General features: G+C 71.5%; 49 protein-coding genes, 2 tRNA genes and 1 rRNA gene. 34 read left to right on the top strand and 18 right to left on the bottom strand.

Going from position 1 to position 56340, the window contains the following annotated elements; genetic code table 11:
* Window positions 1-126 precede the first annotated feature (126 nt).
* Genes CJ226_RS12495 through CJ226_RS12485 form a run of 3 tightly spaced genes read left to right on the top strand, consistent with a single transcriptional unit; the run spans window position 127 to window position 3544 of the window.
* A complete protein-coding gene (locus CJ226_RS12495) occupies window positions 127-1272 on the top strand; it encodes an ROK family protein (RefSeq protein WP_102209365.1) in 1146 nt (381 codons plus the stop codon).
* 23 nt (window positions 1273-1295) lie between these two features.
* Window positions 1296-2222, top strand: coding sequence for a polysaccharide deacetylase family protein (locus tag CJ226_RS12490; protein WP_102209364.1), 927 nt, complete (start codon window positions 1296-1298; stop codon window positions 2220-2222).
* Window positions 2219-3544 carry an MFS transporter gene (locus CJ226_RS12485; RefSeq protein ID WP_102209363.1) on the top strand — a complete coding sequence of 442 codons (1326 nt, stop codon included), beginning with the start codon at window positions 2219-2221 and terminating at the stop codon, window positions 3542-3544. The genes CJ226_RS12490 and CJ226_RS12485 overlap by 4 nt, the downstream gene beginning before the upstream one ends.
* Before the next feature lie 2 nt (window positions 3545-3546).
* Here CJ226_RS12485 and galE read toward each other — a convergent pair whose 3' ends face one another.
* From galE to galT, 3 genes are read right to left on the bottom strand one after another with little or no spacing between them, the layout of a single operon-like run.
* Complete coding sequence (gene galE, locus CJ226_RS12480; protein ID WP_102209362.1) at window positions 3547-4524, bottom strand: UDP-glucose 4-epimerase GalE; 978 nt, start codon at window positions 4522-4524, stop codon at window positions 3547-3549.
* Between the two features lie 46 nt (window positions 4525-4570).
* The gene (gene galK, locus CJ226_RS12475; protein ID WP_102209361.1) at window positions 4571-5755 is read right to left on the bottom strand and encodes a galactokinase; all 1185 of its coding nucleotides are present in this window, start codon (window positions 5753-5755) and stop codon (window positions 4571-4573) included.
* The gene (gene galT, locus CJ226_RS12470) at window positions 5752-6939 is read right to left on the bottom strand and encodes a galactose-1-phosphate uridylyltransferase (protein ID WP_257996649.1); all 1188 of its coding nucleotides are present in this window, start codon (window positions 6937-6939) and stop codon (window positions 5752-5754) included. The genes galK and galT overlap by 4 nt, the downstream gene beginning before the upstream one ends.
* 100 nt (window positions 6940-7039) lie before the next feature.
* On the opposite strand from galT, the gene CJ226_RS12465 reads away from it, so the two are divergent.
* Window positions 7040-8005 (top strand): LacI family DNA-binding transcriptional regulator, encoded by a 966-nt coding sequence (locus CJ226_RS12465; protein WP_102209513.1) that lies wholly within the window; start codon window positions 7040-7042, stop codon window positions 8003-8005.
* Between the two features lie 3 nt (window positions 8006-8008).
* Here the strand turns inward: CJ226_RS12465 and CJ226_RS12460 are convergent, their stop codons facing one another.
* On the bottom strand, window positions 8009-9967 hold the full coding sequence (locus tag CJ226_RS12460) for a DUF2264 domain-containing protein (RefSeq protein ID WP_102209360.1): 1959 nt from the start codon (window positions 9965-9967) through the stop codon (window positions 8009-8011).
* Window positions 9964-10977 carry a hydroxyacid dehydrogenase gene (locus tag CJ226_RS12455; protein WP_102209359.1) on the bottom strand — a complete coding sequence of 338 codons (1014 nt, stop codon included), beginning with the start codon at window positions 10975-10977 and terminating at the stop codon, window positions 9964-9966. Before CJ226_RS12455 ends, CJ226_RS12460 begins: the two co-directional genes overlap by 4 nt.
* 136 nt (window positions 10978-11113) lie before the next feature.
* Here CJ226_RS12455 and CJ226_RS12450 point away from each other — a divergent pair, with 136 nt between their 5' ends.
* From CJ226_RS12450 to CJ226_RS12400, 11 genes are all read left to right on the top strand, one after another.
* On the top strand, window positions 11114-12949 hold the full coding sequence (locus CJ226_RS12450) for a heparinase II/III family protein (protein WP_102209358.1): 1836 nt from the start codon (window positions 11114-11116) through the stop codon (window positions 12947-12949).
* Entirely contained in the window at window positions 12946-14046 is a 1101-nt protein-coding gene (locus CJ226_RS12445) for a substrate-binding domain-containing protein (RefSeq protein ID WP_102209357.1), read from the top strand. The genes CJ226_RS12450 and CJ226_RS12445 overlap by 4 nt, the downstream gene beginning before the upstream one ends.
* A 102-nt stretch (window positions 14047-14148) precedes the next feature.
* A complete protein-coding gene (locus tag CJ226_RS12440; protein WP_102209356.1) occupies window positions 14149-15318 on the top strand; it encodes a Gfo/Idh/MocA family protein in 1170 nt (389 codons plus the stop codon).
* Window positions 15315-16535, top strand: coding sequence for a DUF993 family protein (locus CJ226_RS12435; RefSeq protein WP_102209355.1), 1221 nt, complete (start codon window positions 15315-15317; stop codon window positions 16533-16535). Before CJ226_RS12440 ends, CJ226_RS12435 begins: the two co-directional genes overlap by 4 nt.
* A complete protein-coding gene (locus tag CJ226_RS12430; RefSeq protein WP_102209354.1) occupies window positions 16532-17449 on the top strand; it encodes a sugar phosphate isomerase/epimerase in 918 nt (305 codons plus the stop codon). Before CJ226_RS12435 ends, CJ226_RS12430 begins: the two co-directional genes overlap by 4 nt.
* Before the next feature lie 537 nt (window positions 17450-17986).
* Window positions 17987-18751, top strand: coding sequence for a sugar phosphate isomerase/epimerase (locus CJ226_RS12425; protein ID WP_102209353.1), 765 nt, complete (start codon window positions 17987-17989; stop codon window positions 18749-18751).
* Window positions 18752-18794: 43 nt separating this feature from the next.
* Window positions 18795-19862 carry a LacI family DNA-binding transcriptional regulator gene (locus tag CJ226_RS12420; RefSeq protein WP_082802835.1) on the top strand — a complete coding sequence of 356 codons (1068 nt, stop codon included), beginning with the start codon at window positions 18795-18797 and terminating at the stop codon, window positions 19860-19862.
* Window positions 19859-20962 carry a glycerate kinase gene (locus CJ226_RS12415; protein WP_062633862.1) on the top strand — a complete coding sequence of 368 codons (1104 nt, stop codon included), beginning with the start codon at window positions 19859-19861 and terminating at the stop codon, window positions 20960-20962. Before CJ226_RS12420 ends, CJ226_RS12415 begins: the two co-directional genes overlap by 4 nt.
* A 141-nt stretch (window positions 20963-21103) precedes the next feature.
* Window positions 21104-21955 carry an ABC transporter permease gene (locus tag CJ226_RS12410; RefSeq protein ID WP_025105461.1) on the top strand — a complete coding sequence of 284 codons (852 nt, stop codon included), beginning with the start codon at window positions 21104-21106 and terminating at the stop codon, window positions 21953-21955.
* 30 nt (window positions 21956-21985) lie between these two features.
* A complete protein-coding gene (locus tag CJ226_RS12405; RefSeq protein WP_062633864.1) occupies window positions 21986-23020 on the top strand; it encodes an ABC transporter substrate-binding protein in 1035 nt (344 codons plus the stop codon).
* 11 nt (window positions 23021-23031) lie between these two features.
* Window positions 23032-23850, top strand: coding sequence for an ABC transporter ATP-binding protein (locus CJ226_RS12400; RefSeq protein WP_062633866.1), 819 nt, complete (start codon window positions 23032-23034; stop codon window positions 23848-23850).
* Between the two features lie 831 nt (window positions 23851-24681).
* On the opposite strand, the gene pgm is transcribed toward CJ226_RS12400, so the two are convergent.
* Entirely contained in the window at window positions 24682-26325 is a 1644-nt protein-coding gene (pgm, locus tag CJ226_RS12390; protein WP_062633837.1) for a phosphoglucomutase (alpha-D-glucose-1,6-bisphosphate-dependent), read from the bottom strand.
* Window positions 26326-26370: 45 nt separating this feature from the next.
* On the opposite strand from pgm, the gene pheA reads away from it, so the two are divergent.
* Window positions 26371-27354, top strand: a complete 984-nt coding sequence (gene pheA, locus CJ226_RS12385; RefSeq protein ID WP_102209352.1) for a prephenate dehydratase — start codon at window positions 26371-26373, stop codon at window positions 27352-27354.
* Between the two features lie 179 nt (window positions 27355-27533).
* On the opposite strand, the gene CJ226_RS12380 is transcribed toward pheA, so the two are convergent.
* The 5 genes from CJ226_RS12380 to CJ226_RS12360 form a co-directional block, all read right to left on the bottom strand.
* The gene (locus CJ226_RS12380; protein ID WP_025105466.1) at window positions 27534-27740 is read right to left on the bottom strand and encodes a hypothetical protein; all 207 of its coding nucleotides are present in this window, start codon (window positions 27738-27740) and stop codon (window positions 27534-27536) included.
* A 100-nt stretch (window positions 27741-27840) separates the two neighbouring features.
* The gene (locus CJ226_RS12375; RefSeq protein ID WP_102209351.1) at window positions 27841-28776 is read right to left on the bottom strand and encodes an endonuclease domain-containing protein; all 936 of its coding nucleotides are present in this window, start codon (window positions 28774-28776) and stop codon (window positions 27841-27843) included.
* A 525-nt stretch (window positions 28777-29301) separates the two neighbouring features.
* A complete protein-coding gene (locus CJ226_RS12370) occupies window positions 29302-30339 on the bottom strand; it encodes an LLM class flavin-dependent oxidoreductase (RefSeq protein WP_102209350.1) in 1038 nt (345 codons plus the stop codon).
* A gap of 36 nt (window positions 30340-30375) precedes the next feature.
* The gene (locus CJ226_RS12365) at window positions 30376-30603 is read right to left on the bottom strand and encodes a DUF2795 domain-containing protein (protein ID WP_025105469.1); all 228 of its coding nucleotides are present in this window, start codon (window positions 30601-30603) and stop codon (window positions 30376-30378) included.
* 66 nt (window positions 30604-30669) lie between these two features.
* On the bottom strand, window positions 30670-31092 hold the full coding sequence (locus CJ226_RS12360) for an Hsp20/alpha crystallin family protein (protein WP_025105470.1): 423 nt from the start codon (window positions 31090-31092) through the stop codon (window positions 30670-30672).
* 129 nt (window positions 31093-31221) lie between these two features.
* On the opposite strand from CJ226_RS12360, the gene CJ226_RS12355 reads away from it, so the two are divergent.
* Both CJ226_RS12355 and CJ226_RS12350 read left to right on the top strand, forming a co-directional pair.
* The gene (locus CJ226_RS12355) at window positions 31222-31530 is read left to right on the top strand and encodes a MerR family transcriptional regulator (RefSeq protein ID WP_025105471.1); all 309 of its coding nucleotides are present in this window, start codon (window positions 31222-31224) and stop codon (window positions 31528-31530) included.
* 45 nt (window positions 31531-31575) lie between these two features.
* Window positions 31576-33306: a sodium:proton antiporter gene (locus CJ226_RS12350; protein WP_102209349.1), complete on the top strand. Its 1731-nt coding sequence runs from the start codon at window positions 31576-31578 to the stop codon at window positions 33304-33306.
* 172 nt (window positions 33307-33478) lie between these two features.
* On the opposite strand, the gene CJ226_RS12345 is transcribed toward CJ226_RS12350, so the two are convergent.
* From CJ226_RS12345 to CJ226_RS12325, 5 genes are all read right to left on the bottom strand, one after another.
* A complete protein-coding gene (locus tag CJ226_RS12345; RefSeq protein WP_180964593.1) occupies window positions 33479-34900 on the bottom strand; it encodes a dicarboxylate/amino acid:cation symporter in 1422 nt (473 codons plus the stop codon).
* A 143-nt stretch (window positions 34901-35043) separates the two neighbouring features.
* The gene (locus tag CJ226_RS12340) at window positions 35044-35385 is read right to left on the bottom strand and encodes a hypothetical protein (protein WP_025105474.1); all 342 of its coding nucleotides are present in this window, start codon (window positions 35383-35385) and stop codon (window positions 35044-35046) included.
* Between the two features lie 162 nt (window positions 35386-35547).
* A complete protein-coding gene (locus CJ226_RS12335; RefSeq protein ID WP_025105475.1) occupies window positions 35548-35784 on the bottom strand; it encodes a helix-turn-helix transcriptional regulator in 237 nt (78 codons plus the stop codon).
* A complete protein-coding gene (locus CJ226_RS12330) occupies window positions 35781-36533 on the bottom strand; it encodes a hypothetical protein (protein WP_102209348.1) in 753 nt (250 codons plus the stop codon). Before CJ226_RS12330 ends, CJ226_RS12335 begins: the two co-directional genes overlap by 4 nt.
* Window positions 36533-37141, bottom strand: a complete 609-nt coding sequence (locus tag CJ226_RS12325) for a hypothetical protein (protein WP_102209347.1) — start codon at window positions 37139-37141, stop codon at window positions 36533-36535. Before CJ226_RS12325 ends, CJ226_RS12330 begins: the two co-directional genes overlap by 1 nt.
* Window positions 37142-37314: 173 nt before the next feature.
* Between CJ226_RS12325 and CJ226_RS12320 the strand changes: the two genes are divergently transcribed.
* The 4 genes from CJ226_RS12320 to CJ226_RS12305 all read left to right on the top strand — a co-directional run bounded on the left by CJ226_RS12320 (window position 37315) and on the right by CJ226_RS12305 (window position 41824).
* On the top strand, window positions 37315-39846 hold the full coding sequence (locus tag CJ226_RS12320; protein WP_025105479.1) for an ATP-dependent Clp protease ATP-binding subunit: 2532 nt from the start codon (window positions 37315-37317) through the stop codon (window positions 39844-39846).
* A 110-nt stretch (window positions 39847-39956) separates the two neighbouring features.
* Complete coding sequence (locus CJ226_RS12315; RefSeq protein WP_025105480.1) at window positions 39957-40457, top strand: amino-acid N-acetyltransferase; 501 nt, start codon at window positions 39957-39959, stop codon at window positions 40455-40457.
* Between the two features lie 61 nt (window positions 40458-40518).
* Complete coding sequence (locus CJ226_RS12310) at window positions 40519-41163, top strand: hypothetical protein (protein WP_102209346.1); 645 nt, start codon at window positions 40519-40521, stop codon at window positions 41161-41163.
* Window positions 41164-41404: 241 nt separating this feature from the next.
* A complete protein-coding gene (locus CJ226_RS12305) occupies window positions 41405-41824 on the top strand; it encodes a dehydrogenase (protein ID WP_102209345.1) in 420 nt (139 codons plus the stop codon).
* An 18-nt stretch (window positions 41825-41842) separates the two neighbouring features.
* Here CJ226_RS12305 and radA read toward each other — a convergent pair whose 3' ends face one another.
* Window positions 41843-43210 (bottom strand): DNA repair protein RadA, encoded by a 1368-nt coding sequence (gene radA / locus CJ226_RS12300; protein WP_102209344.1) that lies wholly within the window; start codon window positions 43208-43210, stop codon window positions 41843-41845.
* Window positions 43211-43310: 100 nt separating this feature from the next.
* On the opposite strand from radA, the gene CJ226_RS12295 reads away from it, so the two are divergent.
* From CJ226_RS12295 to cydC, 5 genes are read left to right on the top strand one after another with little or no spacing between them, the layout of a single operon-like run.
* Window positions 43311-43985 (top strand): metalloregulator ArsR/SmtB family transcription factor, encoded by a 675-nt coding sequence (locus CJ226_RS12295; protein WP_025105484.1) that lies wholly within the window; start codon window positions 43311-43313, stop codon window positions 43983-43985.
* A complete protein-coding gene (locus CJ226_RS12290; protein WP_025105485.1) occupies window positions 43972-45387 on the top strand; it encodes a cytochrome ubiquinol oxidase subunit I in 1416 nt (471 codons plus the stop codon). Before CJ226_RS12295 ends, CJ226_RS12290 begins: the two co-directional genes overlap by 14 nt.
* 14 nt (window positions 45388-45401) lie before the next feature.
* Complete coding sequence (gene cydB / locus CJ226_RS12285) at window positions 45402-46430, top strand: cytochrome d ubiquinol oxidase subunit II (RefSeq protein WP_025105486.1); 1029 nt, start codon at window positions 45402-45404, stop codon at window positions 46428-46430.
* Window positions 46427-48085, top strand: a complete 1659-nt coding sequence (cydD, locus tag CJ226_RS12280; RefSeq protein WP_102209343.1) for a thiol reductant ABC exporter subunit CydD — start codon at window positions 46427-46429, stop codon at window positions 48083-48085. Before cydB ends, cydD begins: the two co-directional genes overlap by 4 nt.
* Complete coding sequence (gene cydC, locus CJ226_RS12275) at window positions 48082-49749, top strand: thiol reductant ABC exporter subunit CydC (protein ID WP_102209342.1); 1668 nt, start codon at window positions 48082-48084, stop codon at window positions 49747-49749. The genes cydD and cydC overlap by 4 nt, the downstream gene beginning before the upstream one ends.
* A gap of 3 nt (window positions 49750-49752) precedes the next feature.
* Here cydC and CJ226_RS12270 read toward each other — a convergent pair whose 3' ends face one another.
* On the bottom strand, window positions 49753-50535 hold the full coding sequence (locus CJ226_RS12270) for a hypothetical protein (RefSeq protein WP_102209341.1): 783 nt from the start codon (window positions 50533-50535) through the stop codon (window positions 49753-49755).
* Window positions 50536-50711: 176 nt separating this feature from the next.
* Here CJ226_RS12270 and CJ226_RS12265 point away from each other — a divergent pair, with 176 nt between their 5' ends.
* The 7 genes from CJ226_RS12265 to CJ226_RS12235 form a co-directional block, all read left to right on the top strand.
* Window positions 50712-51758 (top strand): hypothetical protein, encoded by a 1047-nt coding sequence (locus tag CJ226_RS12265; RefSeq protein ID WP_102209340.1) that lies wholly within the window; start codon window positions 50712-50714, stop codon window positions 51756-51758.
* A 45-nt stretch (window positions 51759-51803) separates the two neighbouring features.
* Window positions 51804-51894, top strand: a tRNA-Ser gene (locus CJ226_RS12260).
* 91 nt (window positions 51895-51985) lie between these two features.
* A tRNA-Ala gene (locus CJ226_RS12255) sits at window positions 51986-52058 on the top strand.
* A 135-nt stretch (window positions 52059-52193) separates the two neighbouring features.
* Window positions 52194-52922, top strand: coding sequence for a GntR family transcriptional regulator (locus CJ226_RS12250; protein ID WP_102209339.1), 729 nt, complete (start codon window positions 52194-52196; stop codon window positions 52920-52922).
* 151 nt (window positions 52923-53073) lie between these two features.
* Window positions 53074-54288, top strand: coding sequence for an alpha-hydroxy acid oxidase (locus tag CJ226_RS12245; RefSeq protein ID WP_180964606.1), 1215 nt, complete (start codon window positions 53074-53076; stop codon window positions 54286-54288).
* Between the two features lie 42 nt (window positions 54289-54330).
* Window positions 54331-55683, top strand: a complete 1353-nt coding sequence (locus tag CJ226_RS12240) for an MFS transporter (protein ID WP_257996646.1) — start codon at window positions 54331-54333, stop codon at window positions 55681-55683.
* A gap of 492 nt (window positions 55684-56175) precedes the next feature.
* A 16S ribosomal RNA gene (locus tag CJ226_RS12235) occupies window positions 56176-56340 on the top strand; the annotation flags it as partial.

The following is a 56340-nucleotide window of genomic DNA, read 5'->3' as shown; positions in this document are numbered from 1 at the left end:
CAACCGAGCCGGGGTCGTGCAGGTGTCGCGGGTCCCGGGGAGAGGACGGGTCGACGGGTGCGACGCGATGTGGCAGGCTGGCGGGCACCGACTCCGCACGAGAATCGACCCCAGAGGTTCCGCCGCATGTCACGACCCCTCGCAGGACCGCAGACCCTGCTCCGTACGCTCAACGGCCGCGCGATCCTCGAGCGCCTCGCTCGGAGCGGGCCGCAGACCCGGGCCGAGCTCATGGCGGCGACCGGCCTCTCCCGCACGGCCGTGACCCAGGTGCTGCGGATGCTCGACGCCGCGGGAGCCGTCACCGCGGCCGGCGTCGACCGCGACACCCGCGGACCGGCGGCCGGCCGCGTCGCGCTGCACCCCGCCCTCGGCTTCGCGGCAGCGGTGCACGTGGACCACCACGCGGCCCACGTCGTCCTCGTCGACGCGACCGGCACCGTCAGGGCCGAACGGCACGGCGCCTTCCCCGCGGGTGAAGACCGGGTCGCGCACATCGCCGCCCTCGTCGCGGCCTGCCGCCGATCCGTGAAGGGCGCGCTCCACCTCGCCGTCGTCGGAGTGCCGGGCATCGTCGCCGCCGACGGCACGATCCGCGACGACCAGGGACCGGACGGCGGCGCCTTCCGCTCGGCCCTCGCGACCGCCCTCGACTGCCCGGTCCGCGTCGAGAACGACGTCAACCTCGCCGCCCTCGCCGAGTCGACCACCGGCGTCGGCACTGACCTCGCGAGCTTCGCGCTCCTGCTGCTCGACGACGACCTCGGCGCCGGCATCGTGATCGACGGGGCGCTGCATCGCGGGTTCTCCGGTGTGGCGGGCGAGGTCATGTACCTCCCGCAGACGCCGGTGCCCATCGGCGCCCCGGTCGCGGGCGCCACGGTGGTGCGGGACCTCGCCCTCGGCCTCGGGCTGGATGTCGACGCGCCGTTCCTCGCCCACCTGGAGGCGGCGCGGCACGGCGACGAGGCGGCGCAGGCCCTCGTCGCCGAGATCGGACGGCGGCTCTTCCTCGCGGCGGGCAGCGTCACGCTCGTGCTCGATCCCGAGGCCTTCATCCTCGGCGGGGAGGCGGTGCACCCGGCGCTCCTGGACGCGATCGAGCGGGTCGCGGACGAGTTCTCCGCGCAGCTGCCGCTCCGCTTCCTCGCCTCGGCGTTCGGGCCGGAGGCGCCGCTCGTCGGAGCCGTGGGCGAGGCGGCCTCCGCGCTCCGTGCCGACGTCTTCACCCGGATCCTCACCCCCTCCCGCGCAGCCGCCGCCGGCCGCTGACCGCCCGCCCGACAGGACACGCCATGACCGCCTCCTCCGCCCTCGCCGACCGACTCGGGCTGCCGTCCGGTGCCAGGGCGGTCATCCTCAACGCCGACGACTTCGGGATGTGCCATGCCGCCAACGCCGCGATCTCCGGTCTCCTCGTGCGCGGCCGGATCGACTCGGCGACGGTGATGGTGCCCTGTGCGTGGTCCCCGGAAGCTCTGGCCTTCGCGGCGTCGCGCCCTGACCTCGACGTGGGCGTGCACCTCGTGCTCACGAGCGAGTGGCGCCGGTACCGATGGCGCCCGCTCACCGGCGCCTCGACCCTGGTCGATGCTGACGGCTTCTTCCCCGCCGACGTCGCGACGGTGGAGCAGCACGCCTCCGAAGAGGACGTCGCGGCCGAGATCGCCGCGCAGCTGCAGACCGCGCTCGATGCCGGCGTCGACGTGACCCACCTCGACAACCACATGGGCTCCGTCTACGGGCTGCTGACCGGCCGGGACTTCCTGCACCCCGTCTTCGAGCTCGCCGCCCGGCAGGGCCTCCCCTTCCGCCTGCCCCGCGAGATGGAGGGGGCGGACGCCGATCCGATGCTGCAGGCGAAGCTCACCGAGGCGGCGGCGGTGGCCGATGCGTTCGGCGTCGAGATCGTCGACCGGCTGTGGACGCACCCGTTCGAGCTGCGCGGCGAGGGCACCGCCGACGAGGAGTCGTACGAGCAGGTCCGAGACGGCTTCCTCGCGGTGCTGCGCGCCGTCCCGCCCGGGGTCACCGAGATCTACCTGCATCCGATGGCCGACGGCGAGGAGCTGCGCGCGGCGGTGGACTTCGCGGCGGCCAAGCGCGGCTACGAGCTGCGGCTGCTCGACGATCCGCTCGTGCAGCAGACGATCGCCGAGGAGGGCCTGGTCCGCGTCGGCTGGCGCGCGCTACGGGACCTGCAGCGGGGAGACGCCCGGTGACGGCGCTCGGCGAGCGGCTGCGGGACCGCCGGCTCGACGCCGCTCCCACCCGCGCCCAGACCATCGCCTTCGGAGCCTCGGGGTTCCCGACGCAACTGATGACGCAGACGTTCTCGGCGTTCGTCGTGTACTTCTACGTCTCGCACCTCGCCGTCCCCGCGGGGTGGGTGGCGGCGGCGATGATCGCGCACGGCATCCTCAACGCGGCGCTCAACCCGGTCGTCGGGGCGCTCTCCGACCGGATCCGCACGCCATGGGGCCGCCGCATCCCCTGGATCGGACTCGGCATCGTGCCGCTCGTCGTCGCGTTCGCCCTCGTCTGGATGCCGCCCGCGCTCCCGGCGGCCGGGCTCATCGTCTGGTTCCTCGTGGTCGTCGCGGTCTACGACATCGCCTTCGTCGTGGTGGTGCTGAACATCTCCGCGCTGTTCCCGGAGATCTTCCGCACCACGGAGGAGCGCGCCCGCGGGAACGTGCCGCGGCAGATCTTCGCGATCCTCGGCATGGTCCTCGGCACGGCTGGAGCTCCCGCGCTCTACGACGCGATCGGCTGGCCGGGGATGGCGCTCGTGCTGTCCGGCGTCTGTCTCGTGCTGCTCGCCTGGTCGTTCCTCGGCGGGATGATCGAGCGCCGGGTGCCGGAGGCCGCCTCCGAGGCGATGCGCTGGCGGGATCAGCTCGTCTACACGTTCCGCAACCGCGCCTTCGTGCCGTACGTGCTGGGCTCGCTCTGCGTGCAGACCTCGATCGCCGTGATCCTCGCCGCCGTGCCCTTCTACGTCCGCTACTCGCTGGGGGCGGCCGAGGGCGAGGGGAGCCTCCTGCTCGGTGCCATCTTCGTCACGGCCATCCCGTCGATCGTGCTGTGGAGCGCGGTGGTCCGGCGCACCTCCCCGCGCACGGCGTTGCTGTGGAGCGTCGCGGTGTTCGGGGTCGCGGTGCTCGGCTACCTCATCCCGACCTCCGTGGGGGCGGCGGCTCTCGTCGGCATCGCGGTCGGCGTCGGCGTCGGCGGGCTGCTGCAGCTCCTCGAGGTCGTGCTCGCCCAGATCATCGATGACGACGCGCACCGCACGGGCCACCGCCGCGAGGGCGCCTACTTCGGCGTGAACGGGTTCGTCGTGCGCGGCTCCGTGGTCCTCCAGGCGATCGTCGCCGCGGCCGTGCTGACGGCGACGGGGTTCGACGCGGACCTCGGCGACGCGCAGCCGGAGGCCGTCGACGGCGGCATCCGGCTCATGCTGGCGGTCATCCCGCTGGCGTTCACCGCCGTCGGGTGGCTGTGCTTCTGGGTCTACCCGCTCCGCACGCGAGACGTCTGAGGTCAGCCGGCGGCGCGGCGGGCCTCCCAGCCCGTGCGCACCATCTCGTCGACCGTGTAGCGCATGGTCCAGTCGAGGTCGCGGGCCGCGAGTTCGCCGGTCGCCACGATCCGATCCGGGTCGCCCGGGCGCCGCGGACCGATCTCGGGGGTGAAGCCGATGCCGGTGACGCGGGCGACCGCATCCATGATCTGCTTCACGCTGAGGCCGTCACCGGAGCCGAGGTTGTAGGCGGGCTCGATCGGAGCGCCCGAGGCCAGGCGCTGCGCTGCGGCCACGTGGGCGGCGGCGATGTCGCCGACATGCACGTAGTCGCGGACGTTCGTGCCGTCAGGGGTGTCGTAGTCGTCGCCGAAGATCTTCGGGGTGCGGCCTTCGATGAGCGCCTCGAAGACGATGGGGAACAGGTTGTGGGGGCTGACGTCGTAGACCGTCGGGTCGGCCGAGCCGACCACGTTGAAGTACCGCAGCGAGGTGTGGCGCAGCGGGCGGTCGGAGTCGGCCGTGGCGATCGCCTGGTCGCGGAGCAGCCATTCGCCGATGAGCTTCGACTCGCCGTAGGGGCTCGCGGGCCGCTTGGCGGTGTCCTCGACGACGAGGGAGACGTCCGGCGTGCCGAACACGGCTGCCGACGACGAGAAGACGATGTTCGCGACGCCCGCCGCCGCCATCGCCTCGAGGATGATCCGCGTGCCCTCGACGTTCTGGGCGTAGGTGTGGAGCGGGCGCTGGACCGAGACGCCGGCGTACTTGTAGCCCGCGACGTGGATCACGCCCTCCGCCTCGTGCGTGCGCAGCGTCTCCTCGACGAGGGCACGGTCGAGGATGCTGCCCTGCACGAACGGCACGCCCTCCGGCACGAAGGACGCCACGCCGCTGGAGAGGTCGTCCAGGACGACGGGGGAGAGGCCGGCCTCTGCGAGGGCGCGGACGACGTGGGCACCGATGTAGCCGGCGCCGCCGGTGACGATCCAGGACATGCGTTCCTCTCCTGCCGCAGGGGTGGCGGCTCGACCCTCCATTGTGTCAGGAGTCGCGGCGGGGACCTGCGGACGGGCTGACCGCGAACAGGTGCGGGACGACGAAGCCTTCGGCGGCGAACCGCGCCCGCACCGCGTCCGTGAGGTGGGGCACGGCATCGCGGTCGACGAGGGCGATCGCGGCACCCCCGAACCCGCCGCCGGTCATGCGCGCGCCCACCGCCCCCGAGGTGAGGGCGGTCTCCACGGCGGCGTCGAGTTCGGGCGTCGAGATCTCGAAGTCGTCGCGCATGGACGCGTGGGAGGCGACGAGGAGGTCGCCGATGCCGCGCGCGCCCGCGGTGCGCAGCGTCGCGACGGTGTCCTGCACGCGCTGGTTCTCCGTGACGATGTGCCGCACGCGGCGGAAGGTCACGTCGTCCATCAGGCTCTCGGCACGGGTGAGGTCGGCCACCGCGACGTCGCGCAGCGCCGGCACGCCGAGGATCGCGGCCCCCCGCTCGCACGCGGCGCGGCGCTCCCGGTAGCCGCCGGTGGAGTGCGCGTGCGTGACGCGGGTGTCCATCACGAGCACCGCGAGTCCGGCGTCGGCCATGCCCAGCGGCACGACCTCGGCGGCGAGGGAGCGGCAGTCGAGGAAGATCGCGGCGTCGGGCTCGCTGAGCATCGAGGCCATCTGGTCCATGATCCCGGTGGGCGCGCCCACGGCCTCGTTCTCCGCCGTCCGCCCGATGCGGGCGAGGGCCACGGCGTCGAGGCCGGTGTCCCAGAGCTCGTTCAGTGCCGCGGCCGTCGCGCCCTCGATCGCGGCGGACGACGAGAGCCCGGCGCCGACCGGGACGTCGGAGGCGATCGCGATGTCCAGACCGGAGACCGCGGTCGCGCCGGCCGCTGCACGGAGCGCCCAGGCGACGCCCAGCGGGTAGGCGGCCCACTCCGGCACCGCGGGCTCCGTCCCGGGCGGGGTGGGGAAGAGGCGGTCCAGCTCGTCGAGGGCCACTTCCACCGGCTCGTCCGCGAAGGTCGAGGCGACGCGGAGCCGGCCGTCGGCGCGGCGACCGACCGCGGCGATCGTCCGCTGCGGGATGGCGAACGGGAGCACGAAGCCGTCGTTGTAGTCGGTGTGCTCGCCGATGAGGTTCACGCGTCCCGGCGCTGACCAGACGCCGTCCGGGGTGCGCCCGGCGAGGGTGGCGAAGAGCTCGGCGGCGTCGTCGTGTGCGGAGGTCATGCGGAGGCTTCCTGGTCGGTGCGGGCGAGGGCCTCGCGGAGTCGGGCGGCGCCCTGCTCGGGCGCGACCTCGGCGGCCCACGCCCACATCGCGGCCTCGGAACCCGCGAGGAACTTGAGCTTGTCGGCGGCGCGCCGCGGGCTCGTGAGCTGCAGGTGCAGGCGCACGGTGTCGCGGCCGACGTGGACGGGAGCCTGGTGCCACGCCGCGATGTACGGCGTCGGGCTGTCGTAGAGCGCGTCGACACCGCGGAGGAGGCGGAGGTAGAGCGGGGCGAGCTCGTCGCGCTCCTCCGCCGTGGTCTCGGCGAGGTCCGGCACGTGCCGATGCGGCATGAGGTGCACCTCGAGCGGCCACCGCGCCGCGAAGGGCACGAACGCCGTCCAGTGCTCGCCGCGGAACACCACCCGCTCGGACGCCTGCTCCTCGGCGAGGATGCGGGCGAAGAGGTCGGGCGCGGTGCGGTCGACCGCGTCCAGCACCCGGGCGGTGCGCGGGGTCACGTAGGGATACGCGTAGATCTGGCCGTGCGGGTGGGGGAGCGTGACGCCGATCGCCTCGCCGCGGTTCTCGAACGGGAAGACCTGCTGGATGCCGGGGAGGGCGGACAGGGCGGCGGTGCGGTCGGCCCAGGCCTCGATCACGGTGCGGGCGCGGGTCACGGTCTGTGTCCCGAAGGAGCCGGAGTGCTCGGGGCTGAAGCACACGACCTCGCAGCGGCCGACCGCGGTCCGGGTGCGCCCGAGTCCGAGGGCCGCGAGGTCGTCGAGGCCGCGCGGGGGGTTCGTGGCCCCGGGGGCGGTGCCGACCGGCTCGGCGAGGGCGGGGCCGAACGCGGGGGAGCGGTTCTCGAACACCGCCACGTCGTACCGGGACGGCACCTCGGACGGATTCCCCGGCGTCTGCGGCGCGAGCGGGTCGGCATCGGCTCCCGGCATCATGACGCGGTTCTGGCGGTTGGCGGCGACGGTGATCCAGTCGCCCGTCAGCACGTCGAGCCGCATGGTCGCGGTGTCCGGCCGCGGGGCCAGGGTGCGGGCGTCGACCGACCGTTCGGCGACGAGAGTGGTGTCCGGGTCGTCGTAGTAGATGAGGTCGCGGCCGTCGGCGAGGGTGGTCGGGCGCTTGACGACACCGGCGCCGAGACGCTCCGTGGGGATCTCCGCAGATTCGGGCGTGTTCACGTCAACATGTTAGGTGGGGCCGCGTGCTAACGTCAACACGACGGACTTGTGAACGGAGGTTCCCGTGGCCGAGAAGCCCACGACGGCCGCGCGCGTGTCCATGGCGACCGTCGCGGCGCGCGCCGGCGTCTCCGGACAGACGGTCTCCCGCGTCGTCAACGGCAGCCCCCGGGTCGACCCGCAGACCCGGGCGCGGGTCGAAGCCGCCATGGCCGAGCTCGGCTACCGACCGCACCGGGCGGCGCGGGCCCTGCGCACCGGGCGCAGCCATACCCTCGGCCTCGTCGTGACCACTCTGGCCACGGTCGGCAACTCCCGGATGCTGCAGGCCACGGCCGAAGCGGCGGCGGATCGTGGATACGCGCTCACCGTCGTCACGGCCGCGGACGGCGTGGAGGCCGCGTTCGCCCGGCTCGCCGATCAGGGCGTGGACGGGGCTCTCGTGCTGAACGAGGCCTCCGCGCTCGTCCCCGCCGCGACCCTGCCGCCGGAGCTGCACCTCGTCGTCGTGGATGCCCCCGCCGGCGCCGGAGCGGCCGTGGTGCACAGCGATCATGCCGCGGGCGCGCAGGCCGCCACCCGCCACCTGCTCGACCTCGGGCACGAGACCGTCCACCACCTCGCGGGACCGGCGGGCTCGTTCGCCGCCGCCGAGCGCGAGCGGGGCTGGCGCGAGGCCCTGGCGGATGCCGGCGTCGTGCCACCGCCGGTCGTGCGCGGCGACTGGAGCGCGGAGTCGGGCTTCGCCGCGGGCGCTGCTCTGGGCACGGCGACCGCGGTGTTCTGCGCCAACGACCAGATGGCGCTCGGGCTGCTGCGGGCGGTGGCGGAGTCCGGGCGCGCGGTTCCGTCGGACGTCAGCGTGGTCGGCTTCGACGACATCCCCGAGGCGGCGAACTTCCTCCCGCCGCTCACGACCGTCCGGCAGGACTTTCCGGCGCTCGCGCAGCAAGCGGTCACGGCGCTCATCGCGGCCGTGGAGGGCGACGGGACGGCGACCGATCCCGCCGTACCCGTGGTGGTGCCGACCCGGCTCGTGGAGCGGGCGAGCACGGCACACCGCTGACGCTCACCCGCGGGGCAGCTGCTCGTCCGGGCGAAAGGTCGTCGCGGCGCCGTCCGGCCACGACACCGTCGCGTCCCCTCCCTGCAGCTCGAGTTCCGGTGGAACGGGCGAGCCCCCGAGCAGCACGCCCACCGCGATCCAGGTGTCGGGTCGCACCGGCGCAGAGAGCCACGGGGTGACGGTCTCCGGGCCGAGCGGGGTCGCGTCCCGCTCCCGCCGGACTCCCGCGGTCGCGTCGTCGAGGCCGTGGAGGCCCACCACCCTGCTCTGCGTCTCCCCGCCGGGGGTGAGGGCGGCGGTGACGGCCGCGGGGCCGGTCTCGACGACGGTGGCGGCGGACAGCGCCCATCCGCCGATGCGGAGGACGTCGCCGTCGTGGATCGCTCCGTCCGGCCCTGCGCCCGCCCGGACCCGCACGAGCCGCACCTCCCACGGTCCGCGCACCGCCGACACCACATCGACCACCGGGCCGACCGTGGTCTCGACGGCCGTGCCGCCTCCGCCGACGTCGAACTCCATGCGGACGCCGTCGTGCCAGTGCACGGGTCCGGAGGAGCCGCCGAGCGCCGTGCCGTCCGTCTCCCGCAGGCGCCCCGTCAGGAAGCCCGAGCGGTGGCTGGCTCGGCCGCCGCGCACCACGGCGACCGTGCCGTCGAGCGGGTCGCGTGCCCCGGGGCCGGCGAGAACGGGGGCGGTCGCGGTGCTGTACCCGAGCTTCGCGTACAGCGGCGCATCGGGTTGGAACGTACCGGGGGTGCGGTGGTCGGTGCCGTGGTTGACCACGCGCACGATGCCGTCCGGGGTGCCCGTCGCCAGCCACCCCGGGGCGAGGAGGACGCGGGTGAACGGTCCCCGATCGATCGGCAGGGGCTGTTCGACGGCAGTCCAGAACGGATGCGCGGCGGGGAGGGCGAGCGGCAGGAGACCCTTCGCCGCCCAGTACGGGGAGCCGGGGCCGGAGTAGTCCTGGGCGAGCGGGCGCCAGGCGCCGTACCAGCCGAGGGGCAGCACTCCGGTCGCATCCGGCGCGCCGCGGGCGGTGAAGTGCCGGACCTGACCGCTCACCGCCCGGCGCAGGAGGCCGGGGTCATGCCGCGAGGTGCCGGAGAACGCCGCGACCCCGGCCGCGGCGGCCGTCGCGAAGCGGTAGGTGAGGCTGCGTCCCAGGATGAGGGGTCCGCCGTCGGCGCCGACGAGATGCAGGGCGTCGTCGAGGAACGCGTCGAGCCGGCGGCGGTACCGGGCGACTCGGTCCGTGTGCCGCGGCTCCTCGCCGACTATGTCCGCCCAGAGCAGCGGATAGAAGGACAGCGCCCAGCCGGCGTAGTGGTCGAACGACCGGGCGGCGCCGTCGGCGCTCCAGCCGCCCGCGCGTTCGAAGCCGTCCAGGAGCGCGAGGTCGGTCGCGCGGTCCGTGGCGGAGAAGGGCGCGCCGACGCTCTCCAGGAACTGCTCGACGAGCACCCGGAACCACGCCCAGTTGTTCGGCGGGTAGCTGCCGCCGACGAACGTCGCGAGGTAGTCCACGGTGTGGGTCCGGGCCGTGTCGTCGAGGCGCGCCCACACCGTGTCGCGCGTGAGGTGCAGGCCCAGCGCGAGCGCCGCCGCCTCGACCTTCGCCTGGTTGACCTCATCGGGGCGCGGCCACCGTTCGGCACCATCGGGGTCGACGCCCGCAGCGAGGCCGCGGGCGTACCGGTCGGCCAGCGACTCCGTGCCGAGCGGGTCGCCGGCGATGCGGAACGCGGCCAACAGGAACGTGCGGCTGAATCCCTCGAGCGCATCGACCGCGGAGCCGAAGCCACCGGGGGCGCCGGGGTAGCGGATGCCCGCGCCCGCCGGGCTCGCATGTCGGGCGGCCCCGTCGAGGATCGCATCGGCCACCGTCATCAGGTGCGCACGCGTCCATCCCGTGCAGGGGGAGAGCGTGCGGTCGTCCGGAGGCAGCGCGAGGAGTGTCATGCGCTGTGCGCGAGGTCGGCGCGGTGCACGGGGTGTCGAGGCGGACGGCCGGCCACCCACGCCTCCAGCTCGTCGAGGGCGGCGTCGGCCAGCCGGTGCGCCTCGGTGCCGAGGGAGCCGGCGAGGTGCGGGGTGACCGCGACGTTCGGCAGGTGCAGCAGCGGGTGGTCAGGCGGAAGCGGCTCCGGGTCTGTGACGTCGAGGATCGCGTCGAGGCGACCGGAGGCGCACTCGGCGTGCAGGGCGTCGTGGTCGAGGAGGGCTCCGCGGGCGGTGTTGAGCACGGTGGCGCCGTCACGCAGGGCGGCGAGCTGCGCGCGGCCGATCATCCGCCGGGTCGCGGGCAGGGCGGGGGCGTGCAGGGAGAGCAGATCGACGGCGGGGAGCAGGGCGTGGAGCGGGACGAGCCGGGCACCGGCCGCGGCCACCTCCTCGGCGTCCGCGTACGGGTCGGCGACGAGCACCTCGAGGCCGGGGAAGGGTCGCAGCAGGTCGACGACGCGGCGCCCGATGCGGGAGAACCCGACGATGCCGACCGTGCGGTCGAGGTTGCCGATGCGGCCCCCGACGCGGGGGCCGACGCGCAGGTCGTGCTGTGCATCGGCGGTACGGAGCGGGAGGAGGGCGCGCTTGCCGGAGAGCAGGATCATCGCGAGCGTGTACTCCGCGACGGGGGCCGCGTTCGCCTCGGCGGCCGAGGTGAGCAGGATGTCGCGCTCCCAGAACGCGTCGGACACGAGGCCGCGCACGCTTCCCGCCGCATGGAACACCGCGCGCAGCCGGGGGAGACTGTCGAGCAGGGGCGCGTCCAGGACCGGAGCGCCCCAGCCCGTCACCAGCACCTCCACGGCGGCGAGGCGGTCGTCCAGCGTCGGAGCGTCGAGAGCGGGAGCGTGCAGCGGACCGCCGGGCGCGGCGAGGGTCTGCAGGCGGGCGCGCCGCGCGTCGTCGAACACGAGGTCCCACGCCTCCGTCGAGAGGGCGGCGAGGACGGCTGGTCGAGGGGTCATGGGTCTCCGGGTATCTCGGGTATGCGCTTGCCGAAGCGCGCGGTTCCAGTGAAGACTGTGCGTTCGAGTGCAGGCAACGTGATCGAACCGAAACCCTGCTGATCGAACACACTCGAACAACGAAGGCGAGAACCGGATGCTGATCCCCCGCGGCACCCTGAGCGATCTGTGGCGAGAGCACGGCGCCGTCGATCGGCCCGTCGTGCCGCCGAGCACCGACCGGGCGGCATGGACGTCCGTGGCGCCCGAACTCCGCGCGACCATCCTGGCGGCGGCGGACGGCGAGCGCGGCACCGCGTGGGCGCAGCCGCTCCTCTCGCAGTGGGCCGCCTACGCCCGCACCGGTGACCGAGCCGGCTGGGAGGGGGCGGTGTTCCGTCGCGACCTCCGGCTCCGTCGCGCCGTCCTGGCCGCTGCCGTCGACCCGGTGGCCGAGCGGCTGGACGAAGTCGCGGACGGCCTGTGGCTCCTGGCCGAGCAGTCGACCTGGTGCTGGCCTGCTCACGACGACGCCTTCGCCCGCGGGCGCCGTGTGCCCGACATCGAGCGCCCCGTCCTCGACCTCGGCGCGGGGGAGGCGGCGGCGCTGGCCGGGTGGGTCGTGCTGGTGCTCGGCGAGGCTCTCGACGCGCACGCGCCCGGTCTGGTCGCACGGGTACGGGACGAGACGGTCCGCCGGGTGCTGCGCCCGTTCGTCGACCGCCGCGAGTGGGCATGGGAGGGGTCGGAGGAACGCGTGCACAACTGGGCGCCGTGGATCCACGGCAACCTGCTGCCGGCAGCGCTCGCCTTCGCGGACGAGCCGCTGCGTGCGCGGGTGCTCGCCCTCAGCATCGACGGCCTCGATCGCTATCTCGCCCAGCTTCCCACCGACGGCGGCATCGACGAGGGCTTCGCCTACTGGTGGCAGGGAGCGGGGCGGGCGTTCGACGCGCTCGGCCTCCTCGACGCGCTGACCGCCGGTGCGGTGGCCGCCGCGATCCAGGACGGACGCCTCACCGGGCTGCGCGAGCTCGCCCTCTTCCCGGAGCGCGTGCAGCTCGGGGAGGGGTGGGTGGCGAGCTTCTCGGATGCGGAGGCGCGCACGGGGGATGCCCTCCCGTGGTCCGTGCTCCACCGGGCCGCCGTCCTGTGCGGTCTGGAGGCGACGGCCGCGTTCGCCGCGCGGCACCGCCGTCCGGGGCGCGTCATCGGAGACGAGGCCGATGTCGTCGCCGGTCTCGGCCGGACGCTGGCCGAGCTGTTCGACGCCGACTGGCATGCGGCGCGTCCGGGGCCTGCGCCGCTGCCCGGACGCGTCGAGTTCCCCTCCCTCGGCGTGGGTCTGCGCCGTGAGTGGAGCGGCGATCCGCGGGGGCTCGCGGTCGTCGTCAAGGGCGGTCGCAACGACGAGAACCACAACCACAACGACCTCGGTGCTGTCGCGATCGCCGTCGACGGCGTCCCGGTCGTGATCGACGTCGGTCGGGCGACGTACACCGCGGCGACCTTCTCGGATGCCCGTTACCGCCTGTGGCACGTCACCAGCGGCTGGCACTCCACGCCTCTGGTCCGCGGGCGCGAGCAACAGCCCGGCGGCGCCTGGCGGGCCGCGGTGCAGGCGCGGAGCGACGGCTGGACCCTCGACCTCGGTGCGGCGTTCCCCGGCGGCGACCCGTGGCTGCGGACGGTGCTGCTGCGCGGCGGCGCGGTGACCGTGCGCGACGAGAGTCCGGCACTCGCCGACCCGGCCACCCGCCTCGTGCTCGTGTGTGCGGGGACGCCCGAGGTGCACGGTGACGGCGTCCTCCTCCCGGGCCCGGATGGGAAGCGGGGTCTGCGCATCGCCCACGATCCGGCGGACGTCGTCGTCGAGAGCAGGGCCGTGGACGATGCGCTCCTCGAGCGTTCGTGGGGGCCGGTGGTCTCGCGCGTCCTCTTCGCACCGCTCGACCGTCCGGAGCGCTGGGAGCTCCAGGGGAGGGCGGCATGACCGAGGAGCGCCCGACCCCGCGTTTCGGCCTCTCCCGCCGGGAACGGATACTGGACGAACTGCGCCGCACGGGGGCGGTGCGCGTGGCCGATCTCGCCCGCGACTTCGGGGTGGCGGAGCTCACCATCCGCCGCGACATCACGATGCTGGCGGACCGCGGGCTGCTGACCAGGGTGCACGGCGGAGCGGTGCTGCGGAGCACGCTGGACACGACCGTCGCGCGGGCGGCTCTCCCCGGGCCGCAGTTCCGCATCGGGATGGTGGTGCCGTCGCTGAGCTACTACTGGCCGCAGGTCGTCGTCGGCGCCCGGAGTGCCGGGGCGGAGGCGGGGGTGCAGCTCGTGCTCCGCGGAGCCAGCTACGCCGCGCAGGACCAACGCCGCCAGATCGCGGCGCTCCTGGAGTCCGGGACGGTGCACGGGCTGATCGTGGCCCCCGAGACACAGGGGGCCGACGGGCACGCGCTGCTCTCCTGGTTGGACACGCTCCCGGTGCCGGTCGTGCTCGTGGAGCGCCGGACCCCGCCCGCTCTCGCCCTCACCCGGATGCAGACCGTGGCGACCGACCACGCGTTCGGGGGCGCGCTCGCCGCCGGGCACCTCGCCGCACTCGGACACCGACGGGTCGGGATCCTCACCTCTCCGCAGTCACCGACCTCCGCCGGGCTGCGGCAGGGCTGGTCGCGGGCCGTCGCCGAGCTCGGGCTCACGGTGTCGGTGGACCGCGACACGGCCCTGGACCGGATGGAGGGATCGGCGCAGGCGGAGGTGGTCTCGGCACTGCTCGCCGAGATCCGTGAGACGGGGGCGACGGCGCTGCTCGTGCACTCCGACCCGCAGGCGCTCCTGCTCCAGCAGCATCTGCAGGACGCGGGCTGGCGGCTGCCCGACGACCTCTCGCTCATCGCCTACGACGATGAGGTCGCCGAGCACGGGTCCCCGCCGCTCACCGCTTTGCGGCCGCCCAAGCAGCATGTCGGGCGCCGTGCGGTCGAGCTCATCCGCGACCGCCTGCGCGAGGGCCCGAACCGGCCCGCGGAGCGCGTGGAGGTGGCTCCGGCGCTGCACGTGCGCGCCAGCACGGCACCTCCGCGCTAGGGGCGGTTGCGCGGTCGTGCGTCTCATGCCATGATCTCGGAAAGCGCTTACCAAGATTCTCCTGTCAGCGCCGACAGCTTCCACCGAGAGGAACGGACCGAGATGGCACAGGCCCCCACCCGCGAGATCGGGATCATCATGAACGGCGTCTCCGGGCGCATGGGATACCGGCAGCACCTCGTGCGGTCGATCCTCGCGATCCGCGACGAGGGCGGGATCGAGCTCCCGGACGGCACGCGCGTTACCGTGCGGCCGATCCTCGTCGGACGCAGCGAGGCCAAACTCGCCGAACTGGCAGCGAAGCACGGCATCGAGGACTGGACGACCGATCTCGACGCCGCCCTCGCCGACCCGCGGTGGGAGATCTACGCCGACTTCCTCGTCACGAAGGCCCGGGCGTCCGCGATCCGCAAGGCCATCGCCGCCGGCAAGGCGATCTACACCGAGAAGCCCACCGCCGAGTCGCTGGACGAGGCCCTGGAGCTCGCGCGGCTGGCGCGTGACGCCGGCGTGAAGACCGGCGTCGTCCACGACAAGCTCTACCTCCCGGGGCTGCAGAAGCTCAAGCGCCTCATCGACTCCGGCTTCTTCGGCCGCATCCTCTCCGTCCGCGGCGAGTTCGGCTACTGGGTGTTCGAGGGCGACTGGCAGCCCGCGCAGCGTCCGAGCTGGAACTACCGCACCGAGGACGGCGGCGGCATCATCACCGACATGTTCCCGCACTGGAACTACGTGCTGGAGAACCTCTTCGGCGAGGTCACGAGCGTCTACGCCCAGGCCGCCGTGCACATCGCCGACCGCTGGGACGAGAAGGGCGAGCACTACACGGCCACGGCCGAGGATGCCGCCTACGGCATCTTCGAACTCGACGGCGGGGCGATCGCCGAGATCAACTCCTCGTGGACCGTGCGGGTGAACCGCGACGAGCTCGTGGAGTTCCAGGTCGACGGCACGCACGGCTCCGCCGTCGTGGGGCTGTTCGGCGCCAAGATCCAGCCGCGCAACGCCACGCCGAAGCCCGTGTGGAACCCCGACCTGGAGGACAGCCACGACTACGACGCCGACTGGCAGCAGGTGCCGACGAACGACGTGTTCCAGAACGGCTTCCGGCAGCAGTGGGAGGAGTACCTCACTTCGTTCGTCCTCGGCACGGACTACCCGTTCGACCTGCTCGCCGGTGCGCGCGGGGTCCAGTTCGCCGAGGCCGGACTCGCGTCCAGCGCCGAGGGGCGCAAGATCGTGCTCGAGCCGCTGACCCTGGACCACGCATGACCACCCTCCGCCTGCTCACCGCCGACGGCCGGACCGCCGAGGCGGAGCTCCGGGAGGCCGGCGCCGTCACGCGGCCGGAGGGTCCGCTCCGCAGTCGGGTGGCCTACGCCGCCGCGCACGTCGTCCCGAAGGCGTACGCGGACAACACCCCGGGGCAGCCGGCCGACATCGACTGGGACGCGACGCTCGCGTTCCGCCGCAACGTGTACTCGTGGGGACTCGGCGTGGCCGACGCGATGGACACCGCGCAGCGCAACATGGGTCTGGATGCGACGGCGGTGCGCGAGCTCATCGCCCGCAGTGCGGAGGTCGCCCGCGAGGAGGGCGGCGCGGTCGTCGTCGGGGTCAACACCGACCACATCGAGGAGGCGCGCATCCCGCTCGATCAGGTGATCGCCGCCTATCTCGAGCAGCTGCACTTCGCCGAGGAGCAGGGGGCGGGGCCGGTGCTCATGGCCTCGCGGCACTTGGCCAGGGTCGCGGAGAGCGCGGACGACTACCGCCGCGTGTACCGGGAGGTGCTCTCCCGCGCATCGGTCCCCGTCGTGCTGCACTGGCTCGGCACCGCGTTCGATCCGGAGCTGGCGGGGTACTTCGCGCCCTCGTCCTCCGGGGGGAGCGGTGGTCCCGCGTGGCAGGAGGCCGCCGAGGTGCTGCTCGACATCATCGGCGAGAACCGCGCCGCGGTCGCCGGGGTGAAGATGAGTCTGCTCGACGCGGAGTCCGAGGTCTGGGTCCGCGAGCGGCTGCCGGAAGGCGTGCGCATGTTCACCGGCGACGACTTCCACTACGTCGGCCTCATCGGCGGCGACAGTCTGACCGATGCGGCCGCCCCCGAGGGGTCCGCGCCGCGCGGGCACTCGGATGCGCTGCTCGGCGCGTTCGCCGCCCTCGCCCCGGTGGCCTCCGCCGCGATCCAGGCGCTCGACGCGGACGACCCCGATCGGTACCTCGCCCTCCTCGGACCGACGGAGGAGCTGAGTCGGCAGGTGTTCGCGGCGCCGACCTTCTACTACAAGACCGGGGTCGCCTTCCTGTCGTGGCTCAACGGTCATCAGCCGGCGTTCCAGATGGTCGGGGGGCTGCACTCCGCGCGGAGTCTGCCGCACCTCAGCCGCATCGTCGAGCTGGCCAACGGGGCGCTCGCCCTGGAGCGGCCGGAGCTCGCGCGGGAGCGTTGGCACGGCCTGCTCCGGATGAACGGGGTGGACGCATGACCGGCCCGCGGAGCCTGGCGGCGGAGCACGAGCCCCGGGCGGCCGCCGTCGGGACCGTGCCGCACCCGCGGCTCTCGATCAACCAGGCCACCGTGAAGCACGCGGACCTCGCGACGGCCCTGCGCGTCACGGCGGCGGCGGGGGTCGAGGCCATCGGCCTGTGGCGGGAGCCCGTGCAGGCGGTGGGGCTCGATGTCGCCGCCCGCATGCTGACCGACTCCGGTCTGCGCTTCACGACGCACTGCCGCGGGGGCTTCTTCACGCTGCCCACCGGCGCGGAGCGCGAATCCGCGCTCGACGACAACCGCCGGGCGATCGAGGAGGCGGCCACCCTCGCGGCGGCCGGTGCGGAGGGCTCGACCGCGGTGCTCGTCCTCGTCGCCGGGGGTCTGCCCGAGGGGTCGCGCGACCTCGTCGGGGCGCGCGAGCGTGTCCGCGATGCCATCGGCGCCCTCGCGGACGACGCCCGGGCCGCCGGGGTCACCCTCGCGATCGAGCCGCTGCATCCGATGTACGCCTCGGACCGTGCCGTGGTCTCCACCCTCTGTCAGGCGCTCGACATCGCCGCGGACTTCGACCCTGCCGTGGTCGGTGCCGCCGTCGACACGTTCCACATCTGGTGGGATCCGCAGGTGCTCGACCAGATCGCCAGGGCCGGACGCGAGGGCCGCATCGCCACGTATCAGGTGTGCGACTGGAAGACCCCGCTCGCCGCAGACCCCCTCCTCTCCCGGCACTATCCGGGGGACGGTGTGATCGACTTCGCACCCCTCACCCGGGCCGTGCAGGACACCGGCTACGACCGTGACATCGAGGTGGAGATCTTCCATGCCGACGTGTGGGCCGACGACCCGGCTCGTGTGGTCCGCCGCACAGCCGAGGCCTTCGCGACGGCGGTCGCCCCCCACCTGTGAGTCCCGGTGACCCCCGTCCCGTCCCGTCCCCGTCCCGTCCCGTCCCCGTCCCGTCCCGTCCCGTCCCGTCCCGTCCCGTCCCGGTCGCGGTCGCGCCGCGGTTCTGGCTGCACGACCCCGCCACGGATGCACGCCCTGTTCCCGGGTGTCGGTCGTCCCGTCGTGCTCAGGTCGTGCATCCGTCCCGGTCTCGGTCGTCGTGTGTCGGATCGACCGGGGGACACCTGCACGACTCGGGTCCGTCTGCAGGGTCAGACCTGGGTCCCGGTCGTGCAGGCGGGACGAGGTCGTGCAGGTCGGACTCGACGAGGGAGTCCGTCCCCGTCCCCGTCCCTGTCCCGGTCCCGATCCCGGTCTCGGTCGTCGTGTGTCGGATCGACCGGGGGACACCTGCACGGCTCGGGTCCGTCTGCAGGGTCAGACCTGGGTCCCGGTCGTGCAGGCGGGACGAGGTCGTGCAGGTGGGACTCGACACGGGGGATGGAAGGGGCCGGGACGTCCGACCCAGGACAACGGGAGGACTGAGAGGATGACGGGATGACGGGGATCCGTGCGGGACTGTGCTCGGTGACGTTCCGTGCCCTGCCGCCGGAGAGGATCGTCGCGCTCGCGGCCGCCGCGGGTCTCGACGTGATCGAGTGGGGCGGAGACGTGCATGTGCCGCCGGGGGATGTCGACCGCGCGGCGGAGGTCGCGCGGATGACCACGGATGCCGGACTCGCCGTCGCGTCCTACGGGTCGTACTTCCGCGCCGGTCCCGAGGAGTCGCTCACCGCGGTCCTCGACAGCGCCGCGGCCCTGGGTGCTGACCGGGTACGGGTGTGGGCCGGTGAACACGGCTCGGCGGAGGTGTCCGCGCCCGAGCGTGCCCGCGTCGTGACGCGGCTCCGCGCGGCGGCGGTCGAGGCGGCCTCCCGGGGCATCGGGCTCGCCCTGGAGTTCCACGGCGGCACGCTCGCCGACACCGCCCCGGCCACGCTCGAGCTGCTGCACGAGGTCGACCACCCGATGCTGTCGACGTACTGGCAGCCCACGGTCGGCGCCCCCGTCCCCGTGGCGCTCGAGGAGTTCCGCCGGCTCGGCCCCCATGTCTCCGCCGCTCATGTCTTCTCCTGGTGGCCGCGCACCGAGCGCCACCCGCTCCGCTCGCGGTCCGCACTGTGGACCCGGTTCTTCACGGACGCCGCCGCCTCCGCGCACCCGCCGCGCGACGCGCTGCTGGAGTTCGTGCCCGACGACGCCCCTGAGCTCCTCGCCGGGGAAGCCGCCGCCCTCCTCGAGTTCCTCGGGCGGCAGCCGTGAGCGCCCCTCGAAGCGGTTCCGTTCCCGTCGGTAGGCTCGGAGCATGACCCCGTCCGCCACACCGGCAGAGCCGCCGGCCGCGCGTCGCCCCCGTCACGCCCGGGGACCGGCACCCACGCTGCACGACGTCGCGCTCGAGGCCGGAGTGTCCCTGGCGACCGCCTCTCGCGTGCTCAACGGTTCCGAACGCAAGGTCGCGGCGCCCTTCCGGGAGCGGGTGGAGGCCGCCGCCGAAGCCCTCGGCTACACGGCCAACGTCTCCGCGCAGGCGACCGCCCGCGGCCGCTCGCCGGTGATCGCGCTCCTCGTCGCGGACATCGCCGACCCCTACTTCGGTCTCATCGCCTCGGGCGTCGCCCGCGGAGCCGACGAACAGGGGCTCGTCGTGACCGTGGCCATCACCGAGCGCGATCCGGCGCGGGAGGCGCGCATCGTCCGAGCGCTGCGTGGACAGCGTCCGCAGGGCCTCATCCTCGCCGCCTCGCGGACGCAGGAGGAGGGGCAGGCCGAGACCGCTCGCGAGCTCGCCGAGTTCACCCGGCTCGGCGGCCGCGTCGTCGCGTTCGGCGCGGACGGCGACGGCGACCGCCGGGTGGAGATCGACAACCGGGCCGGGGCCGCCGCGCTCGGCCGTCGCATGGCGGAGCTCGGATACCGCTCGGCGGTACTCGTCGGGGCGGCGGAGGGCGTGCGCACCTCGGACGACCGGCTGGCGGGATTCCGGGCCGGATTCGCGGAGGGCGGCGGAGTGGTCGCGCAGACCGTCCGCGGTGACTTCCGTCGGGAGTCCGGGGCGGTGGCGATGACCGAAGCCCTCGCCACCGGTGTCCCCGCGGGCACCGTCGTGTTCGGCATCAGCGACGTCGTCGCGATCGGCGCGATGGCGGCCATCCGTGCAGCGGGCCGTGGGGTCGGCACGGACATCGCGGTCTGCGGCTTCGACGACGTGCCCTCGAGTCGCGACGTCACCCCGGCCCTCACCACGGTCCGCGTGCCGCTGAGCGATGCCGGGTACCAGGCCTTCCGCGCGATCGTCGACGAGGACTGGCAGCAGCCGACGCTCCCCCTCGAGGTGGTCGTACGCGCGAGCACCCCGGGGCTCCGGGCATGACCCGCGTCGTCATCGCTCCGGACAGCTTCAAGGGCACGATCACCGCGGCGGAGGCCGCTGCGGCGCTCGCCGACGGCTGGCGGGAGGTCGAGCCGGCCGCGGACATCGTGCTCCGTCCGATGGCCGACGGCGGGGAGGGGACGGTCGCGGCGTTCGCGACGGCCGTACCGGATGCACAGTGGATGCCGGTCACGGTCGACGGTCCGGCGGGCGCTCCCGTCGAGACGTCGTGGCTGCTCCTGCCGAGCACGACCGACGCCCCGGGCGGCACCGGTGTCGTCGACATCGCCTCGACCTCGGGCATCGAGCTCCTCGAACGTCTGCGCCCCGGGGATGCCGACACGACCGGCTTCGGCCAGGCGATCGCCGCGGCGCTCGATCACGGCGTCTCGCGCCTGATCCTCGGCATCGGCTCCAGCGCCTCCACCGACGGCGGCACCGGCATGCTCACCGCCCTCGGGGCACGCTTCCTCGACGCGGGCGGCGATCCGGTCGCGCGGGGCGCGCGTGGTCTGGCGGACATCGTCACGGCGGATCTCGAGGCCCTGCGTGGGGCGCCGGATGTCCGCGTGCTGACCGATGTCACGAATCCGCTCGTCGGCCCCAGCGGCGCGGCGGCGGTGTTCGGCCCGCAGAAGGGGCTCACGGCGCCGGAGGACATCGCCCACGTCGACGACGCGCTCGCCCATCTCGCCGCCCTCCTGACCGTCGACCCGGAGCTGCCGGGCACGGGGGCCGCCGGGGGGACGGGCGCCGCGCTCGTGCGCTGGGGCGGGGTCCTCGCTCCGGGGGCGGCCGAGGTGGCCGCGCTCGTCGACCTGCCAGGGGCCATTCGTGGTGCCGAGGTCGTGATCACCGGCGAGGGGTCCTACGACGGGCAGTCGGGCGACGGGAAGGTGCCGTCGTTCCTCGCCGCGCTCGCGGCGGAGGCGGGGGCGCGACCGCTGCTCGCCGCAGGACGGGTCGCGGAGGATGCGGACACGACCCTGTTCGCGGAGACCCGGTCCTTGACCGCGCTGGCGGGGTCGACGACCGCCGCCCTGACCGATCCCGCACGCTGGCTCCGGGTCGCGGGCGCGGAGCTGGCTCGGACGCGGTGACCGGCCCGGACGCCCCGCCCGTGGGGGCGACGACGGCGGGGACACGGCCATGCGTTGACACCGCAGAACCGTCGGCATAGACTCGCAACACCGAACGGGAATGCGCTTTCCCGAATCCTTCACGAAGATGTCGAGGACCCCATGTCGTCTGCCCCCTCCGCGACCATGACCCTGGCGCTGGCCGCCGATCGCCCCGAGCCTCCGGGCATCGTCCGCTGGTGGAGCCGCCACTGGCACCCGCTCGTCTTCGTGCTCGCGGTGCTCGCGCTCTGGTGGGTCTCCACGAGCCTCGGGTGGGTGCCGGCCTTCATCATCCCGTCGCCTGCCGACACCTGGGCCGCCTTCACCGACAACGCCGCCTACCTCGCGCAGAACACCTGGGTCACCACCTACGAGACCGTGATCGGATTCGTCATCGCGGTCGTCGTCGGCGTCCTCGTCGCGGTGCTCATGGTCTACTCGCGAGGCCTGGAGCAGACGCTCTATCCCGTCATCCTCTTCGCGCAGGTCATCCCGAAGATCGCCATCGCCCCGCTGTTCGTCGTCTGGCTCGGGTTCGGGGCGGAGCCGAAGATCCTCGTGGCCGTGCTCATGGCGTTCTTCCCTGTCGTCATCTCGGGCCTCGCGGGTCTGCGCACCGTCGACCCGGAGATCCTCCAGCTCGCATCGACCATGGGAGCCAGCCGCTTCAAGACCTTCCTCAAGGTGCGTCTGCCCGCGGCTCTGCCCGAGCTCCTCTCCGGCCTCAAGGTCGCCGCGACGCTCGCGGTCACCGGTGCCGTCGTCGGCGAGTTCGTCGGCGCGAACGAGGGCCTCGGCTACGTGATCCTCCAGGCCAACGGCAACCTCGACACCGCAATGCTCTTCGCCGCGCTCATCATCATGTCGCTGCTCGGCGTCATCCTCTTCGGCATCATCCAGATCGCCGAGCGCTTCCTCATCCCGTGGCACGCCTCCAAGCGCGACGTCGCCGCGGCCACCGTTCGACTCTGACCCCCCTCGCCCCCACGAAAGAAGGCACTGATGAAGAAGTCAGGCACCATCCTCAGCTCGATCGCCCTCGCGTCCGCCGCGGTGCTCGCCCTCTCCGGCTGCGGAGGATCGACGGCCCCGGCGAGCTCCGGCGACGGTGACGGCGGCGAGCTCACGCCGGTCACCCTCATGCTCAACTGGTACCCGTACGGCGAGCACGCCGCGTTCTACTACGGCGTCGATCAGGGCATCTTCGAGGAGCACGGCATCGACCTCACGATCAAGGCCGGCCAGGGCTCGACGAAGACCGCGCAGGCCGTCGGGCAGGGGCAGGTCGACTTCGGCTGGGCGGACACCCCCGCCGTCCTCGCGAACATCGACAAGGGCGTCGGCATCAAGAGCGTCGGCGTCTTCCTGCAGACCACGCCGTCGGCCGTGCAGGTCTTCGCCGACTCCGGCATCTCCAGCCCGGAAGACCTCAAGGGCAAGACCATCGCGGTCTCCGCGGGCGACGCCCCGACCACGACCTTCCCGATGTACCTCGAGGCCGTGGGCCTGGAGGAGGGCGATGTGACGCAGCAGAACCTCGACGCCGCGGGCAAGATCGCCGCCATGCTCTCGGGCAAGGTCGACGGTCTCATCGGCTTCGCGCACGACCAGGGCCCGACCATCGCCGACAAGAGCGGCAAGGACGTCGAGTACCTGCGCTACTCCGACGCCGGCCTGAACTTCTTCAGCAACGGTCTCATCGCGCCCACCGACACCATCGAGAACGACCCGGAGCTCGTCGAGGCGCTGGTCGCCGCGACCTCCGAGGCCTTCGAGGCCGCGCAGGAGGACCCCGAGGCGGCGGTGGCCGCGATGGAGGGCAAGGACCCGCAGATGCCGTCGCAGGAGGTGCTGCTGCACCAGTGGGAGGAGACCATCGAGCTGCTCCACACCGACGCCACCGAGGGCCAGGCTCCCGGCGCGAACGCCACCGAGGACTGGGAGTCCACGCTGGAGGTGCTGTCCGTGGCCGGGCTCATCTCGGGCGAGGGCGACGTGGAGACCTACTTCGACGACGCCTTCACCCCCGGGAAGTGAGACCGATCGCCATGGACACTCACGTGCAGCAGGAACGCGCAGCCGCGGCCACGAGCACCGCTCCGGCGCTCGAGGTCTCGGATCTCGCGATCACCTTCGCCTCCAAGCGGCGCCAGGTCACGGCTCTCGAGGGCGTCGACCTGCGCGTCGAGGAGGGGGAGTTCCTCTCCATCGCCGGGCCCTCGGGGTGCGGCAAGTCGACGCTCTTGAAGGCCGTGGCGGGACTCACCGCTCCGAGCCGGGGCAGCATCCGCCTCCGAGGCGACGAGGTCCGCGGTCCGCGGCAGGATATCGGCTACGTGTTCCAGCGGGCGGCGCTTCTGGAATGGCGCAGCGTCCGCGGCAACATCCTCCTGCAGGCCGAGATGCGCGGGATGGACATGCGCAAGGCACAGGCCCGTGCCGACGAGCTCATCGAGATGACCGGTCTCACCGGCTTCGAGAAGTCCCTGCCGCACGAGCTCTCCGGTGGCATGCAGCAGCGGGTGTCGCTGTGTCGTGCGCTGCTGCACGAGCCCCGGGTGCTGCTCATGGACGAGCCGTTCGGTGCTCTCGACGCCCTCACGCGCGAGCGTATGAACGTCGAGCTCAACCGGATCTGGAGCGCCACCGGCACGACCGTGCTGCTCGTGACCCACTCGGTCGCGGAGGCCGTCTACCTCGCCAGTCGGGTGATCGTGATGGGGCCGCGCCCCGGGCGGATCCTGGAGGAGCACCGCGTCGACCTCCCCGCCCGCCGCGGCTACGCCGATGTTCTGGAGACGGAGGAGTTCCACCGCGTCTCCAGCCGCGTCCGCGAGCTCCTCGGCTCCTCCACCGACGCCGACTGACTCGTACCATCCCCGGCCCGCCCCCGCCCCGCCCCCGTCCGGTCTCGTCCTCGCCCCCGCCCCGGGCCTCGCCCCCCGCCCGCGCCCTCGCGCGTCCGCGGGATCAAAACCGCTCCTCCCCAGCATCCCCCGGGCCCGTTTTCGATCCCGCAGCAGCGGCGGTCGGCGGAGCGGGATCGAAAAGGCCCGTCCGGGACCCCCGACGAGCCCGTTTTCGATCCCGCAAGCGGAGTGGCGGACGGATCGGCGCCGACGGTCCGACCCGCGACAACAGGAGGGGCCTCATCGCCCGAGCGTGCACGGAACCGACGGTCCGGCGTGGGATGAAGAATGCTCCTGCGAAACGCTGACGAGGATCGTTCTTGATCCCGCACCGAGTGGTGCACCGTACGACCGTCCCATTGTCAGCAAGTCCCGGGAGCGGAACCGTCTCCCGGGTGCGGCTGGATCGATAGCGTCCCTCCCCGGTGCGTGCCGCGCCCGCTTTCGATCCCGCCCGGGCTTTGCGCGTCGGCTCCCGTCGCTCCCCGGCTAGCGGGATCAAGAAAGTCCCTCTCCAGTCCGTGCCAGGCACGTTTCCGATCCCGCCACGGGCTTTGCGCCTCGGCTCCCGCCCGGCCCGGGGGTGACGGGATCAACAACGTCCCTCTCCGGTGCCTGCCGGGCCCGTTTTCGATCCCGCCGCGGGCCCGTCCGCCCGGTCCCGGGGCGGGCCGGATCACCAGGGTCCCTCGCCGGTGCCCACGGCGCGGGATCGAAAACTCCCCCCGGCGGCGGCCGAGGGGAGTGGTTTCGATCCCGCAGCACGTGCGGGACGCGGGAGGGCGAGAGTCAGTCGCCGAGGGCGGCGGACACCACGGCGCGGGCCTCGGCCTGCACCTCCGCGAGGTGCTCGGGACCGCGCAGGCTCTCGGCGTAGAGCTTGTAGACGTCTTCGGTTCCGGACGGGCGCGCGGCGAACCACGCGTGCGGAGTCTGCACCTTGAGGCCGCCGATCGCCGCACCGTTGCCGGGGGCGTGGGAGAGCTTCGCGATGATGTCCTCTCCGGCGAGGGTGGTCGCGGTCACCGACTCCGGGGCCAGCTTGCCGAGCGTCGCCTTCTGCTCGGGGGTCGCCGGGGCGTCGACGCGCTGATACGCGGAGGCGCCGAAAGCGTCCTCCAGTTCCGCGTAGCGCTGCGACGGGGTCTTGCCGGTCACCGCGAGGATCTCGGCCGCGAGCAGGCAGAGGAGAATGCCGTCCTTGTCGGTCGACCACACGGAGCCGTCGTGGCGCAGGAAGGAGGCCCCCGCCGACTCCTCGCCGCCGAACGCCACCGAGCCGTCGAGCAGTCCGGGCACGAACCACTTGAAGCCGACGGGAACCTCCAGCAGACGCCGCCCGAGCGACTCGGCCACGCGATCGATGATCATCGACGACACGAGCGTCTTGCCGACCGCGGCCTCACGCGGCCAGTGCTCCCGGTGCGAGAAGAGGTAGTCGATGGCGACGGCGAGGAAGTGGTTCGGGTTCATGAGCCCGGCGTCGGGGGTGACGATGCCGTGCCGGTCCGCGTCGGCGTCGTTCCCGGTGAGGATGTCGTAGTCGCCCTTCTTCGCCACGAGCGCCGCCATGGCCGACGGGGATGACGGATCCATCCGGATCTTCTCGTCCCAGTCCAGGGTCATGAAGCGCCAGGTGGGGTCGACTTCGGGGTTGACGACCGTGAGATCGAGGTCGTGCATCTCGGCGATCAGCGACCAGTACTCCACCGAGGCGCCGCCCAGCGGGTCCGCGCCGATGCGCACGCCGGCGCGGCGGATCGCCTCGATGTCGATGATCGACGGGAGGTCGCGCACGTAGGCGTCGCGGAAGTCGTATCCGGTGATCGCGTCCCAGTCCACGTCGGCGAAGCGCTCGCGGCGCACCTCGGTCAGGCCGCCGGCGATGAGCTGGTTGGCGCGGTCGGCGATCCAGCCGGTCGCATCGGTGTCGGCGGGACCGCCATGGGGTGGGTTGTACTTGAAGCCGCCGTCGCGAGGCGGGTTGTGCGAGGGGGTCACGACGATGCCGTCCGCGCGGCCCGGGTCGTCGGCAGCGCGGTCGCGGTTGTACGTGAGGATCGCGTGGCTCAGCGCGGGGGTCGGCACCCAGGAGTCCCGGGCGTCGACGCGCACGTCCACGCCGTTCGCGAGCAGGACCTCGATGGCGCTGCGCTCCGCCGGGAGGGACAGTGCGTGGGTATCGCGCCCCAGGAAGAGCGGACCGGTGATGCCCTGCGCCGCGCGGTAGTCGACGATGGCCTGCGTCGTGGCGAGGATGTGGTTCTCGTTGAAGCTCTTGGTCAGCGACGAGCCGCGGTGCCCGCTGGTGCCGAACACGACCCGCTCGCTCGCGACATCCGGATTCGGCACGCGGTCGTAGTAGGCGGCGATCAGCTCGTCGACATCGATCAGGTCACTTTCCTCCGCGGGGAGGCCGGCACGACTGCTCATGCTCTCAGTCTGCCCCGTGTGACGAATGAGCGCATCCGCCTTGACATGCGGGATGGCGATGAGTCACCGAGGGATAGGCTGAACGCCGTGACTGCACGCCGTACCTACAGCTACCTCGGACCAGCCGGAACCTTCACGGAGGCGGCGCTCGACCAGGTGGCCGAGGCCAGGGGGCAGGACTGGCGACCGGTGCACAACGTGGGCGAGGCGCTCGCCGACGTCCTCGAAGGGCGCAGCGACGCGGCCATGATCGCGATCGAGAACTCGATCGAGGGCGGGGTGTCGACCACGCAGGACGCGTTGGCGACTCTGCCGGGGCTCCGGATCATCGGCGAGTACCTCGTGCGGGTGAACTTCGTCCTCGTCGCGCCGCGCGGCACCACTCTCGACCAGGTCGAGGTCATCGCCGCGCACCCCGTCGCCTACGCGCAGTGTCACGGCTGGCTCGGCGAACACCTCCCGACACACTCGCATGTGCCGGCGGCGAGCAACGTGGCCTCGGCCATCGGCGTCCTCGACGGCACCTCACCCGCGCAGGCCGCGATCGCCGCTCCCGGCATCGTGCAGCACTATGACGTGGACGTGCTCGCTGAGGGCATCGGCGACAACGCGGCGGCCGTGACCCGGTTCGTGCTCGTCACCCGCACCACGCGTTCGCCCGCGCCGACCGGTGCCGATAAGACCTCGCTGATCGTCGAGCTCCCGCACGACCACCCTGGTTCGCTTCTCGAGATGCTGGAGCAGTTCTCGACGCGCGGCATCAACCTCTCGCTCATCGAGTCCCGGCCCATCGGCGATGAGCTCGGCCGGTACCGGTTCGTGATCGACGCGGACGGTCACATCGAGCACGAGCGGATGGCCGACGCGCTGCTCGGGATCCGCCGCTTCAGCCCCCGTGTGGTGTTCCTCGGGTCGTACCCGCGAGCCGACCGGCAGATCGTGCAGTATCCCGACCGGTATTCCGACGAGATCTTCATCGAGGCCCGCGACTGGCTCCGCGGCATCCTCTCCGGCGAACCCGAGTCCTGACCCGCCCGCACGCGCCCGCCCCGGGCTGGCGGGATCGATAACGCACCTCCTCACCGCGGTTCCCGCCCGTTTTCCATCCCGCCCGCCGCCCCGATCCCCACCCGCTGGTCGCGGGATCAGAATCGCACCTCGTACCGGCTCGGGAGGTGCTGTTTCGATCCCGCACGACGAGGAGCGGGTCAGTGCTCCTGGAACCGCGGCCAGGCGCTGCCAGGCAGCATACGGGCGTGTAGCGCGCCCTTCGCGGAGGCGAGGCTGGGATAGGTCCCGGCCGCCGCGTCCGCTCCCGCCATGGTCACCACGTAGCCGTTCTCGTCGTGGCGGATGCTCCCCACCACACCGTTCGTCCCGTACGCGACCCAGAGTGCGAGTGTCTTGGTGCTCATCGTCGAACCCCTCTCTCTGCCGCCGAGGCTACGCCTCCGTGACAGCCGGGGCCAGCCCCCTCATCGGGGACGGGACCGAACGCCCATCCGTTAGTACGCCTCATCCCCGGATGCCGTGGCGAACCGTGAGTGCGCGACGCACACGGGCGGCGAGGGCGGCGCCACCGTCGCGCAGATCGAGCTCGGTGACGCGGATCACGAGCCATCCGTGATCTTCGAGGTCGCGCTGACGCCGGATGTCGATCCGCCATTGATCACGGTCCGTCCGATGGCCATCGCCTTCGTACTCGATGGCGATGCGGTATTCGGGGTAGGCGAGGTCGACCCGGGCGAGGAAGCGTCCGTCCACGGAGACGGTGTGCTGGATCGCGAGCTCCGGGAGGGCGAAGCTCGTGAGGAGCAGCCGGGTCTCGGTCTCCTTCGGCGACTCGACGCCCGGTCGTGCGAAAGCCAGCCCATCGCGTATGCGACCGCACCCGGGGAACCGCCCCCATCGCGTCAGCTGTCGATCGATGCTCTCGATGGTCGCGACCGGCCGGCCCATCCGCAGCCCCGGATAGACGTCGGACGATGTGACCAGCGCATCGAGCGCCACGACGATCGGCGTGAACACGAACTCCCGCGCGCAGAGGAACAGCGCGCTGACCGGATCGACCGTCGGAACCCCGTGGATGTGCCATGTGTCTGCGCGCCCCGGGGCGATGCGGCGCCCTCGGACACCGACCGTCCTTGGCGGTGAGGTCCCGGTGTGCACGGCGACGTCGAGGGGCTCATCGGGCGACCATCGGACGGGCGCGGGAATCCCCCACAGCCGGAGGGCTGTGCGTCCGGCGAATGCCTGGCCATCACGGAGGCGCGGAAGGTACGCGGCGACGCGATCGTCGAACGTGGCGGGCTCGTTCGTCGACCGCACTCCGGCGAACGGCCGCGCGAGGTCTCGGCTGGAGTATCTCTTCCGCCCGACCCCGATGGCGGCGGCGTCACGGACGGCGAAATGAGGGCCGAGGTCTGGGGGGAGAGGGATCCGGTGTCGCATGCGTCCATGCTGTCCGTGCAGGGTCGCCGTCCGGACGGCCGGTCATCCTCCGCCCAGCTCCTGTGGACAATTCGAGTCGACCCGCGATTGTGGCGGAGGTCTCTTCCTCGCGCCGGATCAGAAGTGTCCCTTCAACGATGGTCGAAGGCACGTTTCCCGTCCCGCGTGCCGAGACAGCGAGAGGCTCCCGGACGGAGCGAAAGAGCGCGTTGCGGGACCTGCCGGACCCCGTTTCCCGCTCGCACGGAGTGGTGTGACGACGACGGCAGGCGCGCGGGATCAGAAAGGTGCCGCGGGAAGCGCGCAAGGGAGCGTTATCGATCCCGCACCAAGTGACCGACCGGACGCGGGATCAGAAAGGCGCCGCGAGAAGCGCGCAGGGGAGCACTATCGATCCCGCAGCGCGGATGCAACCGGACGCGGGAGCAACCGGACGCGGGATCAGAAACGTGCCGCCCGGGCCGCGTGGGGGAGCGTTATCGATCCCGCGACGGAACGCCCGCGACGGACGCCCCCGCGTGCGACTCACGCCCCCGCGACGAGCTCCAGCGTCTGAGCGCGCCCGGCGGCCGAGTCCTTCGGCTCCGCGTCATAGGCCCCGGCGACAGGGGAGAGCATGACCTCGTCCACCCCGTAGGCCGACGCGAAGGAGCGCACCTCGGCGGCGACCGACTCCCCGGTGCCGACGAACCACCGCGACCGCGCGGCCTCGACCACCTGATCGGTCGCGGCGTCGTGCTCCGCGGCGAGGGCCTGCTCGACGGTCTCGAGCGCGACGAGCGGCTGGTTGAGTCGGAGTCGCGCCATCATCCGCAGCTGCGGCAGGGCACGGGCCTCGGCCTCCTCTGCGGTCGGGGCGGCGACGGCGTTCACGGTGAGGAAGGTCCGCGGCTCCGGGTGCTCCTCGCTCGGACGGTAGTTCGTGCGGTAGAGGTCGAGGGCGCGTTCCAGGCCCTGTCCGGAGAAGTGGTTCGCGAACACGTACGGCAGGCCGAGCGAGGCGGCGAGCTGCGCGGAGTAGTCGCTCGACCCCAGCAGCCACACCTCGGGCACCCCGGTCGCGGCGGGGGTCGCCCGCACGGTGTACTCCCCGCCGGAGGTGAAGCGCACCGTGGCACCGTCGGCGGTGAAGAGCGCCGCGATGTCCTGCACGTGGCGGGGGAACTGCTCCACGTCGCTGGTGGTCCCTGACCCGCGGAGGAGCTGGGTGATCACGGGGTCGCTGCCGGGCGCGCGGCCGAGGCCCAGGTCGATGCGGCCGGGGGCGATGGCCTCGAGGGCGGCGAACTGCTCGGCGACGATCAGGGGCGCATGGTTCGGCAGCATCACGCCGCCGGAGCCGAGGCGGATGCGCGAGGTGCGCGTGGCGGCGGCCGCGATGAGGACCGGCGGCGTGGTCGACGCGACCGCGGGCATGTTGTGGTGCTCGGCGAACCAGTACCGGCGATAGCCGAGCCGGTCGGCGGTCGCGGCGAGGGAGAGGGAGGCGGTGATGGCCTCGGCACTGGTCTGGCCGGAGCGGACCGGCACGAGGTCGAGGACGGAGAGGGCGACGTCGTTCATCTCCGGATGCAACCTCGGCGGCCGCTCCGGCATTCCCTACGCGGCGAGGCGCGAGGCGGGGGTGAGCGCGTCGGCGAGCGCGTTCCTGGCGAGGCGATAGCGGATGAGCCAGGCGGCGCTGAAGCTCTGTTCCGGCAGGTCGTGCAGCGCCGCACGGTCGTGGTTCGGCAGTCCCTCCCGCGCGGCTTCGCGCAGGAGGTCGTCGCGGGTCGCGGGGTACTCCATCTCGGCGAGGAAGCGGTCGAGGGTCGGGGAGAGTGCCATGGTTCGTCCTTCCGTGAGAAGAGGAGGAGAGGGGTGGGGCGGTGCCGCAGCACCGCCCCCGGGTGATCAGGCGTCGATCGCCTGGCGCTGTTCGCCGGATTCGACGACGATCTTGCGCGGCTTCGCCCGTTCGCTGACGGGGATCACGACCGACAGGACACCGCTCTCGTACGAGGCGCTGATGTTGTCGAGGTCCACTCCGTCGCCGAGCGAGAACTGGCGCAGGAACGATCCGGCGCCGCGCTCGCGGGCGAGCCAGCGCACGCCCTCGCGGGTGTCGGCCGTGCGCTGTGCGCGGATCGTGAGCTGCCCGCCGTCGAGGTCGACGTCGATGGAGCCGGGGTCGGCGCCGGGGAGGTCGGCGTGGAGGATGTAGCGGTCCCCGTCGCGGTACAGGTCCACCGGCATCGACCGGGGCGCGCGCACGGAGTCTAGGACGCTCGCGGCGAAGCGGTCGAGCTGGCTGAAGGGATCGAAGGTCAGTGCCATGAGGTGTCTCCTTTCGTGCGGCCCTGCAAGGGCTGAGGTGGTGTGCAGATTATCTGCACCTGAGGTATAGATTTGTTATAGAACACACGCAGGAATCTTCGCAACCCCGATCCGGAGACGAGGACATTCATGACCGCACGCGACTCGCGCACCCCGCTCTACGGCATCGCCGTGGCCGCGCAGCTCGTCGACCTGCCCGAGGCGACGATCCGGCTCTTCGAGAGCAAGGGCCTCCTCGCGCCTGCCCGGAGCGACGGCGGCACGCGCCGGTACAGCGACGATGACATCACCCGCCTGCGTCGCGCGGCCGAGCTCCGTGGCGACGGCATCAACATCGCCGGGATCGCGCGGGTCCTCGACCTGCAGGATGAGAACGCGGGCCTCCGGGAGGCTCTCGACGCGGAGGCGCCGGAACGCGAGCGCTCCGCCCGCGACTGACGCCCGGCGGACAGGGGGCGCCGACGACGCCGCTACGCTTTCCGCATGGAAGCCGGGATCTTCTACGTCCTCGTCGGAGCTGTCGCCGTGGCGGCCGTCGCGCGATCGCGGGGGTGGCCGGCCCCGCTGCTCGTGACCGTCGTCGCGCTCGCCGCCTCGTTCCTGCCGTTCGTGCCGGAGCTGGAGATCGACGGGCACCTGCTGCTCGGGCTCGTCCTGCCGCCGCTGCTGTATTCCGCCGCCCTCGACGTGTCGTTCGTCGGGTTCAAGCGCAGCCTGCCGCAGATTCGCCGTCTCGGGATCTGGCTGGTGCTGCTCACCGCGTTCGCCGTGGGGCTCGTGGCCTGGTGGATCCTGCCGTCGCTCACGCTGCCCGGCGCGTTGCTGCTGGGTGCCATCGTCGCCCCGCCGGACGCGGTGTCGGCGGCGGCGATCGGCCGTCGTCTCGGTCTACCTCGCCGCATCATGACGGTACTGTCCGGGGAGAGCCTCATCAACGACGCGACCTCGCTCACGCTCTACCGGGTGTTCGCCGCCATCCTCGCCGGGGCGACCGTGTCGATCGGCGAAGGCATCGGGCAGTTCCTCCTCGCGGTCGGCGTGGGGGTGGGCATCGGGCTCGTCTTCGGGATCGTCCTGCATCAGCTCCGCATGCGCATCGGCGACCCGGTGGTGATCGGCACCTTCGGTCTGCTCGCCCCGTTCGGCGCGTACAACATCGCGGAGCACCTGCTCGGCTCCGGCGTCCTCGCGGTCGTGGCCATGGGGCTGTTCGTCGGCTTCAACGCCCCGCGCACCGACTACACGACCCGGCAGCAGGAGGCGCCGCTGTGGCTCTCGGCCGACCTGCTGCTGGAGAGCTTCGTGTTCGCCTACATCGGCCTCCAGTTCCCGCGGGTGCTCAGCGATCTCGGCAGCGAGTCGGTGGGGCACATCCTCCTGCTCTCCGGCGCCGTGCTGCTCGTGGTGCTCGTCGTCCGGCCGCTGTACATCTATCCGATCAGCGCGTGGTCGAACTTCCAGGACCGCCGCCGGCTCGCCCGCATGGATCGCGGCATCGCATCCGGGGAGTTCGACGAACGGCGACGGCGGTCCCGGCGGTGGCGCGATCGGAGCACGGATGAGTTGCGGACGCAGATCGTGCGGGAGCGCATGGCGGGCCTGCGGCTCACGTGGAAGGACAATGCCGTCATCTCCTGGGCGGGTATGCGTGGCGTGGTGACCCTGGCGATCGCAGTGGCCGCCGCCGATCTGGCCGGGCTCGACACCGAGGCCGCGCACGCCATCGTCGTCGTCGCCTTCATCGTCACGGTGGGCACGCTCCTGCTGCAGGGCCTCACGCTGCCGCTGCTCATCCGGCGGCTCGAGATCGCCGGGGACGAGGAGCACGAGGAGGACGTCGCGGCGCTGGAGACGGTCAAGGCCAAGAGCCGCGAGGCCGGCAAGGCGTACCTCGCCGAGAAGCGCCGGGAGTGGGAGCAGAAGCACGGCGAGGTCGACCTCGGCATGTTCGATGCCTTCACCAAGCGCATGACCCGGGTGGAGAAGGACACCGACGACGCACAGCAGGTCGAGGACACCGTCGCCCGCCCCTCCTATGACGACCTCGTCGCGCTGACCAAGGGATGGCTGCAGGTGCGGCGGGAGATCCTCGTCGCGGAGCGGGACGCCGGCGAGCTCGACGAGGAGGTCATGCGGGAGCTGCTGGCCGCCATGGACGCCGAGGAGCTGGCGCTCGACACCCGCGGCGCGACCCGCCCCCTGAGCCGCAACTGACTCCTCCTTCCCGCCGACCCACCCCCTTCCGGTCGACCCACCCCTTTCGGCCCGTGCGTAAAGGGCCGGGGCGCACGCAAAGGGGTGTGTCGGCGGGGAAGCGGGGAAGGGAGACAAAAAGAGCGCCCCACCTCCTGGATGAAGGAGGTGGGGCGCTCGTCGAGAGACCGGGTCAGCGGGCGCCGGCGGGCTCCGGGGCGGAGGCGGCGTCGGCCTCGGGGGCGTCGTCGCCGGAGTCGTCAGCGAAGGGCAGGCCCTCGCGCGGCGCGTTGTAGAGCTCCTCGTCGAGGATGCCCTCGCGCTTCGCGACGATCGCGGGGACGAGCGCCTGACCGGCGACGTTCACGGCCGTGCGGCCCATGTCGAGGATCGGGTCGATCGCGAGCAGCAGGCCGACGCCCTCGAGCGGCAGACCCAGGGTGGACAGCGTCAGCGTGAGCATGACGACCGCGCCCGTGGTGCCGGCGGTGGCGGCGGAACCGACGACCGAGACGATCACGATCAGCAGGTACTGCACGAAGTTCAGCTCGATGCCGAAGAACTGCGCGACGAAGATCGCGGCGATGGCCGGGTAGATCGCGGCGCAGCCGTCCATCTTCGTCGTCGCGCCCAGCGGCACGGCGAACGAGGCGTAGGAGCGGGGCACACCGAGGTTGCGCTCGGTCACGCGCTCCGTGAGCGGGAGCGTGCCGATGGAGGAGCGGCTCACGAAGGCGAGCTGCACCGCCGGCCACACACCCGAGAAGTACTGCTTGATGGAGAGGCCGTGCGTGCGCACCAGGATGGGGTACACGACGAACAGCACGAGCGCGAGGCCGATGTAGACCGCGGCCGCGAACCAGCCGAGCGACGCCAGCTTCTCCCAGCCGTACTTGATGACGGCGGAGCCGATGAGGCCGAACGTGCCGAGCGGGGCGATGCGGATGATCCACCACAGCACCCGCTGGATGACCTTGAGCAGCGACTCGGTGAAGATGAGGAACGGCTCCGCTTTCTTGCCGGCCTTGAGCGCCGCGATGCCGACGACGGCCGCGACCACGATCACCTGGAGGATGTTGAAGCCGACGCTCGAGGTGAACGCGCCCTCGGTCGCTCCGGGGGAGGTGCTGACGGTCAGGCCGAGGAAGTTCTGCGGGATGAGGCCGAGGAGGAAGTTCCACCAGGTGCCGACCGTGTACGGCTCGCCCGGCTCCAGGCCCTCGCCGGCGCGGCTGCCCGGCTGGATCACGAGGCCGAGGACGATGCCGATGATGACCGCGATGAAGGCGGTGATCGCGAACCAGAGGATCGTCTGCCCGGCGAGGCGGGCGGCGTTCTGCACGCGACGGAGGTTCGAGATGCTCGCGACGATCGCGGTGAAGATCAGCGGGACGACAGCCGCGCGGAGCAGCGTGACGTACGAGCTGCCGATCGTGTCGAGGGTCGCCGACAGGGCGGTCGGGTTCTCGGCCGTGGCGCCGAGCTGACGGCCGATCAGACCGGCGGCGATGCCGAGGACGAGGGCGGCGATGATCTGGAAGCCGAACGAGGTCAGCAGCTTCCGGACCGGCCCGCGGGTGTCTGGCGCCTTCTGGGCGCGTGCGGTGGTGCTCATTGAGGTGGGGACTCCAGAATCGCGGCGCGCCGGGTGCACGCCATGAGGCTCAACGCTAGGAGAGCCTGAGAATTCCCTGGGCGGATATGACGAAGGATGACGGCCGCCCTCCCGAGACCGTCATCCTTCGCTGCGTGCCGCCGTCAGGGCGTGACGCAGTCCTGCAGGTTGTCTTGGATGATCTGGGTCGTGAGGGCCTTGTCGGCCTCGTCCCGCTGCTTGTCCTCGCCGTCGGCGATGTAGCCGAGCGTCTCGTCGCTGAGGTCGGAGTCGACCAGGGCTTCGGCCAGGCAGGTGGCGGCGTCGTCGGTCATGGCCTCCTCCTGCGGGGTGCCCTCGAAGACCTTCTGGATGCCGTCGGCGACCTCGTCGACCGAGGGGCGGCTCTCTCCGGCGCAGGCGGCGAGGGAGAAGGCGAGGGCAGCGGCCGGGACGATCGCCAGGAGGCGGAGGCCGCGACGCGAGGGGATGCGGGTGCTGATCATGCGACGACGCTATCCACTCACAGCCGACTCATAGAAGGGGCTTGCAATCCAGAGCGTGACCGTGCTCGCCCTCCCGCCGACCCACCCCTCTTCGTGCGTCTCGGCCCCCTGCGTGCGTCCGCAAGGGGCCGGGGTGCGCGGAAGGGGGTGGGTCGACAGGGGTCAGCGATCGGCGAGGACGAGGAGGTCGCCGACCTCGCAGTCGAGCGCGTCACAGATGGCCCGCAGCGTGGAATAGCGGATCGCGCGGGCGCGGTCGTTCTTCAGCACCGACAGGTTCACGATGCTGACGCCGACGGCGGCGCTCAGCTCCGTCAGCGTCATCCCGCGGGCCGCCAGCAGCTCATCGAGACGGCAGTGGATGCCCGTGAACTCGTCGTCGCTCTCCGCCGGGCTCACACCAGCCCCTCCGTCTCGCGCTCCAGGGCGGCCCGTTCCTGCTCCACGCGCATGCCCTGACGGAACACCGCGGCGAGGGCGAGGAGGCCGAGCGCCGCGGCGAACGGCAGCGGGGTGACGGTGAGCCAGTAGGTCTGCGGATACCAGGTGCTGTCCGCGGGCAGGGCCTCCCGCAGTCCGGTGGTGGCGGCGATGCCGCTCAGGAGATCGGAGAGCACGCCCAGCACCCCGAACGCGATCGCACCCCCGACGAGGGCGCGGGTCACGGTGCGGGAGAACGCGCGGCCGCGAAGCGTGTGGAAGCAGATGAGCGCGAGGACCACCGCGGGGATCGTCGTGAGGGCGAGCGTGCTGAGCTGTGCGGCCGCGGCGAGGAGGCGCAGCCCGAGCGACGCGTGGCCCACCGTGAAGTCCGAGAGCTCCGTGCCGCCGCAGCTGAGCATCGTCGTCGTGCTGTCGCCGTACTCCGAGCACGGGAGGCTCGAGGGCCAGTCGAGGAAGACCGTCGTCGCACCGTGCAGCTCCGCCCAGTCCACGGCGAACGCTTTGACGACGATGACCACCGCGCCCAGTACGGAGAGCGTGATCCACCATCCGGACAGCGTGAGCGCCGCGTCGAGGGCGACCGTGCGGCTGCCACGGCGGCGGCTGTTCCAGACGACGAGGGCGACGACGGCCGCACAGACCGCGAGTGCGATCCCGATGTTGAGCAGAGACGGCCAGACGGCCTCCGAGCCGAACGAGATCATCAGACCAGTCCCTCCGTGTCGCGCTGCAGGCGGTCCCCGACGACGAAGACCGTTCCCACGATGGCGGCGGCGAAGGCCCCGAGGAGATAGGGGAACGGCTCGACGGTGAGCACCGCGGTGTCGAACGACCCCTCGGTCACATGGGCCATGGCGGCGCCGGCGAGCATGTTGTCGAAGAAGCGGGCGGCGGCGGCCCCCACGAGGGCCAGGATGGCCGCCCCCATCACCAGTCTGGTGTTCGTGCGATTGAAGACGGTCCCGCGCAGGATGCGCAGGCTCAGGGTGATCAGAGCGGCGACGAGTCCGGCCGCGGTGACCGCGAACGCGATCTGGCCGAGCACGCCGGGCACGACTCCGGTCGTGGGGAGACCGGTCACCGTGACCACCCCGGTATCGATGAGGACGGGTAGGCTCTCGTCGCCTGCGGTCGCGATCGCGGGCGCATCGATGAACTCCACGCTGACGGGGATCGTCGCCCCTGACGTGAGCTCCACGATCCGCACCGTGGCCATGCTGACGGAGGTGATCGCGATGAAAGCGCCCGCCAGGATGAACAGCGCCAGCGCCACGCGGTCCCCCGTCGACAGCGCCCGTTCCTTGTTCTGCACGTCGGCTCCTCCCACCCGGTGTTATCGACTTTCGTTAACATAACGACTGTCGATAAACCCGTCAAGGCCTCGCTATGCCCACGGCGAACACGGGCATACCCGCCATTTCTGGTCGTTACTCTCGATGTACAAGCGCTTCATGCGTCTTCGCCCCGTGCGAATAAGGAGTCAACATGTTCGAGAGATTCACGGACCGAGCCCGTCGAGTGGTCGTCCTCGCCCAAGAAGAGGCGAAGATGCTCAACCACAACTACATCGGCACCGAGCACATCCTGCTCGGCCTCATCCACGAGGGCGAGGGCGTCGCAGCCAAGGCGCTGGAGTCGCTCGGCATCTCCCTCGACGCCGTGCGCGAGCAGGTGCAGGACATCATCGGCCAGGGTCAGCAGCAGCCGACCGGGCACATCCCGTTCACGCCGCGCGCCAAGAAGGTGCTCGAGCTGAGCCTCCGCGAGGCCCTGCAGCTCGGTCACAACTACATCGGCACCGAGCACATCCTCCTCGGCCTCATCCGCGAGGGTGAGGGCGTGGCCGCTCAGGTGCTCGTCAAGCTGGGCGCCGACCTCAACAAGGTGCGGCAGCAGGTCATCCAGCTGCTCTCCGGCGCCCCGGGCCGCGAGCCCGCGTCCGTCGGCGCGCAGTCCAACGACACCCCGTCGGGTGCGCAGGGCGGCTCGCAGGTGCTCGACCAGTTCGGTCGCAACCTCACGCAGGCCGCGCGCGACAACAAGCTCGACCCGGTGATCGGGCGCGAGAAGGAGGCGGAGCGGGTCATGCAGATCCTCTCCCGCCGTTCCAAGAACAACCCCGTCCTGATCGGCGAGCCCGGCGTCGGCAAGACCGCCGTCGTCGAGGGTCTCGCCCAGGCGATCGTCAAGGGCGATGTGCCCGAGACGCTGAAGGACAAGCAGCTCTACTCGCTCGACCTCGGCTCGCTCATCGCCGGTTCCCGCTACCGCGGCGACTTCGAGGAGCGTCTGAAGAAGGTCACCAAGGAGATCCGCACGCGCGGCGACATCATCGTCTTCATCGACGAGATCCACACCCTCGTGGGTGCGGGTGCCGCCGAGGGCGCGATCGACGCGGCCAGCATCCTCAAGCCGCTGCTCGCCCGCGGTGAGCTCCAGACCATCGGTGCCACCACGCTCGACGAGTACCGCAAGCACTTCGAGAAGGACGCCGCGCTCGAGCGCCGCTTCCAGCCGGTGCAGGTGAACGAGCCGACGCTGCCGCACGCGATCAACATCCTCAAGGGTCTGCGCGACCGGTACGAGGCGCACCACAAGGTGCAGATCACCGACGGCGCGATCGTGGCCGCGGCGAACCTCGCCGACCGCTACGTCTCCGACCGCTTCCTCCCGGACAAGGCCATCGACCTGATCGACGAGGCCGGCGCGCGCCTGCGTCTGTCGATCCTGTCCAGCCCGCCCGAGCTGCGCGAGTTCGACGAGAAGATCGCCGCCGTGCGCGAGCAGAAGGAGATCGCCTCCGAGGAGCAGGACTTCGAGAAGGCCGCCTCCCTGCGCGATGAGGAGAAGAGCCTCCTCGCCGAGCGGCTGCGTCTCGAGAAGCAGTGGCGTGCGGGCGACGTCGCGACCCAGGCGGTCGTCGACGAGGGCCTGATCGCCGAGGTGCTCGCCCAGGCGACCGGCATCCCCGTGTTCAAGCTGACGGAGGAGGAGTCCAGCCGACTCGTCTTCATGGAGAAGGCGTTGCACCAGCGCGTCATCGGTCAGGAGGAGGCCATCGCGGCGCTCTCCAAGACCATCCGTCGTCAGCGTGCCGGCCTCAAGGACCCGAAGCGTCCCTCGGGCTCGTTCATCTTCGCCGGCCCCACGGGCGTCGGAAAGACCGAGCTCGCCAAGGCGCTCGCGGAGTTCCTCTTCGACGACGAGGCCGCGCTCATCTCGCTCGACATGAGCGAGTTCGGCGAGAAGCACACCGTCTCGCGGCTGTTCGGTGCCCCTCCCGGGTTCGTCGGCTTCGAAGAGGGTGGCCAGCTCACCGAGAAGGTGCGGCGCAAGCCGTTCAGCGTGGTCCTCTTCGACGAGATCGAGAAGGCGCACCCGGACATCTTCAACTCGCTGCTGCAGATCCTGGAAGAGGGTCGCCTCACCGACGGTCAGGGTCGGATCGTGGACTTCAAGAACACGGTCATCATCATGACCACGAACCTCGGTGCGCGCGACATCGCCGGCGGCCCCGTCGGCTTCCAGATCGAGGGCAACAACGCCACGAGCTACGAGCGGATGAAGGGCAAGGTCAACGAGGAGCTCAAGCGGCACTTCAAGCCCGAGTTCCTCAACCGCGTCGACGACATCATCGTCTTCCCGCAGCTGAGCAAGGACGAGCTGGTGCAGATCGTGGACCTGTTCACGAAGCGCCTCGGCGAGCGTCTGCTCGACCGCGACATGACGATCGAGCTGTCGCAGTCCGCCAAGGAGCGCCTGATCGAGATCGGCTTCGACCCGGCCCTGGGTGCCCGTCCGCTGCGTCGCGCGATGCAGCACGAGATCGAGGACCGTCTGTCGGAGAAGATCCTGCACGGCGAGCTCGACTCGGGCGACCACGTGAAGGTCGATGCGAAGGACGGGGAGTTCCTGTTCGAGCACGGCCCGCGCGGGGAGAAGGTCGCGGTCGGCGTCAACACCGGCGGCGGCGCGATCTCCGGCACGCCCGACCTGGCGATCACCGGCAACGACTGATCCTCGACACGATCACCCGAAGGGGCGGATGCGACAGCGTCCGCCCCTTCGTCGTCCCCACTCCGCCGCGTCTGGGAGTCGTCGGGAGGAGCGGGTCCTAGGCTGGTCGGGTGAGCGCGTACATCGTCCGGCCGGCCCGCAGCGCCGACATCGTCAGCATCCGGAACCTGCTCCAGCCAATGGTGGAGCAGCGCATCCTGCTCGGCAAGGATCTCGCCGTGCTCTACGGCGCCGTGCAGGAGTTCGTCGTCGCCGAGGCGGACGGGGAGCTGATCGGCTGCGGCGCCCTGCACGTGATCTGGGAAGACCTCGGCGAGGTGCGCACCCTGCTCGTCCGCGACGACTGGCTCCACCACGGCGTCGGTCGGGCGATCGTCGAGCGGCTCGAGGAGAACGCGCGGTCGCTCGGGCTCACCCGCCTGTTCTGCCTCACGTTCGAGGTCGACTTCTTCGGGCGTCGCGGCTTCACCCCGATCGGGGAGCAGGTCGTCGATCCGGACGTGTACTCGCAGCTCCTGCGCAGCGGCGACGCCGGCGTCGAGGAGTTCCTCGACCTCGCGCACGTGAAGCCGAACACGCTCGGCAACACCCGCATGCTCAAGGTGCTCTGAGCCCCGGACCACCGCCTCGCGCCTCCCAGGCTCGCGGAGGGGGATCGCTTAACCTGGAGGCATGCCCCGTCACTCCGCCGCCGTGTACCGTCGTCGGCGTCTGGCGGTACTGCTCGGGCTGATCCTCGTCCTCGCGATCGTCGGCGCGTCCGTCTGGCTCCTCATCGCCCGGCCGTGGGCGTCCACGGGCGCGCAGGAGCCGGCACCCGCACCGACCTCCTCCGCCTCCCCGGGGCCCACGCCGTCCGGATCGGCCTCGCCCGCCCCCTCGCCGTCGGCGGATGCCACTCCGGCCGTCGTCCCCTGCGAGGCGAAGGACATCGAGGTCACGGCCGTCACGGATGCGGAGTCCTATCCCGACGGCGCTCTGCCGAAGCTCTCCATCTCCCTGACCAACAAGGGCACGAGGGACTGCACGATCGACGTCGGTTCCACCACCCAGGTGTTCACGATCTCCAGCGGCTCGGACGAGTGGTGGCGCTCGACGGACTGCCAGGAGAACCCCAGCAGCATGATCGCCACGCTCACCGCCGGGTCCACCGTGGTGAGCAAGGAGCCGGTCGTCTGGGATCGCACCCGGTCCAGCGTCGAGACGTGCGCGCAGGAGAACCGGCAGCGTGCTCCCGGCGGCGGCGCCTCGTACCACGTGGGCGTCTCGATCGGCGGGTTCCCCAGCGCCACGACCACCCAATTCCTCCTGTTCTGAGCGCGCGACGGGCACTTGTGCTGACAGGGCCCGGTCTTTGGGATACCATAGAGGTGACTCTCCCGCTATGCGGCACCATGCCATCCCCAGTGGCGTCGAATTACAGCGTCCCCAGCGCTTCGACACCGCCGCTCGAGAGTCCGAGGGCCCTCTCGAGTACCCCAGTCCCCAATGGAGGACTCGAGAGGGCCCCAATCTTTCCCCGGCGCCGCCGCGCCGCCCCGATGCCTAAGCTGGAAGCATGGCAGCGAAGAAGGCGAAGTCCGGGAAGAGCGCGAAGAAGAAGCTGGCGCCCGAGGACTTCCGGTCCGAGGCTCTGGCGCTCGCCCTCGAGAAGCAGGACGTCGCCGCGGTGGCCCTCGCGCTGCGGCACGGCACCACCGTCGTCCCGCTCATCAAGCCGGGAGCGCGCGACAATCCGCTCGACAGCGGCGAGGTGTGGACCTATCGGGACCCGAACTCGGGTGACCTCGCCCTGCTGCTCTTCAGCGACGCGAAGAACAAGCCCGCCAACCTGCCGCCCGGGGTCGGCATCTACGACGCCGCCTGGCTGCGCGCGTTCCTCTCCGCCCACCCGATCACGACTGTGTTCCTCGACATCGCCGGGCCTCACCCGATGCAGGCCGACCCGGTGGAGCTGCTCAAGGCGCTCGACGCCTGACCCGGGCGCCCCTCCGACTCAGAACGGCGGGATGTCGCGGTCGGGGCGACGGGCGCTGTTCCGCGCCCTGACGTCGCCCAGCGCCGCGCGCAGGGTCTTCGAGCGGTCGTCCACCACCTGCTCGTAGCCGAGCCGGGCGGCCTCGGAGCGCCGCTGCGCCGCCTGCGTCACCGGCCGCACCTCGCCCGCGAGGCTGAGCTCGCCGACGGCGGCGACCGTGCGCGGCACCGAGATCATCTGGATGGACCCGGCGACGGCGATCGCGATGGCGAGATCGGCGGCGGGCTCCGTGAACCGCACCCCGCCCACCGTGGACACGTAGACGTCGAGGCTGCCGGTGGGCACGCCCGCCCGGCGCTCGAGGATCGCCAGCACCATGGCCACCCGCGAGGAGTCGAGGCCGTGCACGATGCGCCGGGGGTTCGGCGCGTTGCTCGGCACGGTGAGCGCCTGCACCTCGACGGGGAGGGCGCGACGGCCCTCGAGGGAGATGGCCACGCAGGTCCCCGGCTCGGAGGCACCCTGCGACAGAAACAGGCCGGAGGGGTCGGGCACCTCGGCGATGCCGTCTCCGGTCATCTCGAAGCAGCCGACCTCGTCGGTGGGACCGAAGCGGTTCTTGAGGGCACGGATGAATCGCAGCGAGGTCTGCCGGTCGCCCTCGAAGTGGCACACGACGTCGACGAGGTGCTCCAGCACCCGGGGCCCCGCCACCTGACCGTCCTTGGTCACATGGCCGACGATGATGATCGGAAGATCGCGCTCCTTCGCCACCCGGATCAGGGTCGCGGCGACCTCCCGCACCTGGCTGGGCTGACCGGCCGCGCCGTCGGTGAGCGACGACGACACGGTCTGCACGGAGTCGACGATGACGAGCTGCGGCCGCACCTCGTCGATGTGGCCGAGGATGGTGGCGAGGTCGGTCTCGCTCGCGAGGTAGAGCTCGTCGTGCAGGGCGCCCGTCCGCTCCGCCCGCAGGCGCACCTGGGCTGGCGACTCCTCGGCGCTCGCGTAGAGCACCCGGCGCCCGCTCCGCGCCGCCTGCGCAGCGACCTCGAGCAGCAGGGTGGACTTGCCGACGCCGGGCTCACCGCTGAGGAGGATCGCGGCCCCCGGCACGATGCCGCCGCCCAGCACCCGGTCGAACTCGCCGACCCCGCTCGTGCGGCGCGGCGCGTCCTGCGTCGTGATCTGCGTGATCGGCCGCGCCGCGCGATCGGCGGTCGGTGCGAGCGCGTTCACACGACGGAGGATCCCGGTCTGCGCGGCCTGCTCCTGGACCGTGCCCCACTGCTGGCACTCCCCGCATCGGCCCACCCACTTGGCCGTCGTCCACCCGCACTCGGTGCAGACGTACGCGGGGGGAGCGGGTTTCCGGGTGGCCATGCCCCCAGGCTATCGGCGGGATCAGACATCCCTATCGACCAGGCGATTATTCACGGCCCGGTTCCCCCGGCAGCCCCCGGCCCCGGCCGATAATTGAGACATGTCCAACGGCGGGTCCGTCTGCGGGCCGATCTCCAGCTACTCCCGGGTGCGCATCCTGCACCTCCTCTTCGAGGCCGGGCACTCCGGTGCCTCCGGGGAACTCGCGATCGGCGACCTGTGCGAGGCCACCGGCCTCCACCCGAACACCGTACGCGAGCACCTGCAGCGGCTCATCGAGGGCGGCTACGTCATCCCGACCGTGGAGCACCGCACCACCCGGGGGCGCCCGCGCACGCTGTACCGCGCCGCCACCGGAGCCCCGGACGCCTCCAGTCCGGTCGCGCGGAACAAGGCCAAGGCCGCCGCCCGTCGCGGCGACCTGCTCCGCAGCGTCCTCCCCGGCACCGGGACCGCCCTCGGCAAGGACGCCACCTACCAGCTCGACGCCCTCGTCGAGCACCTGGAGGAGAGCGGCTTCGAGCCGGTCGTGGACGACCGCGGTCTCACCGTCGATCTGAGCCCGTGCCCGCACGCGGCCGGCCGGCCGGAGGACCGCCCGATGCTGTGCCAGGTGCATCTCGGGCTGATGCAGGGCATCCTGGCAGAAGCGGGGGGTCCGCTCGAAGCCGAGTGCGTGCGCGAGGCCGCGCTGCCCTCCGAATGCACCGTGCAGCTGCGCGACACCGCCGCGCAGGCGTCGAACAGAACGGGAGTCGCTCATGGAATGGCTTGATCCGCTCGCCCTGGCCCGATGGCAGTTCGGCCTGACGACCGTCTACCACTACCTCTTCGTCCCGCTGACGATCGGCATGGCGCTCGTCGCCGCCATCTTCCAGACGGCGTGGGTGCGTACCGGCAAGGTGCAGTACCTGCACCTCACCCGCTTCTTCGGCAAGATCTTCCTCATCAACTTCGCGATGGGGGTCGTCACCGGCATCGTGCAGGAGTTCCAGTTCGGCATGAACTGGTCGGACTACTCCCGCTTCGTCGGCGACGTCTTCGGCGCCCCGCTCGCCTTCGAGGGCCTGCTGGCGTTCTTCTTCGAGGCGACCTTCATCGGCCTCTGGATCTTCGGCTGGGACAAGCTCCCGCAGAAGATCCACCTGGCCACCATCTGGTGCGTCTCGATCGGCAGCATCCTCTCGGCGTACTTCATCATCGCCGCCAACGCGTTCATGCAGAACCCGGTCGGCTACACGTACAACGAGGTGACCAACCGGGCCGAGCTCACCGACTTCTGGGCGCTGCTGACCAACCCCGTCGCGCTCGCCGCGTTCCCACACACGATCTTCGGCGCGCTCATGTTCGCCGCCGGTGTCGTCATCTCGGTGTCCGCCTGGCACCTGGCCCGCGGGCAGCACTTCGACACCATGCGCGTCTCGCTGAAGTTCGGCCTCTGGGCGATGATCTTCTCCACCGCGGGCGTCGTGCTCACGGGCGACCAGCTGGGTCTGGCGATGTACGCCGCGCAGCCGATGAAGATGGCCGCCGCCGAGGCGACGTTCAACACCGTCTGCGGTGCCGATGCCTCCTTCAGCATCTTCACGCTGGGCACGCCGGACGGCAGCTCGGAGCTGTTCTCGATCCGGGTGCCGTACCTGCTGTCGCTGCTGTCGACCCACACGCTCGACGCCTGTGTGCACGGCATCAACGACCTGAACGCCGAGTACGCCCAGACCTATGCGAGCACCGGTCTCACCGACTTCGCCCCCGTCCTGTGGATCACGTACTGGTCGTTCCGCTGGATGATCGGCCTCGGCATGGCCGCCGCCCTCGTCGCCGTCGCCGGCCTCTGGGTCACCCGCAAGAAGGCCACCAAGCCGGTCGCGCCGTGGATGTGGAAGGTCGCGATCTGGTCGTTCCCGCTCGCGCTCGCCGCCAACATCATGGGCTGGGTGTTCACCGAGATGGGTCGACAGCCCTGGATCGTGTTCGGTCTGATGTCCACCCGCGACGGCGTCTCGCCCGGCGTGAGCGGACTCGAGGTCCTGATCTCGCTGATCGCCTTCACCGCGATCTACGCCGCGCTGGCCGTGGTCGAGGTCCGGCTGATCGTCAAGGCCGCCCAGAAGGGGCCGGACACCGACGAACAGCCCCATGAGGAGACGGCTCAGCTGCCGTCGGTCGTGTACTGAGAGGAACGAGCATCATGGATCTCGCAACGATCTGGTTCTGGGTGGTCGCCTTCCTGTTCGTCGGCTACTTCGTCCTCGACGGGTTCGACTTCGGTGTTGGCATGTCGCTGCCGTTCCTCGGCAAGAACGACGTGTCGCGCCGACAGGTCATCAACACGATCGGTCCCGTGTGGGACCTCAACGAGACGTGGGTCATCGTGGCCGGGGCCTCGCTCTTCGCCTCGTTTCCCGAGTGGTACGCCACGCTGTTCAGCGGGTTCTACCTGCCGCTGCTGCTCATCCTGCTCGCGCTCATCCTCCGCGGCGTCTCGTTCGAGTACCGCCATCAGCGGGAGAGCCGGAAGTGGAAGCAGGGCTTCGACCGGATGATCGTGATCGGCTCGGTCGTCCCGGCACTGCTCTGGGGCGTCGCCTTCGGCAACATCGTGCAGGGGGTGGCGATCGATGAGAACCACATCTACGTCGGCGGCTTCTTCTCGCTGCTCAACCCGTACGCGCTGCTGGTCGGCGTGACGACCCTGCTGCTCTTCTTCCTGCACGGCGTGCTGTTCGTCGCGCTGAAGACGGACGGCCAGGTGCACGAGGACGCGCAGAAGCTCGCGAAGAAGGCAGCCATCCCGACGATCCTCGTCGCGGCCGCGACGGTGATCTGGACGGTCGCGATCGCGATGGGCCGCGAGGCTCCGCTGCTCTGGCTCGTCATCGGAGCCGGTGCGCTCGCGGCGGTTAGCCTGATCGCGGCGGTCGGCTTCTCGCTCGTCCGCCGCGACGGGTGGGCGTTCTTCGCCGGCATGCTCACGGTCATGTTCGCCGTCGTCATGCTGTTCTCCGCCCTGTTCCCGTTCGTCATGCCGTCGACCATCGATCCGGCGTACAGTCTCACGATCGCCAACGCGTCCAGCACTCCGTATACGCTGCAGATCATGAGCTGGACCGCGCTGATCGCCCTCCCGCTGGTCATCGCGTACCAGACCTGGACCTACTGGGTGTTCCGCAAGCGCGTCACCCGCCGGTCGATCGAGGGGGCTCCGGCGCACGCGTGAAACCCGTCGATCCGAGGCTGCTCCGATACGCGGCCGCCGCCCGGGGGTTCCTCCTGGCGTCGGCCGCGATCGGCGTCTTCCAGACCGCGGTGACGATCGCCTTCGCGTGGCTTCTCACCGAGGCGGTCGTCGGGGCGATCGCGGGGCGCGACGTCACCGTGACCCTGGTCTGGCTGCTCGGGGCCGCTCTCCTTCGGGGTCTGCTCATCGCCGCCTCCGACGCCGCGGGCACGCAGGCCGCCGCCCGCACCGGGATGCAGCTGCGGGCCGCGCTCGTGGCGGCCGTCGGACGCCTCGGCCCCGGGTGGCTCGCGCAGCGGAATCAGACGCAGATCGCCGTCACCGCCGGTCACGGCCTGGAAGCCCTGGACGCGTACTTCGCGCGGTACATCCCGCAGCTCGTGCTCACCGTCATCGCGACGCCGGTGCTCGTCGCGGTCATGTGGTGGCAGGACTGGCCGAGCGGACTCACCGCCGTCATCACCCTGCCGCTCATCCCGCTCTTCCTCATCCTCATCGGGATCGCGACCCGCACGGTGCAGAAGAAGCAGTGGCAGACGCTGCAGCACCTCGCCGCCCGTTTCGCCGACACGGTGCAGGGGCTGTCGACGCTGCGGCTGTTCGGCCGGGACCGTCGGGCAGCCGACCGCATCGAGTTGACCGCCGACGAGTACCGCCGCGAGACCATGAAGGTGCTGCGGTTCTCGTTCCTGTCGGGGTTCGCGATGGAGCTGCTGTCGTCGCTCGCGGTCGCGCTCATCGCGGTCGCGGTCGGGTTCCGGCTGCTGTCGGGCGACCTGAGCCTGGAGGTCGGTCTCTTCGTGCTGCTGCTCGCCCCCGAGGCGTTCCTCCCCATCCGTCAGGTGGGCGTGCAGTTCCACGCCGCGGCCGAGGGCGTCGCAGCCACGGAAGATGTGTTCGACGTGCTGGATGCGGCGCGTGACCGGGACCGGGGCGGCATGCGCCCGCACGACCCCGGCACGGATGCACGACCGAACCCCGTGGACTCGTCCGGCAGTCGGGCCGACGTCGTGCAGGCGGGACGGGAACTCGTGGTCGAGGGGCTGCGGGTGCGAGACCTTCCGCCGGTGTCGTTCGTCGCGGAGCCCGGGTCGGTGACCCTGATCGAGGGGCCGAGCGGCTCCGGGAAGTCGAGTCTGCTCGCCGCCCTCCGCGGGGCGGCGGACTCCACGGGCACGGCGACCTGGGGCGGACGGGACATCGCCGAGCTCGCACCGTCCGACTGGCTCGCCTGGGCCGGGCAGACGCCGGGGCTGATGCGCGGCACGGTCGCGGAGAACGTCGCCCTCGGGGACGCCGCTCCCGACCTTGCCCGTGTGCGCCGGGCTCTCGATGCCGCGTGCGCCGAGGGCATCGAGGCCGACCGCGTGCTGGGTGTGCAGGGCGCAGGGCTGTCGGGAGGACAGGCGCAGCGCGTCGCGGTGGCCAGGGCGCTGTACCGCCACGACGGAATGCCGGGGCGGGTGCTCGCGCTCGATGAGCCCTCCAGCGCCCTCGACGCCGACACAGAGGAGCGGCTCTGGCGGTCGCTGCGCGCGCGGGCGGATGCCGGCGCCACCGTCCTGCTCGTCTCGCACCGCCGCTCGGCCAGGGACATCGCCGACCGGATCGTGGCGCTGGGGGTGAGCGCATGAACGAGACGACCCGCAGCGACCGGGTCCGGGAGGTGCTCCGGCTCGCGCAGCCACCGTTCCGCCGCTTCCTCCCCGGGTTGATCTGGGGTGTGCTGTCGGCGACCGCCGCGGTGAGCCTCCTCGCGGTGAGCGGCTGGTTGATCGTGAGCGCGTCGATCGTCGACTCCCTCGTGCCGCTGTCCATCGCAGTCGTCGGGGTGCGGTTCTTCGCCGTGACCAGGGCCGTCACGCGGTACCTCGAGCGACTGAGCGGTCACGACGCCGCCCTCCGGCAGCTCGCGACGACCCGGTCCGACATGGTGCGCCGCCTCATCCCGCTCTCGCCGGCGGGCCTCGGCGCGACGGACCGGGGTCAGGTGCTCGCGGCGCTCGTCGACGACGTGGAGAACCTGCAGAACCTCCCGCTCCGGGTCGTGCAGCCGCTCGCCGTCTCGGGCGTCGTCGCCCTGGGGGCCGTCGGCTTCCTCGCCTTCGTATCGCCGCCCGCCGCGCTGACCCTCGCCGTCTGCCTCCTCGTCGCCGCGCTCGCCGCCGTCGGGCTGGGCTGGATCTTCGGCTCCCGTGCGGAGGCCGCGGTGTCGGCGCGTCGGGCTGAGGTGTCCGCGGCCCTCGTCGATTACTTCGGCAGCCTCGACGTGCTGCTCGCGTTCGGCGCGGAGGCGCAGGCCCGAGAGCGGATCCGCGTCGCGGATGCCGCCCTGCGCCGGGTCGTCAGCCGCGCGTCGCTCGCACAGGCCGTCGCGGCCGGAGTGGTCTCGCTGATGGCCGGCGCCGCCTCGGTGTGGGCACTGGCGGTGGCAGCCCCTGGCCTCGACACCGGAGCCATCGACGCCCCGTGGCTCGCGGTCGCGGTGCTCGTGCCGATGGTCGTGTTCGAGGTGTTCGGCGCCGTGCCGATCGCGGCGGCCTCGTGGCGGAGCGTCCGCGCGAGTGCGGAGCGCATCGTGGACGTGCTGCCCGAACGGATGCCGCCGGAGCTGCGGACCGACGCGGGGGAGGACGTCGCGGTCGACGGCGTCCCCGCGCTCACGCTGCGGGGAGCCACGGCGCACTGGCCCGGAGGGGCGTCGGCGCTGACCGGGGTCGACCTCGACCTCGCGCCGGGTGAGCGGGTGCTCGTCTCCGGGGCGAGTGGGGCGGGCAAGAGCTCGCTGGCGGCTGCGCTCGTGGGCTTCCTCCGCGTGGACGGCGAGTACCGGATCGGCGATCTCGACGCGGCGGCGCTGTCCGGACCGTCGCTGCGCCGCGTCGTCGGCCTGTGCGAGCAGCAGCCGCAGCTCTTCGACGAGGACGTGCGGCAGAACCTCCTCTTCGCCAGGGACACCGCCACCGACGAAGAACTCCTCGCCGTGCTCGACCGTGTGGGACTCGCGGCGTGGGTGAGCGAGCGCGGAGGGCTCGATGCGCGGGTGGGCGACCGCGGTGCGCTGGTGTCCGGCGGTCAGGCGCAGCGGATCGCTCTGGCTCGCGCGCTGCTCCGCGGCTTCCCGGTGCTCGTGCTGGACGAGCCGACGGCGGGCGTCGACCCCGAGGCCTCGGACGCTCTGCTGCGCGACCTGCTGCAGGCCACGGGGGAGCAGTCGGTGCTGCTCATCTCGCACGTGGCGCCGCCCGCGGGGACGGTCGACCGGGTCGTGCGGATCGAGGGCGGCCGGACGGTCTGAGCCTCAGCCGACGAGGTTCATGTCGGCGGGCGGCTCCATCACGATGCCCTGCGCCTCGAACGCGCGACGGCGCTCCTCGATCCGGCGGTGCATCTCGACCTGGGCCTCGTCGACCACACGCGGGTCGAGGTCGACCGTCGGCGGATGCGGGTCGCCGTGGTGCGCGGCGATGTACGCGTCGAGCTCGGGACCGCTGGTCCAGGAGGTGATGAGCGCGTACCGGGGGCCGGTGCCGCGATGCCACACGGCATGCCAGAAGCGCTGCGTGTCGACGATGATCCGGGAGCCGGCGCGCAGCGGCAGCCGCACCTCGGTGGCCGGGTCGAACCGGTCGGAGCGGAGGATGAGCATCGAGTCGGTGTCGTCGGTGAGGTTGTAATACCCGCGGACCACCCATCCCGTGCCCGGCTCGTTGAGGCGGTTGTTGTCGTCCTGGTGCAGGTTGTAGATCGCGTCGGCGTAGTCGTTCGGCTGGAGCTCGATGACCCGGCAGCGGCCGACGCCGGCGCCGGGGGCCAGGGCACGGCGCTGCAGGGTCGGGGCGATCGCGACCTGTGAGGGAATCCAGACGCCGTCCTTGTCGGTGCGCGGCGGCGTGTGGTTCCAGAAGCCGTTGCAGTCGATCTCGCCCGCGTAGCTCGTCAGGGGTGCGAAGCGGGTGACGCCGGAGGAGCGCCAGCCGACGTACTCGAGGTCCTGCCACTCGGACGGGTCCACAGGGGTGGTCTCGTCGTCGAGGACCACGTATCCGGTCTCGGCGAGCGCCGCAGACGTGATGAATCCCATGCTGCTTGCATCCTTCCCGTCGTTCTGCCCCCGGAGGCGGCGGGTTCTTAGGCAATCCTAATCCCGACCTCCCCTCGCCGACCCACCCCCTTGCGTGTGTCCCACCCCCTTCCGGCCGCACGCAGAGGGGTGGCTCGGCCGGAAGGGGGTGGGTCGGCGAGGGATATCCTGAGGCCATGACGCAGCCCCAGGGTGCCCTTCTCGTGGGCAGTGTGAACTTCGACGACGCCGAGACGACGATGCGCACTGCGGCGGAGCTGCTGGGCGACCGGTTGCGTCGCATCCCGGACGGCGAGGTGGGCAAACGGTTCCACTGGATCATGTTCCAGCCCGACGTCATCGGCCAGGCGGACGGCATCGAGCGGATCGGCGACGAGCCCATCCCGTTCCCCGCCGGCATCGACGCCCGGGGCCTCCGGATCGCCGAGGGCGTGGATCCCGCGACGATCGCGCTGCCTCCGCTGGGGTACGCCTCCGCGGCGATCGAGTCGTACGGGCTCTTCGCCCGGTTGCGTGAGGAGGGGGCCATCCCGGCGGGCACCCGGTTCCAGGTGTCGCTGCCCACCCCGCTCGCCGTCATCTCCTCGTTCTTCCACGGCGACGACCGGGCCGCGATCGAGCCCGTGTACACCGCCGCGATGCTCCGCGAGCTCGACGAGATCCTCGCCGCGATCCCGCACGACGACCTCGCCGTGCAGTGGGACGTCGCGAGCGAGATGGGGATCATCGAGGGCGCCTCCGGTTACGGCGCCGTCATGGAGGCGTGGTGGCCCGGTGACCCGTTCGACGGCCTCGTCTCGCGTCTCGCCGCCCTCGTTGACGCCGTCCCGGACGACGTCGAGGTGGGCGTGCACCTCTGCTACGGCGACGCGGGGGAGAAGCACTTCTTCGAGCCGACCGACGCCGGCTCCCTCGTCCGCTACGCCAACGCCGTCATCGCCGCGGCCCACCGTCCGCTCACCTGGCTGCACCTTCCCGTGCCGATCGCCCACGATGACGAGGCCTACTTCGCCCCGCTCGCGGAGCTCACCCCGGTCGAGGAGCTCTACCTCGGCCTCGTGCACCGGGAGGACGGCGCGGAGGGTGCGCGTCGCCGGATCGCGGCCGCCGTCCCGTTCGCGCCGGAGTTCGGCGTCGCCACGGAGTGTGGAATCGGGCGCGCCCCCGCCGGCTCCACGGAGGGCATCCTCCGCGCCCACGCCGAGGTCGCCATCGCCTGGTGACCCGCCGATTCGCGCGCTCGGCCCCGGTGTCGTAAACTGATCCGCGGTGACGTGTCCGAGCGGCCGAAGGTGCAACTCTCGAAAAGTTGTGTAGGGTAACCCCCTACCGTGGGTTCAAATCCCACCGTCACCGCCACCACGAAGGCCCCGACTCCCCTGGAAACACGGAGATGCGGGGCCTTCGTCATGTCCGGGATCGCGAGCGTGATAACGTAGATGTCGTTCACGGGCCTATGGCGCAGTTGGTAGCGCGCCTCGTTCGCATCGAGGAGGTCAGGGGTTCGAATCCCCTTAGGTCCACAGGAACAGAACGAAAGAACCTCGCCCCGCAGCTCGCGGGGCGAGGTTCTTTCGTTGGAGCATGGGGCTGATCCGATCGCCGCGACGGGACCGCTCGGCGGCAGGGGTCCGAACCGGTGCCCCTAGGCTGAGGACATGGACGCGACGCCCAGCGAATCCGGCTCGACCCTGCATACGCATGCCGTCGACAGCCAGCGCCGTGCCGCGGCCCTCGGCGAGGAGAATCGGGTGCTGTCGCGTACGCAGAAGGTGTACGTGGCGCTCCGGGACGACATCGTCCGCACCCGGCTCGCCCCGGGCGAGGTCGTCATCGAACCCGAACTGGCCGCGCGGTTCGGGGTGTCGAAGACGCCGGTGCGGGAGGCTCTCCAGATCCTCGTCGTCGAGGGGCTCGTCGTCGCCCTTCCCCGACGGGGATACGTCGTCCGCCCGCTGGGTATCAACGAGGTGCGCGAGGTGCTCGACCTGCGGTTGATCATTGAACCGCCGATGGCCGCGAGTGCGACGCGCTACGGCAGCGAGGCCTTCATCGAGGAGCTCAGCTCGATCCTGGACGCGCAGCGCAGCGGCTCCGGCACGGCGGAGCTGACCGACGCGGCCCGCGCGTTCCACGAGTGCATCCTCGGCGCGGCGCGCAACGCTCGGGCGAAGACGCTCATGAGCGGCCTGTTCGACGAGACGACACGGAGTCATCATCTGATCCCGGCGATCGATGCGCGCATCCACTCGGACGTCGAGAACAACGGTCACCAGCAGGTGCTCGAGGCGATCCGCACCGGCGATCCGCAGGCGGCCGAGGAGGCCATGCGCCGGCACCTCGTCGAGCTGCGGGAGTTCGTCCTCCAGGCGTTCCTCGAGGCCTGACCCCTCCTCGCCGTACGCGCAAGCCGTCACACTCGCGTCAGATATATCTGAGGAATATTGCTATTGTGCCCAAGATATTTGGGAGCTATGGTGGTGCCGACACCGCGGTCGGCTCTTCGGCCTCGATGGGAGTTGCCGAGAGGATCCAGGTTTGTTGCGACGTCGCATCCGCACCTTCACCGAGCTGTTGAGCTTCGCTCCGCCCGCCCTTCCCACCGAGGCGACGCGCGTCGCGGAGGCGCGCTGTCTCGACGATCTGCGACGGCTCGCGAAGCGACGGGTGCCCGGATTCGTCTTCGACTACGTCGAGGGTGCCGCGGTGACCGAACAGGCCGCTCGGGACAACGAGGCGGCCTTCGCCCGCCGGAGGTTCGTGCCCACGGTCACCGAGAGTGCCGCGGGGGCGACGCTCACCACCCGCCTGCTGGGACGCGAGCACGCGATGCCCATCGGCGTCGCCCCGATCGGCCTCACCGCCCTCATGCGTGCGGCCGGCGAGACCGACGGGGCCCGTGCGGCCGCCAACCGCGACGTGCCGTTCGTGCTCTCCACGATGGGAACGCGGAGCATCGAGCACGTCGCCGACGCCGCACCCGCCGCGCGGCGCTGGTTCCAGCTCTACCTGCGGCGCGATCGCGACGCGTCCCTCGCGCTCGTCGAGCGGGCCGCCGCTGCCGGCTTCGACACCCTCGTCCTCACTGTCGACACACGCGTGCCGGGACAGCGGTACCGCGACGACCGCAACCGGCTCTCGATGCCGCCGCGTCTGACCCTGCGCACCGCCGTGCAGTCGGCACTGCATCCCTCCTGGACCCTCGATCTGCTGGCCCACGACGCTCCGGCCATGGCGAACTTCGGCCCGCGTTCCGGACGCGTCACCGATGTGGTGGGCAGCATGTTCGATCCCGCGCTGTCCTTGGACGACGTGCGCTGGCTGCGGACACACTGGAGCGGGCCGATCGTCGTGAAGGGCGTGCTCTCCGCCGTCGACGCCGAACGCTTCATCGACGCCGGCGCGGATGCCATCTGGGTCTCCAATCACGGCGGTCGTCAGCTCGACCGTGCGATCGCGCCCGTCGAGGTCGTGGGCGCCGTGCGCGCCGCCGTCGGCGACGATGTGCCGATCCTGCTCGACTCCGGAATCCGCAGCGGCCTCGATGTGGTGGCGGCGATCGCGTGCGGAGCCGACTTCGTCTTCCTCGGCCGGGGATACATGTACGGCCTGATGGCGGGCGGCCGGGTGGGGGTCGAGAGGGCGCTCGACCTGGTGGCGAACGAGACCCTGTCGACGATGCAGCTTCTCGGCGTGCGCACGACCGCCGAGCTGCGCGGCCGGGGGACTGCCGTCCTCGCGCCGACCGGATAGCCACGACCACGCCAGCACTTTTCAATGATGAAAGGACACCCCATGGCCCACGAACAGCAGCGCACCATGACCCCGCAGGCGAGGCGGGCGATCACCGCCGCCTACTTCGGCACCCTCATCGAGTGGTACGACTACGCGCTCTACGGCGCCGCCGCCGGCCTGGTGATCGGCCCGCTCTTCTTCCCGGACGTCATCCCGGCCTCCGCTTCGATGCTGGCCTTCGCGACCTTCGCCGTCGGCTTCGTGGTGCGGCCGCTCGGCGGCCTCATCATCTCCCACCTCGGGGATCGGGTCGGCCGGAAGCCGGCAATGATCCTGACCATCGTGCTCATGGGCATCGCGACCGTGGGGATCGGGCTCCTCCCGACCGCCGAGGCGATCGGGGTGGCGGCGCCGATCCTGCTGATCCTGTTCCGCTTCGTCCAGGGCTTCGGTGCCGGTGCGGAACTCGCGGGCGCGCTCACGCTCGTCGCCGAGTACGCCCCCGAGCGCCGCCGTGGCCGGGTCATCGGACTGGTCACCTCGGGTGCTCCCGGGGGCGCCTTCCTCGCGACGCTGGCCTTCACCTTCGCCTCGATGCTGCCCGGGGACGTCTTGCTGGGCGGGGCCTGGCGCATCCCGTTCCTGGTCTCCGCCGTGCTCTTCGTCCTCGCGCTGTGGATCCGTCGTCGCCTCGAGGAGACACCCGAGTACCGGGCCGCGGTCGCGAACGCCGAGCAGGCCGCGACGAAGGTGCCTCTGGCGGAGCTGTTCCGCCGCAGCCCCCGCGAGCTCATCGTCGGCTTCTTCAGCGTGTGCGGCCACAACGTGACGAACTACGTGCTCAGCGCCTTCGCCCTCAGCTACCTCACGCTGACGGTCGGGATGCCCCGGGTCCAGGCACTGGTCGCCGTGCTCGTCGCCTCGCTCCTCACCGCCTTCGCACCCGTCCTCGGCGGGATCGCGGTGGATCGCTTCGGCGCCAAGCGCGTCGTCATCTTCGGCTCTGTCGCCGGGATCGTCCTCACCTACCCGGTCTTCCTCTCGCTGCAGTCGGGCGACCCGGTGTGGGCGGCTCTCGGGATGACGGCCCTCGGCGTCATCGCCGTGGGGGCGACCGCCGCCTCCACCGGGACGTTCCTCACGAACCTCTTCCCGACGCGGTACCGCTTCACCGGCGTCGCGACGGCCCGGGAGCTGAACGGCGCCCTGGTCGCCGGCCCGACCCCGCTCATCGCCACGGCGCTCGTCGCGGCCGCCGGGGGAGGCCTCTGGCTCGTCGTGCTGTTCGTCATCGGCGCCTGCCTGGTGTCGCTGCTGGCCGTCGTCGCGACGCCGAAGCGCGTCGGAGACCTGCAGCCCGAGAACCACCCCGACTCCTCCCGGTTCGCGCCGACGGGAAGGGCCGCGGACTGAGGGGCGGGCGACACGCCCGGGAATCAGCGGTGATTTGCCCGATGCCCGGAACCCACGTAAGTTATTACCTGTTCGCCCCAAACGGTTGAGCGGAGGTCCTCGGACCGGCTCCCGTCAAGCATCGAACACCTCCCGAATCCCACACACTCACAGAGTGAACAGGATGAAGGATGCTGATCCGTTCCCACGGTCAGGCCGAAGAAACTCGGACTTGACAACGGAAACGAGATCGGTAAGATAGAGAAGTTGCCCTGCGGGCCTGGTTGTGATGGCTGGGTCGTGGGAGCATCCGATCCTTGAGAACTCAACAGCGTGCACTTGTCAAATGCCAAATTATCCTCGTCTAGCTTCGGCTGGGTGAGAATTCCTTTGGATCAAAGACCAACCTCTTTGTGGGGTTGGCAACGGATGAAGTCAGCAATGAATTCGTCTCTTTGGTCAGCATCAAACTCGCTGCGTTCCGGTTTTTCCCCGGTTCGTATGCAATTTCTTTTTACGGAGAGTTTGATCCTGGCTCAGGATGAACGCTGGCGGCGTGCTTAACACATGCAAGTCGAACGGTGAACACGGAGCTTGCTCTGTGGGATCAGTGGCGAACGGGTGAGTAACACGTGAGCAACCTGCCCCTGACTCTGGGATAAGCGCTGGAAACGGCGT

Source organism: Microbacterium sp. UMB0228 (assembly GCF_002871415.1).
Classification (GTDB): Bacteria; Actinomycetota; Actinomycetes; order Actinomycetales; family Microbacteriaceae; genus Microbacterium.
The sequence above is the reverse complement of the archived record's forward strand: the minus strand, read 5'-3'. Positions and strand labels throughout refer to the sequence as shown.

What these genes read in the sequence shown, in the direction of transcription:
- CJ226_RS12460 (WP_102209360.1), bottom strand. Translation starts at nt 9,967, where the DNA reads ATGACACTCCTCGCGCTGCCTCCGGACGACCGCACGCTCTCCCCCTGC.
- CJ226_RS12410 (WP_025105461.1), top strand. Translation starts at nt 21,104, where the DNA reads ATGTCGTCTGCCCCCTCCGCGACCATGACCCTGGCGCTGGCCGCCGAT.
- CJ226_RS12435 (WP_102209355.1), top strand. Translation starts at nt 15,315, where the DNA reads ATGACCACCCTCCGCCTGCTCACCGCCGACGGCCGGACCGCCGAGGCG.
- CJ226_RS12450 (WP_102209358.1), top strand. Translation starts at nt 11,114, where the DNA reads ATGCTGATCCCCCGCGGCACCCTGAGCGATCTGTGGCGAGAGCACGGC.
- CJ226_RS12425 (WP_102209353.1), top strand. Translation starts at nt 17,987, where the DNA reads ATGACGGGGATCCGTGCGGGACTGTGCTCGGTGACGTTCCGTGCCCTG.
- cydB (WP_025105486.1), top strand. Translation starts at nt 45,402, where the DNA reads ATGGATCTCGCAACGATCTGGTTCTGGGTGGTCGCCTTCCTGTTCGTC.
- CJ226_RS12495 (WP_102209365.1), top strand. Translation starts at nt 127, where the DNA reads ATGTCACGACCCCTCGCAGGACCGCAGACCCTGCTCCGTACGCTCAAC.
- CJ226_RS12365 (WP_025105469.1), bottom strand. Translation starts at nt 30,603, where the DNA reads ATGGCACTCTCCCCGACCCTCGACCGCTTCCTCGCCGAGATGGAGTAC.
- radA (WP_102209344.1), bottom strand. Translation starts at nt 43,210, where the DNA reads ATGGCCACCCGGAAACCCGCTCCCCCCGCGTACGTCTGCACCGAGTGC.
- CJ226_RS12400 (WP_062633866.1), top strand. Translation starts at nt 23,032, where the DNA reads ATGGACACTCACGTGCAGCAGGAACGCGCAGCCGCGGCCACGAGCACC.
- CJ226_RS12345 (WP_180964593.1), bottom strand. Translation starts at nt 34,900, where the DNA reads ATGAGCACCACCGCACGCGCCCAGAAGGCGCCAGACACCCGCGGGCCG.
- galE (WP_102209362.1), bottom strand. Translation starts at nt 4,524, where the DNA reads ATGTCCTGGATCGTCACCGGCGGCGCCGGCTACATCGGTGCCCACGTC.
- CJ226_RS12415 (WP_062633862.1), top strand. Translation starts at nt 19,859, where the DNA reads ATGACCCGCGTCGTCATCGCTCCGGACAGCTTCAAGGGCACGATCACC.
- CJ226_RS12250 (WP_102209339.1), top strand. Translation starts at nt 52,194, where the DNA reads ATGGACGCGACGCCCAGCGAATCCGGCTCGACCCTGCATACGCATGCC.
- CJ226_RS12270 (WP_102209341.1), bottom strand. Translation starts at nt 50,535, where the DNA reads ATGGGATTCATCACGTCTGCGGCGCTCGCCGAGACCGGATACGTGGTC.
- CJ226_RS12490 (WP_102209364.1), top strand. Translation starts at nt 1,296, where the DNA reads ATGACCGCCTCCTCCGCCCTCGCCGACCGACTCGGGCTGCCGTCCGGT.
- pgm (WP_062633837.1), bottom strand. Translation starts at nt 26,325, where the DNA reads ATGAGCAGTCGTGCCGGCCTCCCCGCGGAGGAAAGTGACCTGATCGAT.
- CJ226_RS12370 (WP_102209350.1), bottom strand. Translation starts at nt 30,339, where the DNA reads ATGAACGACGTCGCCCTCTCCGTCCTCGACCTCGTGCCGGTCCGCTCC.
- CJ226_RS12340 (WP_025105474.1), bottom strand. Translation starts at nt 35,385, where the DNA reads ATGATCAGCACCCGCATCCCCTCGCGTCGCGGCCTCCGCCTCCTGGCG.
- CJ226_RS12375 (WP_102209351.1), bottom strand. Translation starts at nt 28,776, where the DNA reads ATGCGACACCGGATCCCTCTCCCCCCAGACCTCGGCCCTCATTTCGCC.
- CJ226_RS12360 (WP_025105470.1), bottom strand. Translation starts at nt 31,092, where the DNA reads ATGGCACTGACCTTCGATCCCTTCAGCCAGCTCGACCGCTTCGCCGCG.
- CJ226_RS12405 (WP_062633864.1), top strand. Translation starts at nt 21,986, where the DNA reads ATGAAGAAGTCAGGCACCATCCTCAGCTCGATCGCCCTCGCGTCCGCC.
- CJ226_RS12350 (WP_102209349.1), top strand. Translation starts at nt 31,576, where the DNA reads ATGGAAGCCGGGATCTTCTACGTCCTCGTCGGAGCTGTCGCCGTGGCG.
- CJ226_RS12295 (WP_025105484.1), top strand. Translation starts at nt 43,311, where the DNA reads ATGTCCAACGGCGGGTCCGTCTGCGGGCCGATCTCCAGCTACTCCCGG.
- cydC (WP_102209342.1), top strand. Translation starts at nt 48,082, where the DNA reads ATGAACGAGACGACCCGCAGCGACCGGGTCCGGGAGGTGCTCCGGCTC.
- CJ226_RS12265 (WP_102209340.1), top strand. Translation starts at nt 50,712, where the DNA reads ATGACGCAGCCCCAGGGTGCCCTTCTCGTGGGCAGTGTGAACTTCGAC.
- CJ226_RS12310 (WP_102209346.1), top strand. Translation starts at nt 40,519, where the DNA reads ATGCCCCGTCACTCCGCCGCCGTGTACCGTCGTCGGCGTCTGGCGGTA.
- CJ226_RS12330 (WP_102209348.1), bottom strand. Translation starts at nt 36,533, where the DNA reads ATGATCTCGTTCGGCTCGGAGGCCGTCTGGCCGTCTCTGCTCAACATC.
- CJ226_RS12420 (WP_082802835.1), top strand. Translation starts at nt 18,795, where the DNA reads ATGACCCCGTCCGCCACACCGGCAGAGCCGCCGGCCGCGCGTCGCCCC.
- CJ226_RS12465 (WP_102209513.1), top strand. Translation starts at nt 7,040, where the DNA reads ATGGCGACCGTCGCGGCGCGCGCCGGCGTCTCCGGACAGACGGTCTCC.
- pheA (WP_102209352.1), top strand. Translation starts at nt 26,371, where the DNA reads ATGCGGGATGGCGATGAGTCACCGAGGGATAGGCTGAACGCCGTGACT.
- CJ226_RS12290 (WP_025105485.1), top strand. Translation starts at nt 43,972, where the DNA reads ATGGAATGGCTTGATCCGCTCGCCCTGGCCCGATGGCAGTTCGGCCTG.
- CJ226_RS12355 (WP_025105471.1), top strand. Translation starts at nt 31,222, where the DNA reads ATGACCGCACGCGACTCGCGCACCCCGCTCTACGGCATCGCCGTGGCC.
- CJ226_RS12440 (WP_102209356.1), top strand. Translation starts at nt 14,149, where the DNA reads ATGGCACAGGCCCCCACCCGCGAGATCGGGATCATCATGAACGGCGTC.
- CJ226_RS12240 (WP_257996646.1), top strand. Translation starts at nt 54,331, where the DNA reads ATGGCCCACGAACAGCAGCGCACCATGACCCCGCAGGCGAGGCGGGCG.
- CJ226_RS12455 (WP_102209359.1), bottom strand. Translation starts at nt 10,977, where the DNA reads ATGACCCCTCGACCAGCCGTCCTCGCCGCCCTCTCGACGGAGGCGTGG.
- CJ226_RS12445 (WP_102209357.1), top strand. Translation starts at nt 12,946, where the DNA reads ATGACCGAGGAGCGCCCGACCCCGCGTTTCGGCCTCTCCCGCCGGGAA.
- CJ226_RS12305 (WP_102209345.1), top strand. Translation starts at nt 41,405, where the DNA reads ATGGCAGCGAAGAAGGCGAAGTCCGGGAAGAGCGCGAAGAAGAAGCTG.
- galK (WP_102209361.1), bottom strand. Translation starts at nt 5,755, where the DNA reads ATGACCTCCGCACACGACGACGCCGCCGAGCTCTTCGCCACCCTCGCC.
- CJ226_RS12380 (WP_025105466.1), bottom strand. Translation starts at nt 27,740, where the DNA reads ATGAGCACCAAGACACTCGCACTCTGGGTCGCGTACGGGACGAACGGT.
- CJ226_RS12430 (WP_102209354.1), top strand. Translation starts at nt 16,532, where the DNA reads ATGACCGGCCCGCGGAGCCTGGCGGCGGAGCACGAGCCCCGGGCGGCC.
- CJ226_RS12320 (WP_025105479.1), top strand. Translation starts at nt 37,315, where the DNA reads ATGTTCGAGAGATTCACGGACCGAGCCCGTCGAGTGGTCGTCCTCGCC.